The organism is Fredinandcohnia onubensis, from assembly GCF_002734285.1.
Taxonomy (GTDB): Bacteria; Bacillota; Bacilli; order Bacillales; family Bacillaceae_L; genus Ferdinandcohnia; species Ferdinandcohnia onubensis_A.
The window spans coordinates 115,343-173,013 of the sequence record NZ_NSEA01000005.1; the positions used below are offsets into that span (position 1 = coordinate 115,343).

General features: G+C 37.1%; 56 protein-coding genes (1 of these 56 cut by a window edge). 46 read left to right on the forward strand and 10 right to left on the reverse strand.

Annotated features, from left to right (window positions below; translation table 11 throughout):
* Both CKJ95_RS06405 and CKJ95_RS06410 read left to right on the forward strand, forming a co-directional pair.
* Nucleotides 1-1,040, forward strand: the 3' portion of a protein-coding gene (locus tag CKJ95_RS06405; RefSeq protein ID WP_099352569.1) for a LutB/LldF family L-lactate oxidation iron-sulfur protein. It extends 388 nt beyond the left edge of the window; only the last 1,040 of its 1,428 coding nucleotides appear in the window; its start codon lies off the left edge, out of view; the stop codon is at nucleotides 1,038-1,040.
* Complete coding sequence (locus CKJ95_RS06410) at nucleotides 1,040-1,756, forward strand: LutC/YkgG family protein (RefSeq protein ID WP_099352570.1); 717 nt, start codon at nucleotides 1,040-1,042, stop codon at nucleotides 1,754-1,756. Before CKJ95_RS06405 ends, CKJ95_RS06410 begins: the two co-directional genes overlap by 1 nt.
* A gap of 151 nt (nucleotides 1,757-1,907) precedes the next feature.
* On the opposite strand, the gene CKJ95_RS06415 is transcribed toward CKJ95_RS06410, so the two are convergent.
* Nucleotides 1,908-2,921 carry a LacI family DNA-binding transcriptional regulator gene (locus CKJ95_RS06415; protein ID WP_099352571.1) on the reverse strand — a complete coding sequence of 338 codons (1,014 nt, stop codon included), beginning with the start codon at nucleotides 2,919-2,921 and terminating at the stop codon, nucleotides 1,908-1,910.
* Nucleotides 2,922-3,078: 157 nt separating this feature from the next.
* Between CKJ95_RS06415 and CKJ95_RS06420 the strand changes: the two genes are divergently transcribed.
* The 26 genes from CKJ95_RS06420 (at nucleotide 3,079) to CKJ95_RS06540 (ending at nucleotide 30,315) form a co-directional block, all read left to right on the forward strand.
* Entirely contained in the window at nucleotides 3,079-4,401 is a 1,323-nt protein-coding gene (locus CKJ95_RS06420; RefSeq protein ID WP_099352572.1) for an ABC transporter substrate-binding protein, read from the forward strand.
* 97 nt (nucleotides 4,402-4,498) lie between these two features.
* Nucleotides 4,499-5,437 (forward strand): carbohydrate ABC transporter permease, encoded by a 939-nt coding sequence (locus tag CKJ95_RS06425; protein ID WP_257215721.1) that lies wholly within the window; start codon nucleotides 4,499-4,501, stop codon nucleotides 5,435-5,437.
* Entirely contained in the window at nucleotides 5,438-6,271 is an 834-nt protein-coding gene (locus CKJ95_RS06430) for a carbohydrate ABC transporter permease (RefSeq protein WP_099352574.1), read from the forward strand.
* A gap of 36 nt (nucleotides 6,272-6,307) precedes the next feature.
* A complete protein-coding gene (locus tag CKJ95_RS06435; RefSeq protein WP_099352575.1) occupies nucleotides 6,308-7,675 on the forward strand; it encodes an alpha-L-fucosidase in 1,368 nt (455 codons plus the stop codon).
* A 175-nt stretch (nucleotides 7,676-7,850) separates the two neighbouring features.
* A complete protein-coding gene (locus CKJ95_RS06440) occupies nucleotides 7,851-8,723 on the forward strand; it encodes an amidohydrolase family protein (RefSeq protein WP_099352576.1) in 873 nt (290 codons plus the stop codon).
* Nucleotides 8,710-9,039 (forward strand): UxaA family hydrolase, encoded by a 330-nt coding sequence (locus CKJ95_RS06445; protein WP_257215729.1) that lies wholly within the window; start codon nucleotides 8,710-8,712, stop codon nucleotides 9,037-9,039. Before CKJ95_RS06440 ends, CKJ95_RS06445 begins: the two co-directional genes overlap by 14 nt.
* Nucleotides 9,036-10,202, forward strand: a complete 1,167-nt coding sequence (locus CKJ95_RS06450) for a UxaA family hydrolase (protein ID WP_099352577.1) — start codon at nucleotides 9,036-9,038, stop codon at nucleotides 10,200-10,202. The genes CKJ95_RS06445 and CKJ95_RS06450 overlap by 4 nt, the downstream gene beginning before the upstream one ends.
* A gap of 20 nt (nucleotides 10,203-10,222) precedes the next feature.
* Nucleotides 10,223-11,041, forward strand: a complete 819-nt coding sequence (locus tag CKJ95_RS06455) for an SDR family NAD(P)-dependent oxidoreductase (RefSeq protein ID WP_099352578.1) — start codon at nucleotides 10,223-10,225, stop codon at nucleotides 11,039-11,041.
* Nucleotides 11,038-11,811, forward strand: coding sequence for an SDR family NAD(P)-dependent oxidoreductase (locus CKJ95_RS06460; protein WP_099352579.1), 774 nt, complete (start codon nucleotides 11,038-11,040; stop codon nucleotides 11,809-11,811). The genes CKJ95_RS06455 and CKJ95_RS06460 overlap by 4 nt, the downstream gene beginning before the upstream one ends.
* Before the next feature lie 14 nt (nucleotides 11,812-11,825).
* Nucleotides 11,826-12,713, forward strand: coding sequence for a fumarylacetoacetate hydrolase family protein (locus CKJ95_RS06465; RefSeq protein ID WP_099352580.1), 888 nt, complete (start codon nucleotides 11,826-11,828; stop codon nucleotides 12,711-12,713).
* On the forward strand, nucleotides 12,706-13,128 hold the full coding sequence (locus tag CKJ95_RS06470) for an RbsD/FucU family protein (RefSeq protein ID WP_099352581.1): 423 nt from the start codon (nucleotides 12,706-12,708) through the stop codon (nucleotides 13,126-13,128). Before CKJ95_RS06465 ends, CKJ95_RS06470 begins: the two co-directional genes overlap by 8 nt.
* 415 nt (nucleotides 13,129-13,543) lie before the next feature.
* Nucleotides 13,544-14,848 carry an ABC transporter substrate-binding protein gene (locus CKJ95_RS06475; RefSeq protein WP_099352582.1) on the forward strand — a complete coding sequence of 435 codons (1,305 nt, stop codon included), beginning with the start codon at nucleotides 13,544-13,546 and terminating at the stop codon, nucleotides 14,846-14,848.
* 100 nt (nucleotides 14,849-14,948) lie between these two features.
* Complete coding sequence (locus CKJ95_RS06480; RefSeq protein WP_099352583.1) at nucleotides 14,949-15,833, forward strand: carbohydrate ABC transporter permease; 885 nt, start codon at nucleotides 14,949-14,951, stop codon at nucleotides 15,831-15,833.
* The gene (locus CKJ95_RS06485; protein ID WP_099352584.1) at nucleotides 15,833-16,648 is read left to right on the forward strand and encodes a carbohydrate ABC transporter permease; all 816 of its coding nucleotides are present in this window, start codon (nucleotides 15,833-15,835) and stop codon (nucleotides 16,646-16,648) included. The genes CKJ95_RS06480 and CKJ95_RS06485 overlap by 1 nt, the downstream gene beginning before the upstream one ends.
* Nucleotides 16,649-16,752: 104 nt before the next feature.
* The gene (locus CKJ95_RS06490) at nucleotides 16,753-18,744 is read left to right on the forward strand and encodes a beta-galactosidase trimerization domain-containing protein (RefSeq protein WP_099352585.1); all 1,992 of its coding nucleotides are present in this window, start codon (nucleotides 16,753-16,755) and stop codon (nucleotides 18,742-18,744) included.
* Between the two features lie 68 nt (nucleotides 18,745-18,812).
* Complete coding sequence (locus CKJ95_RS06495; protein ID WP_099352702.1) at nucleotides 18,813-19,685, forward strand: sugar phosphate isomerase/epimerase family protein; 873 nt, start codon at nucleotides 18,813-18,815, stop codon at nucleotides 19,683-19,685.
* Nucleotides 19,686-19,715: 30 nt separating this feature from the next.
* Nucleotides 19,716-20,777, forward strand: a complete 1,062-nt coding sequence (locus CKJ95_RS06500; protein ID WP_099352586.1) for a Gfo/Idh/MocA family protein — start codon at nucleotides 19,716-19,718, stop codon at nucleotides 20,775-20,777.
* Nucleotides 20,778-21,665, forward strand: a complete 888-nt coding sequence (locus tag CKJ95_RS06505) for a sugar phosphate isomerase/epimerase family protein (RefSeq protein ID WP_099352587.1) — start codon at nucleotides 20,778-20,780, stop codon at nucleotides 21,663-21,665.
* Between the two features lie 153 nt (nucleotides 21,666-21,818).
* Nucleotides 21,819-22,973 (forward strand): ROK family transcriptional regulator, encoded by a 1,155-nt coding sequence (locus CKJ95_RS06510; protein ID WP_099352588.1) that lies wholly within the window; start codon nucleotides 21,819-21,821, stop codon nucleotides 22,971-22,973.
* A gap of 39 nt (nucleotides 22,974-23,012) precedes the next feature.
* Nucleotides 23,013-24,029 (forward strand): asparaginase, encoded by a 1,017-nt coding sequence (locus CKJ95_RS06515; RefSeq protein ID WP_099352589.1) that lies wholly within the window; start codon nucleotides 23,013-23,015, stop codon nucleotides 24,027-24,029.
* A gap of 235 nt (nucleotides 24,030-24,264) precedes the next feature.
* Nucleotides 24,265-26,001 (forward strand): sensor histidine kinase, encoded by a 1,737-nt coding sequence (locus CKJ95_RS06520; protein WP_099352590.1) that lies wholly within the window; start codon nucleotides 24,265-24,267, stop codon nucleotides 25,999-26,001.
* A gap of 1 nt (nucleotide 26,002) precedes the next feature.
* Nucleotides 26,003-26,734 carry a LytR/AlgR family response regulator transcription factor gene (locus tag CKJ95_RS06525; RefSeq protein WP_099352591.1) on the forward strand — a complete coding sequence of 244 codons (732 nt, stop codon included), beginning with the start codon at nucleotides 26,003-26,005 and terminating at the stop codon, nucleotides 26,732-26,734.
* Nucleotides 26,735-26,891: 157 nt separating this feature from the next.
* Complete coding sequence (locus CKJ95_RS06530) at nucleotides 26,892-28,343, forward strand: carbon starvation CstA family protein (RefSeq protein WP_099352592.1); 1,452 nt, start codon at nucleotides 26,892-26,894, stop codon at nucleotides 28,341-28,343.
* Complete coding sequence (locus CKJ95_RS23295) at nucleotides 28,344-28,493, forward strand: hypothetical protein (RefSeq protein ID WP_180271427.1); 150 nt, start codon at nucleotides 28,344-28,346, stop codon at nucleotides 28,491-28,493.
* A gap of 171 nt (nucleotides 28,494-28,664) precedes the next feature.
* On the forward strand, nucleotides 28,665-28,961 hold the full coding sequence (locus CKJ95_RS06535; protein WP_099352593.1) for a HesB/YadR/YfhF family protein: 297 nt from the start codon (nucleotides 28,665-28,667) through the stop codon (nucleotides 28,959-28,961).
* A gap of 130 nt (nucleotides 28,962-29,091) precedes the next feature.
* Nucleotides 29,092-30,315, forward strand: a complete 1,224-nt coding sequence (locus CKJ95_RS06540) for a DUF438 domain-containing protein (RefSeq protein WP_099352594.1) — start codon at nucleotides 29,092-29,094, stop codon at nucleotides 30,313-30,315.
* 38 nt (nucleotides 30,316-30,353) lie between these two features.
* Here CKJ95_RS06540 and CKJ95_RS06545 read toward each other — a convergent pair whose 3' ends face one another.
* From CKJ95_RS06545 to CKJ95_RS06555, 3 genes are all read right to left on the reverse strand, one after another.
* Nucleotides 30,354-30,803, reverse strand: a complete 450-nt coding sequence (locus CKJ95_RS06545; protein WP_099352595.1) for a hypothetical protein — start codon at nucleotides 30,801-30,803, stop codon at nucleotides 30,354-30,356.
* A 14-nt stretch (nucleotides 30,804-30,817) separates the two neighbouring features.
* Nucleotides 30,818-31,285 carry a DUF2243 domain-containing protein gene (locus tag CKJ95_RS06550; RefSeq protein WP_099352596.1) on the reverse strand — a complete coding sequence of 156 codons (468 nt, stop codon included), beginning with the start codon at nucleotides 31,283-31,285 and terminating at the stop codon, nucleotides 30,818-30,820.
* Nucleotides 31,286-31,508: 223 nt separating this feature from the next.
* Complete coding sequence (locus CKJ95_RS06555; protein ID WP_099352597.1) at nucleotides 31,509-31,718, reverse strand: hypothetical protein; 210 nt, start codon at nucleotides 31,716-31,718, stop codon at nucleotides 31,509-31,511.
* A gap of 574 nt (nucleotides 31,719-32,292) precedes the next feature.
* Between CKJ95_RS06555 and CKJ95_RS06560 the strand changes: the two genes are divergently transcribed.
* The 5 genes from CKJ95_RS06560 (at nucleotide 32,293) to CKJ95_RS06580 (ending at nucleotide 36,413) form a co-directional block, all read left to right on the forward strand.
* Entirely contained in the window at nucleotides 32,293-32,850 is a 558-nt protein-coding gene (locus tag CKJ95_RS06560) for a TVP38/TMEM64 family protein (RefSeq protein WP_099352598.1), read from the forward strand.
* 33 nt (nucleotides 32,851-32,883) lie between these two features.
* Entirely contained in the window at nucleotides 32,884-33,588 is a 705-nt protein-coding gene (locus CKJ95_RS06565) for a response regulator transcription factor (RefSeq protein WP_099352599.1), read from the forward strand.
* Entirely contained in the window at nucleotides 33,585-34,943 is a 1,359-nt protein-coding gene (locus CKJ95_RS06570; protein WP_099352600.1) for a sensor histidine kinase, read from the forward strand. The genes CKJ95_RS06565 and CKJ95_RS06570 overlap by 4 nt, the downstream gene beginning before the upstream one ends.
* 57 nt (nucleotides 34,944-35,000) lie before the next feature.
* Entirely contained in the window at nucleotides 35,001-35,750 is a 750-nt protein-coding gene (locus CKJ95_RS06575; protein ID WP_099352601.1) for a PepSY domain-containing protein, read from the forward strand.
* Between the two features lie 108 nt (nucleotides 35,751-35,858).
* Complete coding sequence (locus tag CKJ95_RS06580) at nucleotides 35,859-36,413, forward strand: PepSY domain-containing protein (protein WP_180271428.1); 555 nt, start codon at nucleotides 35,859-35,861, stop codon at nucleotides 36,411-36,413.
* Nucleotides 36,414-36,459: 46 nt separating this feature from the next.
* Here CKJ95_RS06580 and CKJ95_RS06585 read toward each other — a convergent pair whose 3' ends face one another.
* Entirely contained in the window at nucleotides 36,460-37,485 is a 1,026-nt protein-coding gene (locus CKJ95_RS06585) for a serine hydrolase domain-containing protein (RefSeq protein ID WP_099352603.1), read from the reverse strand.
* Between the two features lie 204 nt (nucleotides 37,486-37,689).
* Here CKJ95_RS06585 and CKJ95_RS06590 point away from each other — a divergent pair, with 204 nt between their 5' ends.
* Both CKJ95_RS06590 and CKJ95_RS06595 read left to right on the forward strand, forming a co-directional pair.
* Nucleotides 37,690-38,637: a calcium/sodium antiporter gene (locus tag CKJ95_RS06590; RefSeq protein WP_099352604.1), complete on the forward strand. Its 948-nt coding sequence runs from the start codon at nucleotides 37,690-37,692 to the stop codon at nucleotides 38,635-38,637.
* Between the two features lie 130 nt (nucleotides 38,638-38,767).
* The gene (locus CKJ95_RS06595; protein WP_099352605.1) at nucleotides 38,768-39,184 is read left to right on the forward strand and encodes a DUF1284 domain-containing protein; all 417 of its coding nucleotides are present in this window, start codon (nucleotides 38,768-38,770) and stop codon (nucleotides 39,182-39,184) included.
* A gap of 31 nt (nucleotides 39,185-39,215) precedes the next feature.
* On the opposite strand, the gene CKJ95_RS06600 is transcribed toward CKJ95_RS06595, so the two are convergent.
* Nucleotides 39,216-40,232: a DUF1646 family protein gene (locus CKJ95_RS06600; RefSeq protein WP_099352606.1), complete on the reverse strand. Its 1,017-nt coding sequence runs from the start codon at nucleotides 40,230-40,232 to the stop codon at nucleotides 39,216-39,218.
* Nucleotides 40,233-40,509: 277 nt separating this feature from the next.
* Between CKJ95_RS06600 and CKJ95_RS06605 the strand changes: the two genes are divergently transcribed.
* From CKJ95_RS06605 to CKJ95_RS23760, 3 genes are all read left to right on the forward strand, one after another.
* A complete protein-coding gene (locus CKJ95_RS06605; protein WP_099352607.1) occupies nucleotides 40,510-40,971 on the forward strand; it encodes a MarR family winged helix-turn-helix transcriptional regulator in 462 nt (153 codons plus the stop codon).
* Nucleotides 40,972-40,973: 2 nt separating this feature from the next.
* Nucleotides 40,974-44,111, forward strand: coding sequence for an MMPL family transporter (locus CKJ95_RS06610; protein ID WP_099352608.1), 3,138 nt, complete (start codon nucleotides 40,974-40,976; stop codon nucleotides 44,109-44,111).
* Between the two features lie 123 nt (nucleotides 44,112-44,234).
* Entirely contained in the window at nucleotides 44,235-45,293 is a 1,059-nt protein-coding gene (locus CKJ95_RS23760; protein WP_257215722.1) for a peroxiredoxin family protein, read from the forward strand.
* An 18-nt stretch (nucleotides 45,294-45,311) separates the two neighbouring features.
* Here CKJ95_RS23760 and CKJ95_RS06620 read toward each other — a convergent pair whose 3' ends face one another.
* Nucleotides 45,312-45,872 carry a DUF1836 domain-containing protein gene (locus CKJ95_RS06620; RefSeq protein ID WP_099352609.1) on the reverse strand — a complete coding sequence of 187 codons (561 nt, stop codon included), beginning with the start codon at nucleotides 45,870-45,872 and terminating at the stop codon, nucleotides 45,312-45,314.
* Nucleotides 45,873-46,044: 172 nt separating this feature from the next.
* On the opposite strand from CKJ95_RS06620, the gene CKJ95_RS06625 reads away from it, so the two are divergent.
* From CKJ95_RS06625 to CKJ95_RS06635, 3 genes are all read left to right on the forward strand, one after another.
* The gene (locus tag CKJ95_RS06625; RefSeq protein WP_099352610.1) at nucleotides 46,045-46,716 is read left to right on the forward strand and encodes an SGNH/GDSL hydrolase family protein; all 672 of its coding nucleotides are present in this window, start codon (nucleotides 46,045-46,047) and stop codon (nucleotides 46,714-46,716) included.
* A gap of 150 nt (nucleotides 46,717-46,866) precedes the next feature.
* On the forward strand, nucleotides 46,867-47,448 hold the full coding sequence (def, locus tag CKJ95_RS06630) for a peptide deformylase (RefSeq protein ID WP_099352611.1): 582 nt from the start codon (nucleotides 46,867-46,869) through the stop codon (nucleotides 47,446-47,448).
* A gap of 38 nt (nucleotides 47,449-47,486) precedes the next feature.
* Nucleotides 47,487-48,659, forward strand: coding sequence for a MalY/PatB family protein (locus tag CKJ95_RS06635; protein WP_099352612.1), 1,173 nt, complete (start codon nucleotides 47,487-47,489; stop codon nucleotides 48,657-48,659).
* A 45-nt stretch (nucleotides 48,660-48,704) separates the two neighbouring features.
* On the opposite strand, the gene CKJ95_RS06640 is transcribed toward CKJ95_RS06635, so the two are convergent.
* Complete coding sequence (locus tag CKJ95_RS06640) at nucleotides 48,705-49,133, reverse strand: DUF4064 domain-containing protein (RefSeq protein WP_099352613.1); 429 nt, start codon at nucleotides 49,131-49,133, stop codon at nucleotides 48,705-48,707.
* A gap of 373 nt (nucleotides 49,134-49,506) precedes the next feature.
* Here CKJ95_RS06640 and CKJ95_RS06645 point away from each other — a divergent pair, with 373 nt between their 5' ends.
* The 4 genes from CKJ95_RS06645 to CKJ95_RS06660 all read left to right on the forward strand — a co-directional run bounded on the left by CKJ95_RS06645 (nucleotide 49,507) and on the right by CKJ95_RS06660 (nucleotide 55,048).
* Complete coding sequence (locus CKJ95_RS06645) at nucleotides 49,507-50,514, forward strand: TAXI family TRAP transporter solute-binding subunit (RefSeq protein WP_099352614.1); 1,008 nt, start codon at nucleotides 49,507-49,509, stop codon at nucleotides 50,512-50,514.
* A 116-nt stretch (nucleotides 50,515-50,630) separates the two neighbouring features.
* Entirely contained in the window at nucleotides 50,631-52,637 is a 2,007-nt protein-coding gene (locus CKJ95_RS06650) for a TRAP transporter permease (RefSeq protein WP_099352615.1), read from the forward strand.
* A gap of 172 nt (nucleotides 52,638-52,809) precedes the next feature.
* Complete coding sequence (locus tag CKJ95_RS06655; RefSeq protein WP_257215723.1) at nucleotides 52,810-54,198, forward strand: aspartate aminotransferase family protein; 1,389 nt, start codon at nucleotides 52,810-52,812, stop codon at nucleotides 54,196-54,198.
* Nucleotide 54,199: 1 nt separating this feature from the next.
* Nucleotides 54,200-55,048, forward strand: a complete 849-nt coding sequence (locus CKJ95_RS06660) for a MurR/RpiR family transcriptional regulator (protein WP_099352616.1) — start codon at nucleotides 54,200-54,202, stop codon at nucleotides 55,046-55,048.
* A gap of 29 nt (nucleotides 55,049-55,077) precedes the next feature.
* On the opposite strand, the gene CKJ95_RS06665 is transcribed toward CKJ95_RS06660, so the two are convergent.
* Together CKJ95_RS06665 and CKJ95_RS06670 are read right to left on the reverse strand one after the other, a co-directional pair.
* Nucleotides 55,078-56,085: a DUF3231 family protein gene (locus tag CKJ95_RS06665; protein ID WP_099352617.1), complete on the reverse strand. Its 1,008-nt coding sequence runs from the start codon at nucleotides 56,083-56,085 to the stop codon at nucleotides 55,078-55,080.
* 69 nt (nucleotides 56,086-56,154) lie between these two features.
* Nucleotides 56,155-56,643, reverse strand: coding sequence for a hypothetical protein (locus CKJ95_RS06670; protein WP_099352618.1), 489 nt, complete (start codon nucleotides 56,641-56,643; stop codon nucleotides 56,155-56,157).
* Nucleotides 56,644-56,811: 168 nt separating this feature from the next.
* Between CKJ95_RS06670 and CKJ95_RS06675 the strand changes: the two genes are divergently transcribed.
* Nucleotides 56,812-57,417, forward strand: a complete 606-nt coding sequence (locus CKJ95_RS06675) for an alpha/beta hydrolase (RefSeq protein WP_099352619.1) — start codon at nucleotides 56,812-56,814, stop codon at nucleotides 57,415-57,417.
* Nucleotides 57,418-57,671: the final 254 nt, after the last annotated feature.

The window sequence follows — 57,671 nt, forward strand, 5'->3', positions numbered from 1 at the left end:
GTTGCCGAGTCATTGAAACGGACCTTGGCGAATATATCCTGCAAATGGATGACCATGATCCACCATCTCATATTGTTGTTCCAGCTTTGCATAAAAATAAAGAACAAATTCGTGATGTATTTGCAAATAAAATGGACTATAAGAATTCGGAAAAGCCTGAGGAACTTGCATTATTTGCTAGAGAATCATTACGCCAAGAGTTTTTACAAGCAGATATGGGGATTACAGGATGTAACTTTGCGGTTGCAGAGACAGGCTCTATTACTCTCGTTACAAATGAAGGAAATGCCGACCTTGTAGCTGCACTTCCAAAAACACAGGTTGTAGTAATGGGAATGGAGCGTCTAGTTCCAACATTCGAAGAAATGGAAGTACTAGTTGGAATGCTAACAAGAAGTGCGGTAGGTCAAAAATTAACCAGCTATATTACGACATTAACAGGTCCACGTGAAGAAGGAGATGTCGATGGTCCAGAAGACTTCCATCTCGTTATTGTGGATAACGGTCGTTCCAATATCCTTGGTACTGAATTCCAATCTGTTTTACAATGCATTCGCTGTGCTGCTTGTATCAATGTTTGTCCGGTTTATCGCCATGTAGGCGGTCATTCCTACGGTTCAATTTATCCTGGTCCAATTGGAGTTGTGTTAACACCATTGCTCGGAGGTTATGATGAACACAAGGAGCTGCCTTACGCATCAACTCTTTGTGGCGCATGTACAGACGCATGTCCAGTAAAAATACCACTTCATCAGTTGATTCATAAGCATCGTGAGGTTATCGTGGAGCGGGAAGGTCGCGCACCTATTTCTGAAAAACTATTAATGAAGGCATTTGGTTTCGGAGCGTCATCACCATCCCTTTATCAAATGGGTTCAAAACTTGCGCCAACCTTAACAAAACCAATGACTCAAGGTGACAAAATTACAAAGGGAGTGGGCATGTTAAAGGAATGGACGGATGTACGTGATTTTCCTGCGCCAAACAAAGAGAGATTTAGAGATTGGTTTAAAAATCGTGAAAAAGGAGGCGTTGAGTAATGAAAGGAACGATTCAAAATCGAGACGCCTTCCTCGACCAAATTGCAAAACAACTTGGTAGGGAACGAAAAAGAACGTTAACAGCACCTGTGTGGAAACATAACCCACAGGAAGAAGTGTTAAAGGATGCAACAGAGGATGAGCTCGTAGAAGTTTTGAAGCTTCAATGTACAAAAATCCACACTGAACTCATCGTGTCGTCAAAGGCCACACTATCGGAAGACTTGGAGAAGAAAATTGAAGACGTTGGAAGTGGTCCAATCGTTACATGGAAAGACGAACGCTTTGAAAAATTTGGCCTACAGCCACTAATAAAAGAAAAACTCCCTTCAAAACAGGCAGATGTGTTCGAGTGGAATCCTGACTTAGGAAAAGAAAATATCTCAAAAGCTGAACAAGCAAACATTGGAATTACCATAAGTGAAATTACATTAGCCGAATCCGGTACAGTCGTGCTATATAGTGGACCAAATCGTGGAAGAACAATCAGCTTCTTGCCTACACACTCCATCGTAATCGTCCCAAAAAGTACGATTGTCCCACGGATGACCCAGGCTGCCAAGCTCATCCGCGAAAAAGTCAAAAACCGTGAGCAGGTTCCTTCTGCGATCAACTTTATCACTGGACCAAGCAACTCAGCGGACATTGAGATGAATCTTGTTGTTGGTGTGCATGGGCCAGTTAAGGTTACATATATATTGGTGGAGGATATGTGAGTAATAGTTTATTTATAATTTGTAACCTGTAAGTTTTTAGTAACAAAGATTATGTTTCTAAGCTTACAGGTTTATTTCTCTTTGATTTGTTATAAATTGTATTCCTGCACCCACACATTTATTAATTAAGATAGTGAGATAATGATGATGTTTATCGAAGGCTTTTGGTTGACTTCCGGATTAAAGTTTCGGAAGGAAGCACAATTCTCCTTGAATCTGCAGGCCCTTTTTTTTCAATTCTTTCAATTAGTAATTGTATACCTAAATAGCCGAACTCGTAGGCAGGTTGTGAAGCTAAGGTTAAGAATGGCTTATAATCAGGAACAGGGTCCGGATCATCAAAGCAGACTATCGAAAGATCTTCTGGAATTCGTAAATTTTTCTCATATAATATTTTCATGATATCAATTGCTATGAAGTTGTTTCCTGCAAAAATCGCGGTCGGCCGTTCAGCGTCCGGAAGTACCAATAACTTCTCGATTACGTCCCGAGCATCATTTTGTTTAAATGAGAGGTTGAATAATAACTTTTCATTTATAGGAATCTCATATATTTTTAACGTATCTTTAAAAGATTGTTCTCTTAGTTGGGAAGTTGAAATATTTTTAGGGCCATTTATTAATGCAATTTTTGTGTGGCCATGATCAATTAAGTGAGTCATTAGCCTGCGGGTACCCTCGTAATTATCCCCAAGTACAATATCACACTCAATGTCTTTTACTTGTCTATCAATTAAAACAAAAGGGATTTTGTGCTTTATCAGAGTTTTTAAGTTCTTATTTGAATCATCTCCAGTTGGAGCAATTAAGACTCCATCAACGCCAGATGACAATAGCATATCAATATACTCGGATTCCTTGACCAAGTTTTCATCACTATTGCTTAAAAGTAAACGGTATCCCATTTGTTTCGCCTTGTCTTCTGCGCCTCTAGCAACTTTTGTGAAAAAGGGATTTGTAATATCTGTAATAAGTAATGACAGAATCTTTGAGTGTTTTAAGGTGAGACTACGTGCAGCATTGTTAGGGATATAGTTTAACTCTTTAATCACTTTCTCAACCTTTTCTTTTGTCTTTTCACTGATGTTGCCGGCATTGTTAATTACGCGGGATACAGTCATTGGAGATACATTTGCTTTTTTCGCTATATCATATATGGTCGTCATTATATTAATCCCTTTCTTTTTTTGTATGTATTTTTACTATATTTGATAAACGTATTGACTTCAAGATAGATAAATGATATTTTTTTGTTATCGGTAACAATTTTCTAAATCTTTACTTTATTTTAATTATTTTTCTATAATAAAAGGGGGAAAAGTCTTGAAGAAAAGTTCTATTTTAGTAATTTCTTTTATCTTGGTGTTATCTTTATTTTTAGCTGCTTGTGGGGGAGGAGATTCTGTAACTTCTTCAAGTGACAAAGAAAGTGAATCAGGAAAGACAACATTAACAATGATTGAGAGTTTAACAAGTCCTGAACGTTCAAAATTATTGCGCGGAATGTTAGATGAGTTTGAAAAGCTAAATCCTGAAATTAAGGTAAACTTAATTTCACCTCCGCTACAGAATTCTGACCAGAAGATAACACAGATGATGATGGCGAAAGAAAAACTTGATGTAGTTGAGGTAAGAGATTACACGGTAAAACAATTTTCAGTTAACGGCTTTATAGAGGATCTGACTCCATACATAGAAAAATGGAGTGAGTGGGAAAATCTAACAGAGAATGCGAGATATGGTGCTAAGTTTGTCGACGATACACCTTATTATTTACCTTATGGATTTTATCAAAAGTCTCTATATTACAGAGTTGACCGATTCGAAGAGCTTGGTCTTGAAGTTCCAAAAACATGGGAAGAATTGCTCGAAGTTGGTAAAGCGCTTACGGATGCAAGTGAAAACAAATACGGTTACAGCTTTAGAGGTGGCGCTGGTTCATCTGATTACTTTGAATTTTTCATTTGGTCCTTCTTAGGGGACAAGCTTGAACAGAAGGATAGTTACTTTGCAAAGAATGGAAATTCGATTTTTGGAACAGCAGAAGCAAAAGAAGCACTGCAACTCTTTATTGATATTTATAAGAAAGCATCCCCAGCAGATGCAGTAAGTTGGAGTTACCCAGAGATGGTTCAAGGATTTACATCAGGTGTTACAGGAATGCTAATTCAGGACCCAGAGGTCATTTTAACTGCAGATGAGAATCTACCTGAGGGTACTTGGAACACAGCACCAATTCCTGTTGGTCCATCAGGTGAAGCACCTCAGGCAGTTGGGGCTGCAGCAGGATGGGGAATGACTTCTTATTCTGAGAATAAGGAAGAAGCTTGGAAATTAATCGAATTCCTGTCTAGTCCAGAACAAAACTTGTATTTTACAAAAAATAATTCTTTGATTCCAATCTTTACATCTGCTAGCGAAGACCCATTCTTTAACGAAGGGTATTACAAAGCATATTTAACAATGAATGAGCAACCTGAAATTTACACTGTTGTTGATAAGCCAGTTGCATATGAAGGTTATGGTCAGTTCAGAATCGATGCTGAGAAAGACATCCAAAAGCTTCTCTTAGATCAAGCTAAAGTAGAAGAAGTACTAGAAAAGTGGGATAGTTTCTGGAAGTCAGAAAAAGAAAAAATGAAATAACAATAAGTTAAGTTCAATTAGTATCGATACGAAAGATTCAACTTTTGATACTAATTGGACTTTCAGCTATTAAACCTAAAGAAAAGGGGTGGGATTATTGGCTAAGTCTCAAGCAGAGTTATCACAACAGCTACCCGTGAAAAATACTTTTAAATTTTCGAAGCATGGGCTATTTATTCTAGGTTGTTTATCACCTGCGATTATTTTAGTATCGATTTTTGTGTATTTTCCTTTATTTCAAGGAATTGTAATGGCGTTTCAAAATTATACGTTATTCGATATTACGAATCGCCCATTTGTAGGTCTTCAGAATTTTAAAAACGTTATTTTTACTTCAGAATTTTACTTGATCCTAAAAAATAGTTTTATTTGGGTATTTGTATCCCTCTTTTTCCAGCTAATTATTGGGTTCACAATTGCCATTTATCTCCGAAGACATTTTAAGGGGAGAGGAATCTATCAAGCTCTAATTTTTTTTCCATGGGCAATGTCAGGATTCCTGATTGGTATCATTTGGAGATGGATGTTCAATGGCCAAAATGGTGTCATAAACGATTTATTAATACGACTTGGAATCATTGATCAGATGATCCCCTTTCTTTCGTCACCTCAGTGGGCGATGGTATCTGTTCTTATTGCAAATATTTGGTATGGGGTTGCTTTTTTCACAATCATGCTTCTTGCTGCTTTGCAATCAGTTCCAAATGAGCTATATGAAGCAGCAGATATGGACGGAGCGAATGGTTTTCATAAATTATTCAAGGTAACCATTCCATATATCATGCCAACGATCATCACTACAGTTTTATTACGTTTTATATGGATTTTAAACTTCCCAGACATTATTTACGGTATGACTAATGGGGGACCAGCGGGATCGACTCATATTTTACCTACTTATATGTTAGAGAAAATTATCTTTAGTCAGAACTACGGGGAAGCATCTGCAATTGGAGTCATTATGATTTTCATTCTAACTACTTTTGCGATTTTCTACCTAATGGCAACTCGCTTTGATAAGGCTGGTGACTTTTAAATGAGTATAAGAAGTTCTTTATTTTTATCAACAAAAATTATATTCTTGGCCATCGTATTTATACTGACAGCGTTCCCATTATATTGGATGGTGGTTACATCTTTAAAACCATCAAAGGATATTTTCACGGTTCCATTATCCTATTGGCCAGAGACTATCTCCTTTGAAAACTACATAAATATATTTGGTATCTCGAACTTTCAAGTATATATTACAAACAGCTTAATCGTTTCCCTGGTTTCAGCACTTTTTACGATGCTTATTGCCCTACTTGGAGGATATGTATTAGCAAGATTCGATTTTAAAGGAAAAAAACAAATCTTTTTGGCATTTTTAGTGACGCAAATGATTCCTATTTTTATATCATTGGCACCACTCTATCTATTAATGTCAAATTTAGAGCTGTTAAATCGATTACCATCTATTATGATAATGTACACGGTCATGACGATTCCCTTCTGTACCATCATGATGCGAAGCTTCTTCCAACGTATTCCTGTAAGCATAGAAGAGACAGCGATGATTGATGGGTGTTCGAGACTAGGAGCATTATTTAGAATCGTTGTACCTGTCATGCTTCCTGGAATACTATCTACTTTTATATTTGCATTCGTTCAAGCATGGAATGAGCTGTTTCTTGCAGTTATGTTCATTGACCAAGAACAAATGAAAACTATTCCTGTAGCGATGAACTCATTTATTACAAAATATGATATTGATTGGGGCGCAATGTCTGCTGCAACAGTCATTTCTGTTATACCTACTTTGATTCTCTTTGCTGTAGCGCAAAAGTACATCGTAGAAGGCATGACGGACGGAGCGGTAAAAGGATAAGAATTTGCAAGACTATTATGGTCGGAGGTTGTGTACATGACAAAAACTACTATTCAATATAAACCGACTTGGGATTCTCTTGATTCAAGGAAGATTCCAAGTTGGTTTCAAAATGCGAAGTTTGGCATTTTTATTCATTGGGGTGTTTACTCAGTCCCTTCATGGAGAAAATTGAGTGACGAGAGATTTGGTTCGTATGCAGAGTGGTATTATGCATCAGTGTATAGTGATTATAAAAACAATGGAGATGACTTCCACGAGCGGATTTACGGGAAGAATTTTAAATATAGAGATTTCGCAAGCAAATTTACAGCTGAATTGTTTGATCCAAGCTTGTGGGCAAAAATATTTAAAAATGCAGGAGCAAAGTATGTCGTTTTAACAACGAAACATCACGATGGATACTGCCTATGGCCAACTGAAAATAAACACAAAAAAAACTGGCGTGTAACCGATGTCGGTCCAAAGGTTGATGTCCTTGGTGAGCTGGCAAATGAGGTTCGTAACCAAGGGATGAAAATGGGTATCTATTATTCCATTATCGATTGGGAAACAAACTGGAGCCACCGACCGGAATCAGGATATTTCATTCCCAAAGAAGATCGCCAAAAGTATGGAATCAATGAAGAAAATTACACCGACGAAATTCTTATCCCACAATTAAAAGAGCTTGTTGAAACATATAAACCTTCCCTAATCTTCTCGGATGGCGGGGAATGGGATTTAGATGAAAATTTAGCACAAACAAAGGAATTTTTAGCATGGTTGTACAACGAAGCATCTAACAAAGAGGAAGTCGTCGTAAATGATCGCTTCTGTGTAGGGATGCCAGGAAAGCATGGTGACTATTTCTCAAGCGAGTACCATGATGTCGATCACTTAGTACAAGACCAAATTTGGGAGGAAAGTAGAGGCATCGGAGGATCCTATGGATTTAACCGTGCGGAAAATCTAGAAAACTACTTAACTTCTGAGCAACTTGTCCATGAGCTAACAAGTATTGTAGCACGTGGCGGGAATTTGTTGCTGAACGTTGGCCCAACATGGGATGGACGAATTCCAATTATTCAACAGCAAAGGTTAAAAGATATTGGTGATTGGCTACAGGTTAACGGTGAGGCTATTTACGAGACAAGACCGTTTGTGGGAATGAGTGGGTCAACGTTAAAGTTTACGTCAAATAGTAATCATATTTACTGTATCATGGATAATTGGCCGAACGAAGAGGAAAAATTCGAGTTAAAAAAGGATTTATCGATTGAATCGATTCAAATTTTAGGATTAGATACAGATTTGGACTATCAAGTAGAGGGTCAAAAGCTTACAATTAAAACGCCTTTACTGCACCCTGCAAAATTACCTTGCCATCATTCATATGTTTTCAAGATTAAGTTGAAGGGATAATCGTTTAGAGAGAATTTGAGATTGGATGGGCTGCAAATTTAATAGGCAGCCCGAGTTACTCTAGGACTGCCCTTGACCAAACGTTAACAGCAGACCATAACAAAAATGGTTAAATCCAATTTTTTTATAGTGGCGTACTGCAAGTTGTGTTATCGGTAACATTAAAGTAACATGAATGGGGGAGAATTTCATTAAAATTATTGATTCACATCAGCACTTTTGGAAATTAGACCGAGGAGACTATGGGTGGTTGACGGAGGATCAAGGTATCCTTTATCAAGATTATTTACCAAAAGACCTAGAGCCATTTATGAAAAAACATTCAGTTTCTGGTACGATCCTTGTCCAAGCAGCGCCGACGGTTGAAGAGACTCTTTATCTACTATCCTTATATGGTCAATATGATTGGGTTTATGGTGTTGTAGGTTGGCTAGACTTCGCCTCTACCAATTTTAAAACTCAGTTACAATCATTATTAAACCGACCGGGGCTTGTTGGGTTACGACCGATGCTACAGGATATTGATGCGAGTGACTGGATTTTACAAAATCAAGTTATAGAAAACTTGAAAGTACTAGATGAGGAACAAGTTCCACTAGACCTTTTAATTACGGAACGCCATATTCCATATGTGATTTCAGTTTTGGAAAAAATTCCAAATCTAACAGCTGTCGTTGATCATCTTGCAAAACCGAAAATTGCTAATGGCGAGACTGAGCTTTGGAAGAAGGATATGAAGCATTTAGCCTCATTTTCAAATGTATGGTGCAAGGTTTCGGGATTAATGACAGAAGCGGAACCTCATTCTTGGAAGGTAAATGATTTTCAACCATATATTCACCAAGTCATAAATTCATTTGGCCCGTCACGTATCCTTTTTGGAACGGATTGGCCGGTTTGTTTAGCAGCTGGAAACTACGAAGATGTATTTAAAATTGTTAATAAATGCTTGCCAGAAAGCTTAAGTACTTCAGAAAAACAACAAATCTTTTATTCAAATGCAATAAAATTTTATAAATTAAGAGAAAGGAGTGATAAGTGTGAGTAATAAAGAAAAAGAAATTAATAGTATTGTAATGTCAGAAATTGATAATGTAGCCACCCTTTTACAAGAAGCTAAGTTGGGTGACACGGTTCAATTTGTTTTAAATGGAAAAAAAGAAGTAGTAATTTTAAAACAAGCCATTCCATTTGGCCATAAGATTGCGATTAAACCAATTATAAAAGGAGAAAACATTGTGAAATATGGACAGGTTATTGGTGCAGCAAGCGCTGATATAACACCAGGTGAACATGTTCATGTTCATAATATTGAAGGAATCCGAGGCAGAGGGGATAAAGCGAAAGGGGGAGGAAGAGAATGAGTACACTCATTAAGGGGTATCGTCGAAAAAACGGGAGGATTGGAATCCGCAATCATTTACTCATTATCCCGACAGTTGTTTGTGCAAATCATGTATCAAATCGAATTCAACAATCCGTACCAGAATCAGTAGCTATTCCACATCAGCACGGATGTAGTCAAATAGGTGAAGACAAGGAACGTACACACAAGATTCTAGCTGGTATGGGTAAAAACCCAAATGTCGGTGCTGTTCTATTAGTAAGCTTAGGCTGTGAAGTAATCGATGCAAGTGAACTACAAAAAGAAATCATACAAGAAACAGGTAAGCCGGTTGAATGGATTGATATTCAGGATGCAGGCGGATCGATTAAAGCCATTCAAATAGGCTCCGAAATACTAAGGAGATTACATAAAGAAATTGAAAGTATACCGAATGAAGAAGTACCTCTATCGGAATTAATCGTCGGTGTAAAATGTGGTGGCTCAGATTCAACTTCAGGATTATGTAGTAACCCAGCTTTAGGAAAAGCATCTGATTTACTAACAGCACAAGGCGGCACAATTGTCATGGGTGAAACAACAGAAATCATCGGGGCTGAACACATAGTTGCTGAAACGGCAATAAATGAAGAAGTTGCAAAGAAAGTCTATAGGGCTGTTGAAAAATTTGAAAAAGAAGTAGAGCGTATCGGCGCGGATATGAGGGGCGGTAATCCTAGCCCTGGTAACATCGATGGCGGCTTATCAACAATTGAAGAAAAATCACTTGGCTGTATCAGCAAGGCAGGAACAAGTCCACTGAAGGATGTTATCCCATTTGCTGATCCAATTCCGGGTAAGGGTTATTATTTCATGGATTCTCCCGGTAACGATATTGAGTGCGTGTCAGGGATGGCAGCAGCAGGTGCGCATATGGTTTGTTTTACAACTGGCAGAGGAACACCGACTGGAAACCCAATTATCCCGGTCATAAAAATTACAGGGAATGAAATAACAGCCAAAAGGATGGAAGACAATATCGATGTTGACACAAGTCCCGTCATGAAAGGAAACGAAACACTAGAAGAAGCAGGAAGACGTATTCTGGAGTCAATCGTGAATGTAGCTAATGGTGAACTGACAAAGGCGGAGATTTTAGGCCATCAGGAGTTCAGTATTAGTAGAATTAGCATCAGTTTGTAAGTGGAGGGGGATTAGCGATAATGGGGAAATTGAACAATCGAGTTGCCCTAGTTACCGGTGGCAGCCAAGGAATCGGAGCAGCTATTGTGAGGAAGTTAGCAGAAGAAGGGGCGAATGTAGCTATTAACTACTATCCTTCTCCAGATTCCTATCAGGATGCAACAGTAATTAAAGCAGATATCGAAAAACAGTTTGGTATTCGAGCAGTGACCGTTCAGGCCGATGTAGGTAAAAAAGATGAGGTTGATAATATGATAGATGAAGTGGAAAAAGAACTTGGCATCATCGATATTCTTGTCAACAACGCAGGGATTGCTCCTTTTGAAACATTTATGAATCTATCTGAAGAAACATGGGATCGAACGTACCAAACAAATGTAAAAGGGATCTTTTTAACATCCCAACGAGCAGCAAAGAATATGATCAAAAAAAAATTTGGGAAGATCATCAACATCAGCTCAACAGCCAGTGTTGTTGTAACAAGTCCAGTGATTCCACATTATATTTCATCAAAAGCGGCAGCGGCTCATTTAACAAAAGCTTTAGCCATCGAACTCGGCCAATACAATATTAATGTGAACGCGGTTGGTCCTAGTACCATCGATACCGAGTTTTGTAAAGGGTATTTAGATGACCCAGAAATTCGTGCTAAGGAAATCGCTGCTAACCCAATGAAACGGCTCGGAACTGAAAAGCAAATTGCGGATGCAGTAGCATTTCTAGCTTCAGAGGAAGCGATGCAAATCAATGGACATTTGTTGATGGTTGATGGTGGACTTACTGCTAAAGCAGCGCAACCGGAAGATAATCTAAACCATGAAATGGGGGCCACATTATGAGATTACAAGAAAAGGTAGTAATTATTACTGGCGCTGGGAGTGGAATTGGGAAAGAAACAGCACTTTTATTTGGAAAAGAAGGCGCTGTGGTGAACGTACTTGATGTAAATAGTGAAAATGGTCAACAAACTGTTAATGATATTGAAAATAATGGTGGGAAGGCAGCGTTTTCTCAGGTAGATGTAACGAACCCAACAGAGGTAGAGACTGTCATTTCAAAGATTGTTGAAAAAAATGGAAGAATTGATGTGTTATTTAATAACGCAGGAATTAGCAACGTTGGAAGATTGGACGAAGTCGAGCCTGATGCATGGAATCGCATTATGCAAGTAAATGTTAACGGCGTCTACCTTGTATCTAAATATACTGTTCCTTTTATGATGAAACAACAAAGTGGTTCAATAATTAATATGTCATCAGGCGTTGCAGAAATGGGGTTAGCGAAACGTGCTGCTTATGCAGCAACGAAGGGAGCTGTGCTTGCTATGTCAAAATCAATGCAAGTTGATTATGCTCCTTACAATATTCGTGTTAACGCACTTCTACCAGGAACAATCATGACACCATTTGTAGAGGGCTATTTACGAACAAGCTATGATAACCCAGAGGAAGCTATCGGAAACATCAAGAAAAGACAATTAAGCGGAGACTTAGGAAGACCAATTGATGTGGCTAAAGCCGCGTTATTTCTTGCTTCAGATGAATCTTCATTCGTCATGGGATCGCCATTCTATGTAGATGGCGGAGTTGTTTTTGGGAAAAATGCTTAAAGGAGGAATAAATCATGAAATTCGCAACTATTAATGAAAAACTTGCGGTACAACTTCAAGGGAAATTAATTGATATTGAAGCAACAGCAATCCAAAATAACTGGGACAGAGTTCCATCGGATATAATGGAAGTCATCAATTTAAAAGAAGCAGAAAGGGCCCGTTTTGAAGAAAAACTAAAGAATGCATTTAGTGTTGTAGAATACGATGAAAATGAAGTAACATGGGGACCTGCTGTTACAAAACCACATAAAATTATTTGTGTTGGTTTGAATTATAGAAAACATGCGGACGAAACTAATGCCTCATATCCTGAATACCCAATTTTATTCAATAAATTTGATAACACATTAACAGGTCACAACTGTGAAATTGTGGTACCAAATGTGACAAAAGAACTTGATTATGAGGTGGAGCTAGGTATTGTAATTGGGAAGAAAACTAAAGACGTATCAAAAGAAGATGCACTTTCTCAGGTTTTTGGCTACTGCACAGTAAATGATCTTTCCGCACGTGATCTGCAATTTAGAACACAACAATGGTTATTAGGAAAAACATCTGACGGTTTCAGTCCAATTGGTCCATATCTTGTAACTTCTGATGAAGTTGGTGATCCGAATAATCTCGCGTTGAAAACTTATGTAAATGGAGAGTTACGCCAGGATTCGAACACATCGGACATGATTTTCAATTGTGCAGAAATTGTAAGCTATATCTCTAAATATATGACATTAGAGCCTGGAGATTTAATTCTAACTGGTACTCCTGAGGGTGTTGTACTTGGATTGCCTATTGAAGAGCGTGTATACATTCAACCAGGTGATGAAGTAACGGTTGAAGTTGAAAAATTAGGCCGTTTAACAAATGCATTTGTCAAAGAGGGAGCTTTAGTAAATGCTTAAGGGAATTCCGCCCATTCTTTCACCAGACTTAATCAAAGCGTTGATGGAAATGGGGCATGGAGATGAAATTGTTCTTGCAGATGGAAACTTTCCAGCTGCAAGCCATGCTAATCAATTAATTCCTGCGCACGGACATGGGACAGAGGAATTACTTAAGGCCATTTTAGAGTTATTTCCACTCGATACGTATGTAGTTTCTCCTGTTATGTTAATGGGAACAGTTGATGGTGACCCTTGTCCAGATATTTGGAATAGATATGAAGAGATTATAAAGGAAACCAGTGATTCGCAATTCCAAATCGAAAAAATTGATAGATTTGATTTCTATACACGTAGTCGTAAGGCATATGTTATCGTGGCAACTAGTGAGCGCTCTCCTTATGCAAATATAATTTTAAAAAAGGGAGTACTGTAATATTGAATTATGAAACTTAGCAATGAAAGGGAAGCTAAGCTTTCCTTTCTATTTGCTAAAAAATATTATGTCTTTTTCGTAAAATATAAAAACTAAATATATGTGAGGGGAAATTTGGTTTTTGCAAAAAATTATCATTTTTCATAAAACTTTGCATTGAAACAAACTGTACTTGAAGTTATACTTGCAAATAGATAGTTATATTTAATTAATTTCACCAGTGGAGAAATTAATGATAAATATATATAAAATTTGGTTTTAATTAATTAAAATAATCATATTTATTAACATGGAGAAAAATATTGTTTCTGTAATCAAACGAGATAGTAATACTAAAACTCGATCGGGGGGTGATTAACAAAAAAATGTAAGCGTTTGAGAGTTGAAAATTAATTAAAAATAGGGGGATAAAACGATGAAAAAAACAGTGATAATTGCATTTATGGTTTTATTGAGTACAATCCTAGTTGCATGTAGTGGTTCAGGGGATCAGGCTAATAGTGAAGAGGATAAGATAAAGATTCGATTATTAACTCGAATGGCAGGTACTACCACACAAGTTGGAATCTATAAAGATATCATTAAAGAATTTGAAGAAAAGCATCCTGATGTAGAAGTGATTGATGAATCTCAAGGAGATGAGTCTGCTTTTAATAATAAATTGAAAACAGACCTTGCATCAGGAACTCTACCAAATATTTTTAGAGTTCAAGGTGTTGCTAACTTAAGTGAATATATTGAGGGTGGCCTATTAATGGATATGAATCCTGTTTTAGCGGAAGACACTGAGTGGGGTTCTGGCTTTACTGAAGGTGCATTAAAATATTACCAAGTTCCAGGTCATGAAGGAACATATGGAATCCCAATGGAATCAGGATTAATAGGGGTATATTATAATGAAGAATTACTTCAAAAAGCTGGTATTAGTCAATTTCCAGAAACTTGGGATGACTTACTTACAGCTATCAAGAAGTTAAAAGAAATAAATGTAACACCAATAGCACTTGGTGCTAAAGCAACCTATATGGCAGGTCATTTGCATAATCAGATTTTTTACAAATGGATGGGAACCGATGCTGCCAAAAAGCTTGGTACAAGAGAGCTAAAATGGACTGATCCTGACGTAGTTCAAACTCTTGAATACGTTAAGGAATTGAATGACATGGGAGCTTTTGGTAAGGATTCTGCAGGTATTAGTGATGATATTGTATTAACAGATTTCCTACAAGGGAAGGCCGCGATGATTATAACTGGTCCTTGGAATATTGGCAAGTTTATTAGTTCAGAGGACACAGAGTATACGGACTCTATTAAACTAGCTAAGTTCCCTTATTTTAAAGAAAAACCAGAGTTTAAAAATGAAGATATGCAAGTTTTAAGTCCTTATATGGTTAATGGACAACTTGAAGGTAAGGAAAAAGAATATACTATTGAATTGCTTAAAATGCTTACCTCTGCAGAGGCAGCTAAAAGATATGCTGAGGAAGCACAATTCTTAGTTCCTAGGTCAGATATTGACATTGATGAATCAAAAGTCTCCGAATTATTTTTAAAGAATATCGAATTAGGTTCTACTTCCAGTGGAATAGCAGTAGATGTATTTGACTTTGATCCATTAACGTCTATGCAGGATAGAACCAGAAATTCCATTGTAAGTATGTTCATTGGTTCTAGCGCTGAAGAAGCAGCAAAAGAAATTCAGAATGAAATAGGAAAATAAAGGCACTCAAAAACGTAAGGATATCCCCTATCTTTCTAAGAATCCATGTTAGATAGGGGGACACTTCTAAAGCAATAGTCTAAAAAAAGGGGGGAAATAGATGAACGTAAGGAGTAAAAAAGAAAAGTCAAAAATCCTTCTATTTACTTTGCCAGCTTTACTTATATACATAGTTTTTCTAATTATTCCAATGATTGGAGCAGTCTATTTTTCCGTCGTGAATTGGAATGGTATAAAAGGTTCACCTTTAGAATTCGTTGGACTTGATAATTACCTTTATGTTTTTCAAGATAAGGGCTTCCTTATTTCATTGAAGAATATGTTTTATATGGTCGTCTTTAGCGTAATATTTCACACACCAATCGCTTTATTGTTAGCAGTTGCAATTAACAGTAAATTTAAGGGCTATAGGTTCTTTAAGGTTGTTTATTTTGTGCCAACCATTTTTCCATTAACTGCTATTGGTTTACTTTGGTATTTTATTTTCATGCCTAATGGTTCTTTAAATAGTTTTCTAGATTTAATTGGACTAGCGGAAATTACTAAAGGGTGGTTAATAGATCCTAGTACTGCAATGGGAACTATTATATTTGTAAATATTTGGGCGGGTATTGGTTATTATATGGTAATTCTTTTAGCCGGTTTAACAACAATACCGAATGAGATTTATGAAGCTGCTGAAATAGATGGAGCATCACCATCAAAAAAGTTTTTTCACATAACAGTTCCTATGCTTAAACCAATTATTACATTATGTATATTAATGGATATTATCGGAACTGTAAAAGTATTTGATCTGATTTTTGTAATGACAGAAGGTGGCCCAAACGGATTAACAAATCTTCCAACAACTTTAATGTATTATGAAGCATTTAGATATGGTAATTATGGAGTGGGAAGTGCTATCGGGATTATCATCTTAATCATTGCTCTTATATTAACTATAGGTAGTGAAGCTATCATGAATAGAAAGGAGAAGAATTAATGAGAAGTAAATTAGTATTATATACTTTTATTATCATTATGGCTTTTGTATTTGTTGGTCCTATGCTATTTACATTACTTTCTTCTCTAAAAGGAAATAATGAGATTTTTAGTGCACCGTTTAGTTTACCTGAAGTTTTTAAGTTTGAAAATTATTTAATTGCATGGAATGAAGCGAATATGAGTAGATACTTCTTTAACAGTATCCTTATATCTGTGGGAACTGTGGTTATTCTCGCTATCGTTGCATCAATGGCCTCCTATGCTCTTGCTAGGTTTAACTTTAGAATAAATAAATTTCTTATGCTGTTTTTTCTACTGGGAATGATGATTCCTATGCATACAGTTCTCGTACCGGTAGCGTACATGATTGGTTTACTGGGATTAAAGAATAACCTGGTAGCATTAATCCTACTTTTCGTTGCCTTTTCTTTATCTTTCAGTATATTAGTCCTTCAACGTTTTATGCAGGGGATAAGTCAATCGCTTGAAGAAGCTGCGATTATCGATGGTGCAAGTTATATGCAAATTTATTTAAAGGTAATTCTACCGATGTCTGTTCCGGCTATATCAACAGTTTCAATTTTCAACTTTTTAGGTGCGTGGAATAACATTCTTTTCCCACTTCTCTTTATAAACGATGATAAATTAAAACCGATTGCATTAGGTCTACTAAACTTTAGTGGGGAACGTGGTTCTGAATATGGCCCCTTAATGGCAGCAATTGTAATAACTATTTTAGTCCCACTATTTGTTTATTTATTATTCCAAGAAAAAGTAGAAAGTGGACTCGCAGCAGGAGCTGTGAAAGAGTAAAAATCCCTTCAAAAAAAGAAAAATTAGAATCTATATAAAAATGCAAATATCATATTCTTCTTTTGTATAACAAATCTATGTTAAATGTAATGGAGGTTGCGCAATTGAGTGAACTAAGAAACAGGCAGGTACATTTAGACTTTCATACTAGTGAATATATTCCTAATGTTGCAAGTGAGTTTGTTGCTGAAGAATTTGTAGAGACTCTAAAAAAGGCGAACGTAAATTCGATTACTTGTTTTGCGAGATGCCATCACGGATGGTTATACTATCCATCAAAAAAACATCCAGAATTAATGCACCCTAATCTAGAAAATAAAAATCTATTATTAAAACAAATAGAGATTTGTCATAAAAATGATATTAAGGTTCCAATATATACAACGGTTCAGTGGGATGGTTATGTAATGAAGCATCATCCTGAATGGCTCTGTGTGGACGAGAATGGAGAGTTTATTAATAGCCAGAATGTTCCTAGTCCTCATTTTTATTATACTATTTGTTTAAATAGTGAGTACCGACAATTTTTCAAGGAGCACTTACAAGATATTATTGAAGTAGTGAGACCTGAAAATATAGATGGCTTCTTTTTAGATATTCTTTTTAAGGTGGATTGTCATTGTAGTAACTGTTTTAAACAAATGAAACGTAAGGGTCTAAATACAGAGATTAAAAGAGATAGAATTTCTTATTCATTGATTATGTTAGATGAATTTAGAGAAGAAATAAGTGCTTTAATTAAAGAAAAAGTTCCACAAGCAACTATATTCTATAATAGTTCCCATATAGGACCAACACAAAAAAAGAGTTTGGCAAGCTTTACACATTTAGAACTAGAATCTTTACCAAGTGGAGGTTGGGGTTACGACCACTTCCCTGCGACGATGAGATATTCTAGAGGGTTAGGTAAGAATGTTGTCGGTATGACAGGAAAGTTCCACACGTATTGGGGAGACTTTCATTCTCTAAAAAATAAGGCAGCATTAGAATTTGAATGTTTTAACATGCTAGCACTTGGAGCTTCTTGTTCAATTGGAGACCAGCTTCATCCAAGTGGCAAGCTGTCAGAAGCTGCTTATGATTTGATTGGTCATGTTTATAGTAAAGTTGCAAAAGTTGAAGAATACGTTAAAGACAGTAAACCTGTATCAGAAATTGGTGTATTTACACCAGAAGAATATTACGTACCGGGCGATCACAATCTTGGGATTCATCCATCATTAATTGGTACTGTTAGAATGCTTCAGGAATTGTCATACCAGTTCGATATAATCGATAGCAAAATGGACTTTGAAAAATATAAATTGTTAATTTTACCTGATGTAATTGACTTTACCCCTGAATTGAAATACAAGCTAAAAGATTATACGCAAAATGGTGGCAAAGTAATTGGAACCTACGAGTCCCTTATAGATAAAGAAAATAAAGGTAGCAATTTTTACGGTAATCAATTTCTTGGAAATTCAGAGTACGATCGAGATTTCGTGTTACCAAATGCTACTATTGGAAAAAATTTCTACCAAGAAGAATATGTGATGTATGGAAAAGCTGCAAAAATAGAATCAGTAGAGTCAGAAGTATTAATGGATACAATTAAACCGTACTTTAACAGAGAAGGCGAGACTTTTTGCTCTCATCAACATGCACCTTCTTCAAGAAATCTTGGTTATCCTGCGGTTACAAGAAAACAAAATGTAATATATTTTGCACATCCTATTTTTAAGCTGTATCGAAAAAATAGCCCATATTGGTGTAAAGAGATGGTTAAAGATGCAATAGAACTGCTGTTAGATCATAAGTTGGTTACTCACGATGGACCTTCTACCCTTTTAACAGCTTTGAACGAAAAGGAAAATGAGTATAAACTGTTGCATTTCCTTCATTATATTACAGAAAAAAGATCTGAAGATATATATACTATCGAGGATGTTATTCCTCTTTATAACATCGAAGTTAAGTTGCTTATTGGAGACAGAAAAGTGAAGACTGTAAAAAATATACAAAAACAAGAAGAAATCCAATATGAAGTAGAGAATGAATATATTAAATTTAAAATTGATAAAATTGAAGGGCATCTTATGGTATTAATTGACTAGATTTGAATTTGGAAGATTATTAGGAATTTTTATAGAACAATAAATAGAAGAATTGGAGAGTGAGTTTGGTGAAAGTTGGTTTAAGTACTTATAGTCTAGTAAGAGAATTAAGAGAAGAATCAATGAACGTGTTAGATGTTATACAATGGGTTGCTGATAATGGTGGTGAACATGTAGAGTTAGTTCCCTACGGCTATTCAGTTGTCGATAACATTGAATTAGCTGATCAAATCAAAGAAAAAGCAGCTGAAGTAGGCATTGAATTGTCAGCTTATTCTTTACCAGCCAATTTTGTTCAGGCAGAGGAGGCTTTCAATGAAGAAGTTGAACGACTAAAAAAGCATGTAGATATTGTCAATCGATTAGGAATTAAAATTATGCGACATGACGTAACTGCATTCACCCTGCCACCAGAACATATGACTATACATTATTTTGATGAACATTTAGAAAAACTAGTATTAGGAAGTCAATTAATAGCTGATTATGCTTCACAATATGGAATTACTACAACTATAGAAAATCACGGTTTTAATGTTCAGTCAAGTGACCGTGTTCAAAGACTTCTTCGTGAAGTAAACCGAGATAATTTCAAGACAACACTTGATGTTGGTAATTTCCTTTGTATTGATGAAGACCCACTCGTAGGTGTTAAGAAAAATATTAAATATGCCTCAACTGTTCATTTTAAAGATTTCTATATCCGTCCATATTATGAAAATCCAGGAGATGGAGTTTGGTTCAGAACAGTAAATGAAAATTATCTAAGAGGTGCAATAGTTGGCCATGGTGATCTAAATATAAGAGAGATTATTAGAATTGTTAAGAACTCTGGTTATGATGGGTATTTAACAGTTGAATTTGAGGGAATGGAAGACTGTAAGGTTGGTTCGAAAATTGGTATGGATAACGTAAGAAGACTATGGCATGAAATAAAATAAAAAAAATCCTAGGGGAAGGATGGGGTAAATGTGGAGAAATTAAAAGTATGTGTGATAGGTACAGGCTCAATTTCTGACATGCATTTACAGTCTTATGCGAATAATTCTGACGCAATTTTATACGGAGTTTATGATTATTCGACAGAGAGAGCGGAAAAAAAAGCAAAGCAATACGGAATAGAGCGTGTATATTGCAGCTTAGAAGATGTCTTCCAGGATCCAGAGGTAGATGCTGTAAGTATTTGTACGTGGAATAATACTCATGCTGACATTTCAATTGGTGCCCTTAAAGGTGGAAAACACGTATTAGTTGAAAAACCTTTGTCAATGAATGTTGAGGAAGCAATAAAAGTAGAGGAAGCCGTACGCGAAACGAACAAAATATTGCAAGTGGGCTTCGTACGGAGATTTGCAACAAATACAAAGGTACTAAAGTCCTTCATTGACAACGGTAAATTAGGAGAAATTTATTATGCCAAAGCATCATGTTTACGCCGTTTAGGGAATCCCGGTGGATGGTTTGCAGATATAGAACGTTCTGGTGGAGGTCCTTTGATTGATTTAGGTGTACATATTATTGATATTTGTTGGTACTTAATGGGCCGTCCAAAGGTAAAGTCAATTACAGGTCACACCTATCATCAACTTGGGAATCGCGGAAATGTTGAAAACCTTAGTTTTTATAAGGCTGCTGATTATGATAAAGAAAAGAATACTGTTGAGGATATGGCAAATGCTCTTATTACATTTGAAAATGGTGCTTCATTAATCGTTGATGTTGCGTTTACACTCCATGCCAAAAAAGATGAGATTCAAGTGAAGTTATTTGGTACAAATGGTGGAGCGGAATTAGAGCCTGAATTAATGTTGATAAGTGAAGAAAATAATACAATTATTAATATTGACCCACAGGTTGATCATAAAACCTTTGATTTTAACAATGCATTTCAAAGTGAAATTGATGCTTTTGTCACTAGTTGTTTGACTGGAGAAAAGCCTGTTGCTCCTGTTGAGGATGGGGTTGAAATTATGAAAATTCTCCATGGAATTTATGAAGCTTCTGCTAATAAAAGTGTGGTGACATTTTCATAAATGGAACAAGTAAAAGTCTTAAATAAAATAGGTATTATTGTAGATGGCTTAGGCTTACCCCTTCAAGAAGGACTTAAAGTTGCGAAGAATATTGGAGCAGACGGTGTACAAATCTACGCGGTCGAAGGAGAAATGGCGCCGGAAAACCTCAGCACAACTGCACGGAAGGAACTTAGAACTTACATTCAATCATTAGGGTTGGAGATATCTGCTCTCTGCGGTGATCTAGGTGGTCACGGATTTCAAGATAGTGCACAAAATAAAGTTAAAATTGAAAAATCAAAAAGAATTTTAGACCTCGCAGTTGAATTGGGTACAAATATTGTTACAACACATATTGGTATAGTTCCCGAGGAAAAAAATAGTTTTATATATGAAAATATGCAGAGGGCATGTGATGAACTAGGTATTTATGCTAAAAGTTTGAATGCTTATTTCGCAATTGAAACAGGACCCGAAACATCTATGACATTGAAGTCATTTTTAGATAGCTTGAGTACCAATGGGGTCTCTGTTAATTTTGACCCTGCAAATATGGTTATGGTAACTGGAGATGATCCGGTTGAAGGTGTAAGGATTTTAAAAGATTATATTGTTCACACTCACGTAAAAGATGGGATACAACTTAAGCCCGTTGATCCACGAGATGTTTACGGTTCAATTGGATATGGGAAAGGTTTAGAACATGAAAAAATTTCCCAAATGGTTGCGTCTGGAAAGTTCTTCAGGGAAGTACCTCTTGGCGGAGGTTCTGTTGACTTTGACAAGTATTTTGAAGTCTTAAATGAGGTTCAATATAATGGATATCTAACGATTGAACGAGAAGTAAAATCTAACCCAATAAAGGATATATCAGAAGCTGTACAGTTTATTAAAGGATATAGATAAACGCAAATATCAATTATCTGTACACAATAATTATTACACAAAGGCATCCTAAAGGGGTAATAATCGCTTTAGGATGCCGTTTTAACAACTTTATTAAATTAATTGATTGATTATTGAACAGTATAGATAATAATTTGTGAAGAAGGTTATGAAATGGAGAAACAAGACCAATTATTAATGAAAAAACAGAATAAAAAGTTAGTATTAGAGATTATAAAGCATCAGTCACCTATTTCTAGAATGGAAATTGCAAAAGTAACTGGAATGAGTCCAACGACAATTACCAGAATTGTAAACGAATTGCACGAACAAGGATTTGTAAAAGAAACTGAATTAGTCACCTCGGGTGTAGGGAGAAGAGCAACATTACTCGATGTCTCTGGTGAAGTGCTTTACACTATTGGAATTGAACTTGATAAGCTGATAATCAAAGTAGGCATTGTGAACTATATTGGCGAAATTGTTGCATGGAGAAGTGAGTTAAGGGAACAGTCAGAAAAATACGATATAACGATCGAAAAGGTTTTAAAAATTATTAATGAATTAATTAAAGTAAACAAAATACCAAGAGAAAAAATAATTGGTGTTGCTGTTGGTCTACCTGGTTTAATTGATTACAAAAATGGGATTGTTAATGTTTCTGACCAGTTAAAATGGAAAAATGTAAACTTAGCATCTGATTTAAGAGGACGATTAGGTTTTAATGTAATTATTGATAATGAATTAAAAATGAAAATAGTAGCTGAGAATTATACTGGTAGAGCAAAAGATTCTCGGAATGCAGTACTAGTGGGGATTGGTTCAGGGATTGGTTCTGCGATTATTTTAAATGGTGAAATATATAGAGGAGAGTCAAATAACGCTGGTGAGATCGGGCATACAGTAATAGACCCGACTGGAAACGTGTGTAACTGTGGAAAGATTGGTTGTCTAGCAACTTATATATCCGAGGGAGCAATCTTGTCTGACGCAAGGAAAGTAAAAGATGTTGATTGTATTGAAGATGTTTTTGATTCATATCGAAACCAAGAATCTTGGGCAGTCAATATTCTAGATAGAGCTTCTACCTATATTGCTCTTGCGATAAGCAATATCTTATGCGTATATGACCCAGAAGTAATAATTCTGAGTGGGAATACCATTCAAAAGTTTCCGGAAATAAAAGAGGCAATAGAAAGGAAATTAGATTTATTTGTTTGGGAGCCTATTAAAGAAAAAGTAAAAATGGTGTATTCTGAGTTGCGGGATCGTGGTGTAGTTCTTGGTTCAGCAATCCAGGCACAAAATATGCTTCTAGATCTTGAATAAACTTGGTGTATTGATTAAACATCGAAGGGCAGGAATATCATGAAATTTGAACTACTAATTGAAGAAACAAGAGCTGGTTTACTTGAAAATGTTCATATTGGGATGATTTGTGGGGTTAATAAACTTTTCGAAACAAAATATGAGGTCGGTGACACAGAACATTATACTTATTTCCGTTCAGCCGCCAAACCAATTCAAGCATTACCAGTATTTCTATCAAATATTATATCGAAATATAATCTAACAAGTGAAGAGGCTACACTGTTTACTGCTTCTCATCGGGGTGAAACATATCATATTGAGGCTCTTGAATCATTGCTAAAGAAGCTCCCGATTAAAGAGGAGGATTTGTTCTGCCCACCTTCTTACCCTTTAAATGTATTTCCAAGAGAGGAGATGCTAAGGAAGGGAATAAAAAAGAGAAGACTTTACCACAACTGCTCTGGTAAACATATGGGATTTTTAGCTATTTGTCGTGAAATGGGCTATCCAGTTAAGGGATATTGGGAAGTCGATCATCCCCTCCAGCAACACATATTAAGTGTTCTTTCTACTCTCTCGGAGGTACCAATCTCTGATATAAAGATTGGGACTGACGGATGTGGAGTACCTGTATTTGCTATTCCGTTGAAAAACATGGCTATCACGTATCTAAAGCTAGCATGCCCCGATTTGATTGTTTCTCCTAATTTAAAAGAAGCAGTAAAACAAATGACAAGTATAATGAATGAGCATCCAAGGATGGTTGCCTCCAATCAGTTTATCTGTACGACTTTATTAGAAGACACAAACATTGTAGCAAAGGGTGGTGCTCAGGGTGTTTACTGCTTTGGATTAAAAAAAGAAAAAATTGGATTTGCTTTAAAAGTAGCGAATGGATCTGAGGATGTTTGGCCAAACATAGTTGCCGCCATCTTGGAACAAATCAATTACTCTAACAAAGAAACAATTAATAGATTGAAAGCATTAAAACCTTCACTCATAAAAAATGACTCAGGGGTTGAAGTTGGGAGTATTAGGGAAGCATTTACACTAAAGGCCTTTTCTTACAGGTAAAAGAACGCACAGCCTAACCTTTAATTGAGGTTGACTGTGTTTTTTTATGAAAAATATCCTATAAATAATATAAGGTATTTGAAGCATAGTAGAGTTGATTCCTCCCCTCAAAAAACTATCCACAACCCCGAAAATCTTGATACAATAGGGACAGAGGGAAAGGTCCCATGTCCCAAAAATATTACCTGAAGTGGGACATGGAACCTTTCCCCGCGACCCAAAAAGGAGCATGTTTATGTTCGTATTGTTGATTACGTTGTTGGAGCGGTTAGGGATTATTGTTGCAATCGCTTTTATTTTAACTAGATTGAAGTTTTTTAGAGGGATGATGTATCAGGAGGAGCTGAACCGCTGGCAGAAGCTTGTGGCGATTGTCTTCTTTGGTTTTTTTGGAATTATCGGTACGTATACTGGCTTAAGCCTGAACACGGAAAGTTTGCAGCTTGACCGGTGGGCATCTGCTTTAACCACTGATGAGGCCTTAGCGAACTCACGGGTAATTGGCGTTGTGCTTGCGGGTCTTCTTGGTGGCTACAAGGTCGGTTTAGGTGCGGGCCTAATTGCAGGAATTCATCGCTTTACCCTGGGAGGGTTTACTGCGTTTTCCTGTGGCTTTGCATCGATTATTGCTGGTTTTATCTCCGGATACTTTTATAAGAAAAATAAACATGTGAAGCTGAGCACAGCATTTATTATTGCAGCCTCTGCGGAAGCTCTTCAAATGCTGGTTATTTTGCTCTTCTCACGCCCGTTTGAAAAGGCGTGGGCTTTAGTTGAGATCATAGGAATTCCGATGATTATAGCAAATGGTCTAGGCTGTGCACTTTTCCTTATGATTATTAAGAGTGTAATTAATGAGGGAGAACGGGTGGGGGCTGTTCAAGCTCAAAAAACACTGCGGATTGCTGACAAGACGCTCGCTTATTTACGGAACGGTTTGAATCGTGAGACAGCCCAGGCTGTTTGCAATATTATTCAGGATGAAATTCAAGCTACGGCTGTTTCGATGACAAACACGAACGAAATCCTAGCGCATGTGGGTCTTGGTCATAACCACCACCGTTCACAAATGCCTATTCAAACACAAATTACACAGGAAGTTATTCATAACGGTAAAATTGTAATCGCAAACAAAAAAATGATTCAATGTCGAGATGAGGATTGTCCACTTGGTGCGGCTGTAATTGCTCCCTTAAAACGTAGAGAAGAAACGATTGGGACGTTAAAATTCTATTTTCGTTCTGAAAAGGAAATTACACCAGTTGTCACAGAACTCATCTCTGGTTTAAGTTCCCTTTTAAGTAATCAGCTTGAAATTGCGGAGGCGGACAAGGCGTTTCAGCTCGCAAAAGAAGCAGAAATCAAAGTGCTTCAAGCCCAAATCAGTCCGCATTTTCTGTTTAATACATTAAATACGATCCTCTCATTAGTAAGGAGAGACCCAACAAAAGCTAGAAAACTACTCGTTTCTTTATCACATTTCTTACGTCAGAACCTATCTGTAACGACACAAAATGTAACAACTTTAGAGCAGGAATTACGGCAGGTTCGAGCTTATTTAGAAATTGAGGAAACAAGGTTTGTAGACAAATTGAAGGTATCATATAAGGTAGAGGAAGCGGCTTTGTATCAGCATATTCCACCACTTACTCTACAGCCGATTGTAGAAAATGCCATCAAGCATGGCATGAAGAACCGTGATGGAGACTTTCAGGTCAGTATTTCCATTCAAAAAGGGAATGACTGTGTTTATGTAAAGGTTGAGGATAATGGAATGGGGATGAGTAAAGAACGAGCTAGGGAAATTTGCGTTACCCCAATCAAGTCAGAAAAAGGTAGTGGTGTCGCTTTATATAACGTTAATAGAAGGCTCACGATGCATTTTGGTGAAAAGTCCGCATTAGCAATTAAAAGCGAAGTAAATAAGGGAACGGAAATCGCGTTTTCAATCCCACTTACGGAGGCTATATAGAATGGAAACAAAAATTAGAACACTCATTGTCGATGATGAATTATATAGTCGTGACGAACTGTCACATCTTTTAGAGGCGCATCCTTCCATTCAAATAGTCGGGGAAGCAGATTCAGGGGAGGCAGCGATTTTAAAAGCGATCCAACTTCAACCAGATGTTATCTTTTTGGATGTAGAAATGCCAAAGGTTAACGGGATGGATGCAGCAAAAGCCTTATTGGAATTAAAAAAGTCGCCACTGATTGTGTTTGCAACCGCCTACCCGGAATTTGCTGTGGAAGCATTCCGTTTTAATGCAATTGACTACTTATTAAAGCCATTTGATGAGGTACAACTAGAGGAAACAGTAAAACGGATCGAAAAACAATTCCAGACGACTGAGGAAAAGGAAAAAGGAAAGCAAACTGGGAAATTGGCGATTGATTCAAGCGGTGAGATTATCTATCTTGAGCCAAAGGATATTTTATACATTGTAAGAGATGAAAAAGTAACCAAGCTGATAACTAAGATGGGAGAATATGAGACAAAAATACAGCTGAAAGATTTGGAAAGCAGACTTGAATCATTCGGGTTTTTCCGCATTCATAAAAGCTTCCTTGTCAATTTAAAATATGTCACTCGCCTCACACCATGGTTTAATGGTGCGTATCAATTAGAAATTGAAGGTAGAAGTGAACAGCTATCAGTTAGTCGAAATTATGTAAAGGCATTAAGAGCTAGCTTAGAAATTTAAATAAAAAGGTAGAAATTTGCGTTTTACTTCACAATTTGGACACGTTATTGTCGAATTTCTACCTTTTAATCTAAAACCCTCCTAAAACTCAATTAAACTATTATAATTATTGTAAACGCATTCATAAATTATAATAAAGGGAATAGGGGGAAATAGAATGATTACCTTTTTAGCTAGTATAGCTTTGTTAATTGTAGGATACTTTACGTATGGTAAATATGTTGAAAAAGTATTCGGAGTGAAGGAAGAACGTACTACACCAGCATATGTAAATGCTGACGGCGTAGACTATATTCCAATGAGCACAAAGAAAAACTCGTTGATTCAGTTACTTAATATTGCAGGTACCGGACCAGTATTCGGACCTATAATGGGAGCGCTTTACGGACCAGTTGCATTCATTTGGATCGTGGTTGGCTGTATCTTTGCAGGTGCGGTTCATGATTATTTAACTGGTATGATTTCTATTCGTAACAAAGGGGCTCACTTACCAGAGCTTGCGACTAAGTTTTTAGGAAAAGCAATGAAACACGTTGTAAATGCATTTGCTGTTTTACTTTTACTATTAGTTGGTACCGTTTTCGTATCAACTCCAGCAAGTTTATTAAATCTATTATTAGATGGAAAAGTTGCTTTAGGAATTCTGATTGCTGCGATTTTCATCTATTATATTTTAGCAACTTTATTGCCAGTAGATAAAATTATCGGTCGTCTTTATCCATGGTTTGGAGCGATCCTTTTAATCAGTGCTGTAGGTATTGGTATTGGTTTAGTAGTTAAGGGAGCACCAATTCCAGAACTTTCATTATCAAATTTCCATCCTGATAATGCACCAATTTTCCCATTACTATTCTTTACAATCACTTGTGGTGCTTTATCTGGATTCCATGCGACACAAACACCAATTATTTCACGTACGACACAAAAGGAAAGCCAAGGTCGTAAAATTTTCTACGGTATGATGATTGCTGAAGGGATTATCGCCATGATCTGGGCAGCAGCAGCAATGAGCTTATTCGATGGTTATGGTGGTTTACAAGAACTTCTTGCAGCTGGTGGACCAGGAGCAATTGTAAGTGAAGTTTCAACATTAATGCTTGGTGCTGTTGGTGGAACTCTTGCAGTTCTAGGTGTAATCGTATTACCAATCACTTCTGGTGATACTGCATTCCGTAGTGCTCGTATGATTATCGCTGAATATATAAATATGGCACAAAAGAAAATGTCTAGCCGTCTATGGATTGCTGTTCCGTTATTTGCAATCTCAGTTGTACTAACTCAAATTGACTTCAATATCCTTTGGAGATACTTTAGCTGGGCGAACCAAGCTACAGCAGTAATTGCCTTATTCGTAGGTGCAATGTACCTATACATTGCGAAAAAGAACTACTGGATCTCACTAATTCCAGGAACATTCATGCTTATCATGGTAATCACGTATATTCTAAATGCACAAATCGGTTTCCGATTACCAATGAACATTGCTTGGTACGGTGGTTTTGCAGGAACTGCAATACTACTTGTATTATTCTTCCGTCAAGCTAAGAAGTTAAGAGCAGCAAATCTTCCGCTTGAAGTAGATATCTCAGACTATAACCGGGTGGCTTAAATGGGTTGCTGTAGTCCTGAATATCGGAAGGTAGTCGAGGCTCAAGAGCAAAAGGTCAATCAGCAAACGAATGACAAAGTTCCTGTTTGGGGAAAGATTGTGAGCATCTCTATTATTATTGGAGCCATAATCACCTTTGTACTCTTATAAATGAATCAAAAGTGCATGCATTCTTTCATGAATGTATGCACTTTTTAATGTTTGAGAAACATTTCACAAACTTGTTGATTTCCTATATATGAAATCTTTAGTACTATAAAAGTAATAAAGGATATCTTTCTGCACAAAATATCAGAAGGACACCTAGGGAGGTTCATACAGATGGAAATGACAATCAGTGAAGCAACTGTAAAATGGTTCAAAGAGGATATAAGTGTAAAAGAAGGCGATAGCGTTCGATTTTATCCAATGTTTTACGGAACGAGCCCTGTACAAGAAAAGTACTCATTAGCCTTTTCAACGCATGATGAACCCATCCAAATTCATACAAGTCAAAAGATTGATGACATTGAATTTTATGTAGAAGAGGATGACATTTGGTTCTTTAACGGCCATAATCTTATTGTCGACTATAATCCAGATAAAGATGAATTGGAATATCAATACCCAAAACCATAGGCTCACGATGAGTGAGCCTTTAATTATTTTTAAGATGTGATTCGAATCACGAACCAATTCTTAAAACTATGCTATTTTCAAACATAACAGGTATTTTTCAATAGTGCATAGTTTGAAAGGAGAAATTCGTGTGAGTGAACTTATTAATAACCGTGAACAAAATAAAATCAGTGACCAAGAGCGTGAGGCTCTTATAAAACAAAGCTTTAAAGATTTACATAATGGTAAATCTGTTGAAGAGATTAAATCTCAATTAAAGGATAAAGTGGGCTATATTACGATTGGGGAAGTGTCAAGGCTCCAACATGTGTTAATGGAAGAAGAAAATATCCAAGCACATGAGGCTACAGAAATTTGTTCAAAGCACCGGGAGATTTTCAAGGGTTTTATAGAAGATACGCTCAATCGTCACCCAGAAGAACAACCTGGACATCCTGTGTATACGTTTAATCTTGAAAATAGAGAACTTGAAAAGCTAGTAACTATAATCAAGGAGAATTTGCAAGCATTTGAAGCAGATGATCATAATGAAAATAGATTGAAGTTACTCGGTGATTGTAATCTTTTATTGGATATCAGAAAGCATTATGAACGAAAAGAACAGCTTCTCTTCCCATATTTAGAAAAATACGGCATATATGGCCCAACAAATATGATGTGGAAGATTGATGATTTTATTGTAGATGCAATAAAAGATGCTAAAAGAATGCTTACAGAATATGATGGGGATAAACAGTCAGTTGTGGAGGTTATAAACTTTTTTGCCGATCAAATAGACGAAATGATTTATCGCGAAGAAAATATTCTCTTTCCAATGTCGTTAAATAATTTAACAGAGGACGAATGGTTAAAAATTGCTCATGAAAGCGATGAAATCGGTTTTTGTTTAATTTCTCCGGAAGATTGGAAGCCTGAGCGAAGTGTGATAGATGACGAGCAAGTGACGTCAAAAGGATTTATTAAAATGGAAACGGGTATCCTGTCCCTTAAACAACTTGAATTACTTTTAAACCATTTACCGGTAGATATTACGTTTATTGATAAAGATGATGTCGTTCGCTACTTCTCAAAAGGAAAAGAGCGTATCTTTGCTAGGACGAAGGCTGTGATTGGCAGAACTGTTCAAAACTGCCATCCGCCTAGAAGTGTTCATGTCGTCGAAGATCTGCTAGATGACTTTAAAGCAGGAAGAAAAGATGTTGAAGATTTCTGGATCAAAGCAAAAGGCAAATATGTGTATATCCGATATTTTGCGGTCCGTGATGAGGATGGAGAATATATCGGAACGATGGAATTCTCTCAAAATATTGCTCCAATCCAGGAAATTGAAGGGGAAAAACGGATTTTATCATAGGAAAGTCAAAAATGCTGACAGCTCAATGTCAGCATTTTTTATGGTACTTTGACAATCTCTGTAAATGCAACTTCTTCTCCGTTGGCAATAAGAACGCCATGATTGTTTCCATTCAGTGTAACTTTTATTTCGTTCGTACCAGACGGTAAAATGTCCAGATGATAGTATTGCCCATATAAACGATTTACTTTCTTACCGTTCAAATAAATATGAGCATGCCCTTCATTGTAGGTGGGTTCCTCAGTACCAGCCTTCTTCGGTTTAAATGTAAAATTTTCAGTATGTATTTCTAATAACCATGTTCCGGAAGGGTCTTTTATAACTGAACCAGAAATGGTAGGAGCAAGATGTGAAGGAGGAATAATGATTTGGTTTTCTTGATGCATCATTTCATGGTTTCCAGCACTAAAGTGGCTGCTTTGATTATGAAAATATATCATCATTGATACAGTCCCAAAAATAACAAAAAAACTTATGAATCTATACATAGCCCCCTCCTCACTCAAGAACTAATAGGTGAATTTTGTTTATCTTTTCTTTGTTTAATTAGATAGCCAATTATGAACAACAATAATCCGGATGCAAGGAATGCTAAGTCGTAAGCTAAAGCGTTAGGGTCCCCAGGCTTGACACGATGAATTTGTAGGAGATGATGATTGATAATCCCCTCAACCAAATTGAACACGCCACCCCCGATTAAAAACCAACCAATGAGCAAACGAACTCCCTTTGATAGATTGCTTGGATTTCCTGCCAACCATAACAGTACACCACCAATGATAAGGGTGATTGTAACAGCAAAATGGAATAATCCATCGCTCATGATTTGTCCAGGCCGATCTGTTGCCATGTATACACTATGCCACTGTAATAACTGATGAAAAATAATCCCATCAAGAGCACCTAAAAATCCAAAACCAAAAATAAAACTTCCTGTATTAATCAGTTTTCTTCTAGTATTTGTAGTCACGATATGTCTCCTCTCTATCTTATTTAAACATTAATCCATTTTGTCCCTTTTGATAGATTTATAAACAGTAACCTAGTAGGAAACTACTATTTTGTTTTAAGAGAGAAGAAATCGTGCCCGATTGTCGGAGAGAGAGCAGTAAAGTGGAACGCAAGCGTCGGAATCGTACCCAATTGGCAGGTTCATTTCAAAAAAAGGTAACGTAAACAAAAAGCCCCTCAGCTCACACTCCAAAGCAAACAAAAAAAGAACCATCATTTCCATCTCTGAATGATTGGTTCTTATGTTTATTGCGGTATAAGTGATCTTTTTTCGTTTTTGTCAATCTTGTTTGCATGTCGATTCCTACAAATGGGCTTCTTCCGTTTTCAGGATTTCGTTTTCCCTCGCGTACAAGCTTCTCGCGCATTTTCTTAGCTTTTGATTTCGCCATCCTCTATCACCTCTCTGTATCAAATACGCCTTGGCGTGTTTGCGCCCGATTTTTTTAGGCCCACACGATGTGGGTCACAAAGACGTTGCCACAGGACGTGGCGTTCTTAGTCTTTGATCCTATGCTCGAAAAATTTCCTTTGAAAAATCGTGGCATCCGCCGTAGGCTTTAACTTTATTCAGTCGTTAGCTGAATAAAGTTAATTATTTACATCTCCAGTATACATGTTTTCTCACATTGCTTCCATTAGAAATTTTCAACTAAAATAGGCATACTCCCATACAGATGCAAATGCCCTGAATAGGATATAAACGACAACGAATTTGGGGAGGTGTCGGTATTGGCTGATGAGAAAGAAAAAGAAACCCGTGAGGAGCAGGAGTTCCAACGTACGGATGCTTGGGAATTCTTTTGGGGAAGAAGACCAAGGTCCGAAGAGGAAGAGATTGAAGAAGAGTAAAAAATTCCTGGTGCAACTTATAAAATAGGTCGCATGGATTGTTTTCATTCATGCGGTCTTTTTTTAATCTAAAAGTATGGCATAATAAGAGCAAGTATAATTCGGAGGATGTCCATGCAGGAACAAATAGTAGATCTTTTACTAAATTATGAGGCATATGCAGTAATCATAAGCTTCTTTCTAAATATAGTGATTAGCATATTTGGAGTTCTTCCAAGTGTATTTATTACTGCTGCTAATCTTCTTGTTTTTGGTGTTTGGAAAGGGACCCTTATTTCTTTTATCGGAGAGGCAATGGGTGCGATTGTGGCATTTTGGTTATACCGTAAAGGGTTTAAAAGGTTTATTGATAAGAAGAAACACAAACATTCGCTTATCGATAAACTGCTTTCCGCCAAAGGCAAAGATGCATTCGTGATGATTCTACTATTACGTTTGTTCCCTTTCATTCCTTCGGGGGTAGTTACCTTTACAGCAGCAATTGGTGAAGTGAGTTTTATCGTCTTTCTTTTCGCAAGCTCGCTAGGAAAGATTCCTTCCTTATTAATCGAAGCTTACTCTGTGCACAATGTCACTGCTGGAACAATGGAAGGGAAAATCATATTAACAGTCGTTTCAGTTGTTGGTATCTTGTATATTTGGGCTAAACTAGTAAGAAAGAAAAATACATAGAAATAGTTACATAGAAATGGGGTTGGACAGTAGATGCAAAAACAACGTATTTTAATTGTGGAAGATGAAGAGAAAATTGCAAGGGTATTGGAGCTGGAATTGACATATGAAGGCTATGAAACTGGAAAAGCCTTCGATGGTAGTACGGGGTTACAACTGTTTCTAGAAGAACAATGGGATTTGGTTCTACTAGATATCATGCTACCGGGCATTAGCGGAATCGAGGTGCTTAGACGCATTCGTGCTGCAAACTCAGGTACACCGGTAATTCTTTTAACTGCAAAAGACTCCGTAGAAGACAAGGTGTCTGGGCTTGATTTGGGAGCGAATGATTATGTAACAAAGCCTTTTCAAATAGAAGAACTGCTTGCGCGTATTCGAGTAGCACTGCGAAGTAATCCTAGTCATTCAACTTCCGGACAAGAACAAACGGATGACTGGTTAAGTGTGGGGGACCTAAAGCTTAATGAAGGAACTCATGAAGTCATTCGTAAAGACGATACAATTGAACTAACACCAAGAGAATTTGATTTGCTCGCTTATTTAATGAAACACCCAAAACAGGTGTTAAATCGAGAGCAACTTTTAAATGCGGTATGGGGCTATGACTATTACGGGGATACAAATATAGTCGATGTGTATATCCGTTATTTACGAAATAAAATGGATAAGCCATATGACGAGCCTTTAATTCACACTGTACGTGGCGTCGGCTATGTGATGAAGGAATCGAAATGAAACTAAGGACAAAGATCAATTTATTCACGGCTGTTTTGTTTATCATTTTGTTAATCTTAATTAATGTTGCCTCTTTTTTTACGTTTAGGCATATGATGTTCCAAAATGAATTAGAGCGAACACATGCCCAAACGGTACGAGCATTAAACGGGATATCCGAATCGGTTAATACAATCCCTGTACAGACCTTGCTTACTACATATATGCCGATTAATGGAATGCTTCGAGTATTGCATTCGGATGGCAAGGTCGGCCCAAGAGCATATGTGCCAGAGCAGAAAGTGTTAAAGGATTTTCCAACTTCCCATCCAAAGTCAGAGCGTAAACAAGTTGTTGATTATGATGGAAGACCATACGCATTTACTTCATTGCCAATCATTTGGCAAAATGGTGAAGTAGCAGAGCTTCAGATGGTGGAAGATTTATCACAGACAGCCGCCAACTTGAAAACATTAAGTCTTGTATTACTTGCAGTAACTCTGATTGCAACCATTCCCGTTATCGTTTCAACTAGGGTATTGAGTAATGTAATTACAAAGCCAATTACCGCGATGATTCAAACGATGCGAGAAATTCGAAAAAGTGGTCAATATAAAAGGATTGAATTAACAAACGAATCAAACGATGAATTGCATGAAATGGGTCAAACCTTTAATGAAATGATGGATTTATTAGAAGTAAACTATGAAAAACAGGAGATTTTTGTCTCAAATGCGTCTCATGAGTTGAAAACACCATTAACCGTTATTGACTCATACTCAAGCCTTTTAAAGCGAAGGGGACAGACAGACCCAAAGCTTTTTCAAGAAGCAGTGGATGCGATACAATCCGAAGCCATTCATATGAGGGAATTAACTCAGCAGCTGCTATTAATGGCAAAACATGATGAGCAATGGAAACTTCAGATGGAAAGCATTCCTCTACTGCAGCTAGTTGACGAATCGGTTACTTCTTTCCGAGAGGGCTACAAACGCGATATTTCAATCTTTGTGGAAGAAGAATCTATTGTGAAAACAGATAAGCAAAAACTAAAACAAGTTTTTTATATTTTAATGGAGAATGCTCTAAAATACAGCGAAAAACCTGTGATTGTAGTGATTGGTAAGGAACGGAATCAATCAAGCATTAAAATTATAGACCAAGGGATTGGGATTCCGTCACAGGATGTTGGAAAAGTGTTTGATCGTTTTTACCGTGTTGATAAAGCTAGAGCGAGAAAAACAGGGGGCTATGGTCTAGGACTTTCACTAGCAAAGGAATTGGCAGATGCAATCGGGGCAAAACTCGTTCTCGAAAGTGTTGAAGGGGAAGGCACAACAGCCAATATTCTGCTATCCAATGAGGATTCTCATTAATTTCTCATAAAATGCGGGTATTATAGTAGATAAAACGAAATCAATGGAGTGATTGCAATGAAAAAAGGAACACTTCCTAAAAGTCTACTGGCTGTAGCAGGTATTTTAATTGCAACTTTTGTGATCTGGCAGCTAACAAAGACCTTTACATCTGCAGAACCTTTAACTGAAAAGGATGCCACCCGCCTTGTGGAAAAGATGTATAGCGGTGAAAACACAGAAGTGAGCCGAGAAGGTGACGTTTATAAAATTAAATTTGAAATAGAATCTGGTATTTATGAAATAGACGTTAATCGGAAATCGGGTGACGTTACTAACCTCACTCAAATTTCACATGAACCTCGGGAAAAAACAGAGACTGAGATTCGAGAGATATTAGCCAAAGAGAAGGCCGGAGAAATTAAAACGATTGAAAAGAAGAATGAACAAGATAAGGCCTATTATTATGCAACTGTCACAAAAGGCGAAACAGAAGCAACTTATAAATTAGAAACAAAAACAGGTAAGATCGTGGATGTTGTAGAAAATAAGCAGCAACCGCAGAATCCACCAGAAACTACGCCAAATACACCAGATAAACCAAATACACAAGAGCCACCAATAAAGACAGCACAACGTATTACTGAGCAACAGGCAATTGAGCTTGCTCTTAAAGTTGTAAATGGTGCTGTGGATGATGTTGAACTAGAAGAAGAAGCGGGCCAGCTCCACTACTTTATTGAAATCGAAGATGCCCAAGAAGAAGAATTCACCGTACAGGTTCATGCAATCTCCGGTGAAGTCAAAGCGATTGTGTCAGAGGATTAATTCTTAGAAACTCTCACATATTTCTCATCAATTTCTCATTTTATTATCTGAGTTTCCTCATTTTCATTGTCTATGATGAAGATAGTTCAAATAAAGGAGGAAACAAAAATGAAGAAAAAACTTGTGGTATTAGGAATTATTGGTGCAGTTGTATTAGGAGGAGCAGTTGGAGTCGGTGCATTTGCAAAGGAAGCTGAGGTTCCATCTAAACAAGCTGAAGAAATTGCGTTGCAAGAAGTAAAAGGAGCACATGTTGAGAAAGTTGAGCTAGAGCGCGAGAATGGAGAGCTTGTTTATGAAGTTGAGCTTGAGGGCACATATGATGACGATGTAGAGGTAGTAGTCAATGCAACCACTGGTAAAGTAGTGAGAGTAGATGATGATCGCGATGATGACGATGACGATCGAGTTACTTCTCAACAATCCGTTTCATCAGTAAAGATTTCTAAAGAACAAGCGATTTCGATTGCAACAAAAGATACACCAGGTAAAATTGTAGAAATCGAGTTAGATGATGATAACCATTATGAAATTGAAATGATATATGAAGGAAAAGAAGTCGAAATGGAAATTTCTGCAGTAGACGGAACGATTTTAAAAAAGGAAATAGATGACCTTGACGACAATGACCACGACAACGATGATGACGATGACAAAAACTAATATTAAAAACAAATGAGGCCAGGACGATCCTGACCTCTTTTTTTCATTACACATTTTCCTCAAAAACATCCGTTACATCATGTGGACCGTACGATTGATTTGATGGGATGACTAACGTGATGCCTGCAGCAGGGTAATAAGAAGAAGCGAAGCTCACTCCAGGATCATACCCCATCACATGATATTTATAAATCTCAGAATCTCTTTTAGAAATCCATACTCCATAGCCATAAAACTCGTCGTCCTCAGCATGTACGTGAGGTTTTAAAAGCAGGTTAGTTGTTTCCTTGCTTACCAATTTATAGCCCAAGAGAGCATCCCATAATTTTATCATGTCAGGTGCAGTGACAAATGCTCCACCATCTGATCCGCCCTTAATCGGAATGGAGTACATATTTGTTCGCCATGTTCCATCTTCTTCGTTATCGATATACCCAATTGCCGTATTATTTGGAAGATTATCGAGAGGAAAATATCCTGAGTCTACCATTCCAGATGGTTTAAAAATATTTTCAATCACATAATCTGTAAATGATTTACCCGTTTTTTGCTCAATGATTAACCCTAATAAAATATAGCCGGCGTTGTTATAGTGAAATCTTTCACCAGGTTCAAACATCATACTGCTATTCTGGAACAAAGGAAGAAAATCCTTCAGTCCGCGGATTAAGTACATCGGATTTTCCTTCCAAAGTTCCTCAAAATCATCCATAACGGCTTCATCAAAATAATCAGGGACACCGGAAGTATGAGTTAACAAATGGTCTACGTTTATATTCTCAGCAAAGTAAGGAAATTCAATGTTCAAGCAATCTTTTAATCTTGTATCAAATGTTACTAAACCTTTTTCAACAAGTTGACATACCGCAATGGCGGTAAAAAGCTTGCAACCAGAGGCGATTCCAAACCTTGTATTGATTTTGTTTTCAAGTTCTTCAGCTCTATTTGAATAACCGTACGCTGATTGAATCGTTACTTCATCGTGTTGTTTTGCAAGAACAACTCCTGAAAACTTACTTTGGTTACAAGAGTCATTTATTTTACTGTTTAAAGTTGAATTTAATGTATGCATTCATTAACTCCTTATTCGTATTCCAATTGGCTCTTGTGACAAACAACAATTATATTCAGGGACTCTATTAAATACTACCATAAATTTCTAGTTATTTGTCGGAAGAATATACAAAAAGACAGCGTCATTTTTTAAAAAGATGAGTAATATTTATACCTCGAAGTAAAATATAGTAAGTGGGGATGAGTATAAGGAGGAGAATACATGACCTATCTATTGCTATTAGTTGGATTTGCATTATTAATAAAAGGTGCGGACTATTTTGTTGAAGGTTCCTCTAAAATTGCTGGACTTCTTAACGTTCCTCCGATCCTCGTCGGGCTTACCATTGTTGCGTTCGGAACGAGTTCACCAGAAGCAACGGTAAGTATTATTGCGGCTATCGAAGGCAATGCCGATGTGGCAGTTGGAAATGTAGTCGGAAGTAATATCTTTAATATCACATTCGTCGTTGGGATAACTGCCATGATTAACCCGCTGAAAGTAGAGAATGCTACGATTCGAAAAGAAATTCCATTTACATTTTTGGCTAGTATTGCCCTATTTGTAATGATGGGTGACCTGGCTTTACAAAATGCAACTGTTAATACCATTTCTCGGACTGAAGGAATCCTCCTCCTCCTCTTTTTTAGTGTATTTTTGTATTATATTATTGAGGTGGCAAGAAATAATCGTAATTCTGTAGTGGCTGAAACGACAGATAAAAAATGGGGCAAAAATAGTGCTTTCACACTCGGTGGCTTAGCAGCAATCATTTTTGGTGGAGATTTGGTGGTAGATAACAGCATTAAAATCGCCTACTCCTTTGGAATGAGTGAAACATTAGTGGGCTTAACCATTGTAGCGGTTGGAACTTCCTTGCCAGAACTTGTGACATCTGTTACCGCAGCCATTAAGAAACAAAGTGAAATAGCGTTAGGAAACATCGTTGGAAGCAATATCTTTAACATTTTCTTTGTACTCGGTGCTTCTTCAGTTATTTCACCATTACCGGTCGATGGAAAAATTCTTGTCGATGTCATATTAATGCTTATTTTAACAATCGTCCTATTTGTATTCTCTCGAACAGAATTCAAAATTGCTAAATCTGAAGGAATTGTCCTTGCCGTTGCATACATCGCCTATATGGTATTTATCATTTTAAGAGGTTAAAAATAATTCACCGCGCAATGCGGTGTTTTTTTTATTAAAATGTATAGATTATTAGAAGGGAAATATGTAAACTAAAATAATAAAGTAGTTAACAATCTGAACTCATTATTTCCAAACAGGGGGGATGCTGATGTACAAGCTGAGGGGCCACTATCTTTTTTGCCTATTAGGTTATAGGGGAATGGGTTATTCCAGGGAGTACGTGGAAAATATGACGATTGTTCACCAGACTCTTAGAAACAACCCAAGGACACTTATTCAAATTGTAAAAGGTCCAGATCATCTATGTGAAAAATACCCGAACACTGGTGAATACCACTGCCAAAATGCGTCCATCTTCGAAAGGGATGCTATGATTCTAGAAAAAATGAGACTTCGAGTCGGACAAATTTTAAGATGGGAAGACATTGAAACTAGAATCCAAAAGCATGTCATTCCTTCAGACATTCAAACAGTGTGTGAATCTTGCTCATGGCGCTACTATGGCGTTTGTGAAGAAGGGATAAAAGGAATGATTGAAGGTAAAGGTCTACGAGAGGTCAAATAAAGCAACAAAAAAATGCCTAATAAGGCATTTTTTAGATTAAGTAAATAATTAAGAAATATCCCATCATAATGCAAAGCCCCATTGGCACTCCGAACTTTGCCCACTCCTTACTTGTAATTTCTAATTTCCCTGCTGCGATAATATTAGGGATATTCCCAGGAATAAGCATTCCACCACTTATCAATAATCCTAGAAGTATCGATTGAATCGTAAAATGGTCCATCGCTGGACTGATTTCGGCGGCTGCTAGAGTAGCATTATCAAGAATGGCGGAAATCATATTTAGCCAGTAAAGAAGTAGCGGGTCAAGCCCGATGAAATAACGATTGATCATTGGTTCAAAACCTGCACCTAATAAGGTTAGCCCCATGACGAAAAAATAGATCTTTAACGCTCGTACAAGAATTTCCTCGTATGTTTCAAGATTTGATTCCTTTCCAATCGTTGCTTTTTTTCGATTTGGCGGCTCGACAACAAGGGTGGCCAATATACCGAAAAGGAGGAGAGCTGCAAATATCTGAGGGCCGATTAGGCTTATTAAAAAGAAAAACTCTTCATTAAGCTTACTAATCGCAATCGTTGATAAAGGTTCCCCAATGGGTGTTAGCGCCGCGCCCATTCCAATTGAAAAACAGGCAATTATCACGAATCGAATCATAGATGCACGTTCGAGTTTAAGTGAAGAGGCAACCAAAACAAGTACAAGTGCTGCGATGATGGCCGTTATGATACTTGAAATGAGCCCTAGGATAATGACAACTAATCCAATAAATAAGCGGAATGGGATTCTTCGGCTCAGTCCAACGATGGATCTTTGTAATGGTGTATGAAACCATTTGAATAGCAAACCAGCTATAAAAACAGCTAAAGTGATCTTGATGGGATCAACTGCTGCCCGTATAAAAAGCTGACTGTTAAAAACACCACCGACAACCGCAGCAAGCAGCCCCATTGCAAAAAGAAATAACTCTAGGTTTTTCTCAACAATCCTGACCGAGAATGGCAAAAATAGAACGAAGATAAGAATTACTAACAGTCCGATAATCATTCACATTACCTCAACTTTTCATATTTTAGTACGCCTAGGAGCAAGTATTATATTCATATGCAAAAATCGGACAAACTTGCTAATCAATTTGTTACTTATTTAATAGTGTTATTTTTGATTTCGAGAATAGTGGAAAGAATAATGGACATCTCTCTAGGTTAGAGGGCTGTTTTTTTATTGACTTTTTGGATAGTCGGAATTATAGTTAATCATGTTAATAGTTAAAGTGTTTAACTATTAAATGATTGAATCTTATTTTGTGAGGTGACAGTGAAATATGGCTAAAACAAATATTAAGGAATTGGTTGATTTATATGTTGATGTTTCGTTTTCAGTGAATACCATTGCGGATTCGCTTGTGAAGGAACAGCTCGGAACCGAACTTACCAATGAACAGCATTATACACTTCGCTACATAAATAAAGTAGGTTCGTGTACATCAACCGAACTTGCAGAGGTTTTTGAAGTGAAAAAAAGTGCAATTACTGCCATCATAAATCGCCTTTTTGAGAAAGGGTTAATTGATAGAACACGCGACGAGAATGATCGACGACTTGTCTATCTAACTTTGTCAGACAGAGGGGAGAAACTGTTTTTAAAGACAGAGGAGCGAGTTAATAACCTTGTCGAGTCTATTATTGGTGAATTTTCTGAAGAAGAAATCGTTCAATTCTTAAAAACGTATGAAAAGCTTAATGGAATCCTTCAAAAGATAAAACAGAACAAGGTGGTGGAATAAGTATGAATTTTATTATAAAACGGAAATGGTTTGTCCTTATCGCATGGGTAGTTGTTGTAGCAGGATTATTCCTGGCAGCTCCGAATATGGGAGACCTTGTGCGTGAAAAAGGCCAGATAACTGTACCCGATGAATATTCATCCTCCATTGCAGGTCAAATTTTAAATGATGCACAGGCCCAAGAGGGTGGAGGAGATGAAACACAGGTGGCCCTTGTGTTTCATGATAAAAAGAAGTTAACAGATGACGAAATCAAAGAAGCTGAAAAAGCAATCCAACTTCTTGAAGAGAAGAAAGAGGAAATCGGAATTACTGAAATTCTTACTCATTTTAATGAGGAAACACTAAAGGAACAGCTTGTTTCAGAGGACGGAAAAGCAATCCTTGCCTCTGTAACAGTTAGCTGGAATGACCGGGAGCCAAAAGAGGTCAGCGATGCTTTATATCAAGCCATTGAAGATGTAAAGGTTGACCATTATTATACGAGTGAATGGCTCATTAGTGAAGATCTCGTGACTAGTTCACAAGAAGGTTTGAAAAAGACTGAAGGTATTACGGTTGTTTTTATTCTTGTCGTTCTTTTACTTGTGTTTAGATCTCTCGTAGCACCGATTATTCCACTTGTGACAGTTGGGTTTACTTATCTTGCGTCACAATCGATTGTTGCGATGTTAGTTGATAAATTTGATTTTCCAATTTCAACTTATACACAGATATTCCTAGTCGCTATCTTATTTGGAATTGGAACAGACTATTGTATTTTGCTTTTAAGTCGATTTAAAGAAGAACTATCACAACGAGAAAGCTTAACAGAAGCAATTGTTGAAACGTATAAAAATGCTGGTCGTACAGTATTTTTCAGTGGAGTTGCCGTCATGATTGGCTTTGCTGCAATCGGGTTTTCTCAGTTCATCTTATACCAATCAGCTGTGGCTGTAGCGGTAGGTGTTGCAATTTTACTAGTTGCATTATTCACGGTCGTCCCATTCTTTATGGCCGTTTTAGGTAAAAGATTATTCTGGCCATCTAAGCAGAATTTAGAATATGGAGATAGTAAAATCTGGGCAGTTGCTGGAAGATTTTCATTAAGTCGCCCACTCTTATCTCTATTAATTGTTGCTGCAATCATTGCTCCATTCTTATTTGTGTATGATGGAGAGCTATCTTATAACTCATTAGAAGAATTAAGTGGAGATGTAAACTCGATTAAAGCATTCAATGCGATTTCGGATAGCTTCAGACCTGGTGAATCCATGCCAACTCAAATCGTCTTGAGAAATGACGAGGCAATGGACTCCACAGAGTATATCGAATTAGCCGAAAAAATCAGCCGTGAAGTGGAAAAAGTGGACCTGGTTGACTCTGTTCGCTCTGTCACAAGACCAACTGGTGAACCAATTGAAGATTTATTCGTTGCAAATCAAGCTAAAACTCTTGAGGAAGGTCTTGGTGAAGGAAAAGACGGACTAACTCAAATCAAAGACGGGCTTGAAGAGGCTGGTAGTGAACTTGCAAAATCAGAGCCAGAGCTTAAAAACGCCACTGATGGAATCGGTGAATTAATTACTGGAACCAATCAAGTAAAATCTGGATTAACAGAGATCCAAACAAACCTTTCAAAAATCGAGTCAGGTATCCGTAGCGGAACAGCTGGAATCGATACGATGATTGCTGAAGTTGACAAAGCAAAGGCTGGATCAGAAGAATTATTAAACTATTATAATACGAAACTATTAGTAGGTTATAAAGAGGCGCAAAGTGGAATTGCCGGTTTGCAAACGGGCTACACTGAAATAGCAAATGCCCTCCAACAATTAACCACTGGTGTGAACCAGCTAAATAAAGGTGGATTTGCTTATCTAGAAGGCTACTATATTCATGCAGAGAGTGGCCAAAGTATTGCTGGTGATGATGTATATAAAGGAATGAAGCAATCCTTGCAAGGGATCCCACAATTATCAACGGGGATTCAAGAACTAAATGGTCATCTTTCGGAAGTAAATACCGGAATGACGCAAGCTAATGCAGGATTTGAACAATTGCTCAAAGAACAAGCAGCGCTTCCAGCTGGTCTTGAACAGTTAATTGCTGGTTTGGAAGAACTAAAAGGTGGACTTGTCCAAGCGGCAAATGGCCAAGGTCAAATCGTTCAAGGAATGCCACAAATTACAAATGGCCTAACAGGAATTAATGATGGCCAACAGCAGCTCCTTGATGGATTCGGAAGTCTAGGTGGTCAATTAACACAATTAACGGATGGACTGACTCAAAGTGCTGATGGTCTAGAACAGGTTTCGGATGGATTAGGATCAGCTCAAGTATATTTATCAAATCTCTCAAACTCTGAAGAATTAAATGCTTTTTATATGCCAGAAGAAGTCCTTGAGAGTGAAGATTTCGCACAAGTCCTTGACGTATACATGTCAAAAGATCGTAAAGTCATGACATTAGATGTCATCTTTGAATCGAACCCATATTCCAACGAAGCAATGGCACAAATCGAGGAAATCGAAGCAGCTGTTACAAGAGCAACAAAAGATACCAAGCTTGAAAATGCAGATGTCGCCCTTGGTGGTATTACAAGTACCAATACCGATTTAAGTAAAATGTCTGAACAAGATTATTCACGTACAATCGTGCTAATGTTTATTGGTATTGCGCTTATCTTAATTTTCTTGTTCCGTTCGTTAATCATGCCACTTTATCTAATAGGTTCATTAATTTTGACTTATTACACATCAATGGCCATTAATGAAGTTATTTTCGTCAATATTCTCGGATATTCCGGAATCAGCTGGGCGGTACCATTCTTTGGATTTGTCATCTTAGTTGCACTTGGTGTCGACTATAGTATTTTCCTAATGGATCGCTTCAACGAATACCGTGATATTCCAGTAGCAGAAGCAATGCTTCTTTCCATGAAGAAAATGGGTACTGTTATTATCTCAGCAGCTATCATTCTTGGAGGCACATTTGCAGCCATGATGCCATCTGGAATGCTCTCCTTGCTCCAGATTGCATCGATTACACTCGTCGGTCTGATGTTATACGCATTTGTGATTCTGCCATTATTTATCCCAGTTATGGTCAAAAACTTTGGCATCGCCAACTGGTGGCCATTCAAACGACCAACCAATTAATCAAAAAACGAGGCTCCCTGTTTTAGGGGCCTCGTTTTTTTGAATGCAATTTACTGTCACTAACTAAAACTACATTTCTCCTGCATGGTACAATGATTGTACTAGACACAGTGGAGGTACAAGATGCATTTCATACAAATGGGCTCTCTAGCCATCATGACAAAATGGGTCATCCTTGGAGTTGGCATCATCGCAGGCCTTATCATAGCACGGGTTTGGTTAGCAAAAACAACAACATCTGATAATACCAAAAGCATTATCAATCTACTCACTAATGGCATTTTCATTGGCTTTTTAGCGTGGAAGGGAAGTTTATTCCTTTTAGAGCCAGCACTCGTCATAAAAAGTCCGATGTCTTTACTCTATTTTACCGGAGGAACAAAAGGATTAGCGATTGCAGTTGTTATAATAGTACTCTATTTTCTATATCACATAAAAAAGAGGACTGTAACGACATCGCATCTCATTCGATCAGTGCTTATTGTGAGCTTCACAACCGCTATGCTCTATGATTTTCTAGCGCTATTTTTCCTTCACGATGACAGTGTTTTTCATTTTATAAAATCAATGTGTGCATTCTTTCTTTTATTGTTGACACTCTATAATAAAGGACAACAAAAAAAGGAAGTGCTTCATGAGATGAAAAAAGCAGCGTTAATCGTTGGTTTAACAGGACTTATTGTGTGGACGGTCAATAGCAATATGTCTTTCGCTACCCCGAAAGAAGATGTAAAAGCAACTGAGGTTGAAGTTGGAATTTCTGAAGGACAATTGGCACCTGATTTTACCTTAAAAACAACAAGTGGAGAAGAAATGAAGCTATCAGAGTTTAGAGGGAAGAAAGTTATTTTAAACTTTTGGGCAAGCTGGTGCCCACCATGTAAAGCGGAAATGCCACATATGGAAGAATTTTATGTAGAAAATAAAGAATCCAATGCTGCGCTGTTATCGGTAAATCTAACAACTGCAGAGAAAAAGAGCTCGGACGTTGCGAAATTTGTGGATGAATATGGGCTAACCTTTCCAGTCCTACTTGATGAGGAAGGAAATATTGGACAAATCTATCAAGCTTACGCGATTCCGACAAGTTATTTAATTGATTCCAAGGGCATCGTCCGGAAAAAAATTGTCGGGCCGATGGATAAGGAAATGATGACATCTTTAATTAATAGTGTGAATTAAAAAAGAAAAGTGATCTGATCACTTTTCTTTTTTTTCGCCCTGATTTTGAATGAGTTCGTCCACTAAGTTTTCAGCAGCACGTCGATAAAATTGGCTAGCTGTAATAAAGGATAGAATCAAAAGCACCTTTTTCAGATGTTCATCCTCGGAAGCGCCAATTTCTTCTGACACATCCTTCATCTTTGTATCGACATCTTCTTTGAATTCAGTTGCATTTTTTTTATAGAGAGCAAGATAGCTCTTATAAAATTCTTCGAGCTCGAACGCTTCATCATTCATGATTCTTTGATTTACACCATCAAGTGTTGCCTTGATATCATTGATGGATAGCCCACCTTTTAGTTGGTAAATCAAACTTAATAAAAGTAAATGTTCTCTCGAATACTTTTTGTTTTTAATCGGAATCAGCAATTTACCTTTTGCGTAATTGTTGATCATGGTTTTCGTAAGGACCTTTTCATCCTCATTTCTTTTTGTGGGGCTAAACGTATTTTCAAAGAGTTGGATGACCTGGTCCATGTATAGATCAATTTGTGGAATGTCCTCTAAAAAAATATTTTTATCAACATCTATATTCATGGTTATGACCTCATTTATAACGATTTTATTTGTTACCTAGTTTACTCTATAACTATCAGAAAGTAAATGTTGACTACATGGTGAAATGTGTATATGATTATAAGTAGTATTAAGAACTACATATAATAGTATCCTTAATGAATTCAATTAAAATAGATGAGCGGTGATAAATATGAAAATTGTATGTTTTGGTGATAGTTTAACTAGAGGTGTTTCTTTTGTAAAAGGTCGCATGCGAATCTTGAAAGAAAATTATCCTGCATTTTTACAGCAATTTGCTTCTGATCACATCACTGTTATAAATAAAGGTGTCTTTAATGATAATTCCGATTTATTGTTATCCCGAGTTGAAAAAGATGTGGTTGCCGAACACCCTGATTACGTAATCATAAATATTGGTGGCAATGACTGCAATTTTAAATGGGATGAAGTGGCTAAGAATCCTGAAGATGAGCATCAGCCAATTGTGCCAATTGAACGATATATGGAAAACCTAAAAAAATTAATTCAACGAATCCAAGAAACGAATAGTATTCCTATTTTGATGACCTTACCACCACTTGACCCTGTTAGGTATTACAAGCTGCTTGCTCAAACGTATGGAAGCTCAATTAGTCATTGGATTAGTCTTCAAGGAGGCATCGAACACTGGCACGGTCTCTATAATCGCAGCTTGAATAGCTTAGCTGAGCAATTAAATGTCTTAAAAATTGATGTGCGTACAGCCATGAAACATGCTGGGAATTTGAATGATTTTATTAGTGATGATGGGATTCATTTGACAGGTGAAGGCTACAAAACAATGAGTAGTGCCATTTTCTCTTCTTTAGTGAAAACAAAATAAAAGGACTATGCCACTTGTATAATAGGTGGCATTTTTCTATTCAAAATGGAATACAACAAGAGTAATGTGAAAAACTGTATATCAATGGACATAAGCAAATAGGAAAGCTAAGATAAAAACATGAGAATGAGTAAAGGTAGATGAAAACAAATGAACTATTATAAATCTGATTACATACTTACGATGAAGGATATTGTTCGTGAGGGACATCCCATTTTAGCTGAGAAAACAAAAGAGGTTCCTGTACCGCTTGCAGAAGAGGACAAGGAATCCCTGATTAGCATGATGAATTATATAAAAAACAGCCAGGACCCAGCGCTTGCGAAAAAGTACGGGTTACGACCTGGGGTTGGTTTATCTGCAAACCAAGTTGGTCTCAATAAGCGTATGTTTGTCGCCTATTTTACAGACTTTGATGACAAATTGCATGAATACCACGTAGTGAACCCGAAAATTGTGAGTCATTCGGTATCCATGACTTATTTGCCCGAAGGAGAAGGATGTCTATCGGTCGATCGCCCGGTAGAAGGCTATGTTCCTAGGTATGAAAAAATTAAAGTGAAAGCATATGATATCAATGGTCAGGAATTTACTCTTCGTTTAAAAGGCTATGCCTCTATCGTCTTTCAACATGAAATCGACCATCTAAATGGAATCATGTTTTACGATCATATCAACAAAGAAAATCCATTTAAGCTTCCAGAAAACGTAGAAATCAAGAGCCTCTATTAATACAATTAGTAATTCCAAAGAATTTTGGAGGGATAGGCGTGAAATATAATTTTGATGAATCAATCAATCGATTGCAAACGAATTCGGTAAAGTGGGATGAGGTAGAGAACCTTTTTGGGGATAAAGAGATGCTTCCGATGTGGGTAGCAGATATGGATTTTAAATCGCCACAGCCGGTCATCGATGCCTTAATAAAACGAGCTGAGCATGGAATTTATGGCTATACTACAAGACCTGACGCCTATTATGATGCAACAGTAGGCTGGATGAAACGACGTCATAATTGGACGATTGAAAAGGATTGGATTACTTTTTGTCCTGGTGTAGTCCCAGCTCTACATATTATTGTTCAAAACTTTACTAGCCCTGGCGATAAAATCTTAATACAGCCACCTGTTTACTATCCGTTCATGAGCGTAATCGAAAAGAATGGACGGGAAATCGTCAATAATCCGCTACAATTTGAAAATGGTCGTTATACCATGGATTTTGATGACCTTGAGAAAAAAATTGATTCAAATGTAAAAATGATTATTCTTTCAAATCCACATAATCCGGTCGGACGTGTGTGGACAAAGGATGAATTGACAAAGTTAGGTGAAATTTGTTTGAAGCACAATATCCTTGTTGTTTCGGATGAAATTCATTTTGACCTCGTTTATAAAGGGAATGTGCATACACCATTTGCTGCGATCTCTGCTGAATTTGCTGAGCATTCTATTACATGTACGGCACCTAGTAAGACTTTTAATCTTGCGGGGTTAAAAACATCAAATATCATCATTCCGAACAAAGAGTACCGCGAGAAATTTACGAAAGCCGTCGAGGACGCCTTCATTAGTATGACCAATACATTTGGAGTAACCGCCCTTATTGCTGCCTATGAAGAAGGGGACGAATGGCTTGATCAACTCATGGAATACTTACAAGGAAACCTAGATTTCCTTAAAGAATATATTCATACCCATATTCCAGAGGTAAAAGTAATTGAACCTGAAGCAACTTATCTCGTGTGGCTGGATTGTCGACAGCTTGGCCTAGAAGCCAAAGAACTAGAGCATGTCATTCAAAAACAAGGTAAAGTCGCATTTGACGAAGGCTATATTTTTGGAAAAGAAGGAGAAGGCTTCACCAGAATCAACATAGCCTGCCCAAGAGCTTTATTAGAAGAAGGTTTGAAACGATTTAGCCGAGCAGTTAAGTATAGGTAAAGAAAAAAGCTTGAAGGTCATTAAAAACCTTCAAGCTTTTCTTGTTTAGTATTCAGGATTAAATGTTTCCTTTTCCTTACGTACTAAGCAAAGAATTCCTGCAATGAGGTATAGAATACTTGCAATAATGGAGATTAGGAATGTTGCAAGTGTGGTAAGTACAGCTACCACAATTAATAGAATTCCTGCTGCTTTTGGGTGCTTATTCCCTTTAAGAAGAAATAATGATACAACTCCGAGTATGATGGCTAAAATACTTACAATAATGAAATACCAACCACCGGATGTTACCATATCTGTAATGATTCCCATATCGACTCCTTCAAGAGTTGGATCTTCAGCAGCGATGCTCTCCATTTCTTGTGTGAACTCATTATTGTCACCAAGACCTACAAACATAAATCCAAATAAAGTTAAAAATACAAAGAAACAAGCTCCAATAATCGTTAAAACAAATTCACCAGTACGTTTCATTCATAGTTCCCCCTTAAAAAATGTTTCATTTTGATTGTACTATACAGTGTATAGTATGCAATCCGATTTTCTTCCTAATCCTCTCCAAAATTGGAATTAGTTTATTTACGAAAAAAGAGAAAAAAGGTTTCAAAATGGTGTAATTAATTTTTCAGGCGATATACGCATATAAAAATAATAATTTAATACTTATTATTACAATCGTATTAAAGGAATATTAAAAAAATTTTGCAAACAGTAGACAATTTATGTTAACCTAGAATTATAGGTGTTTAAATGGTAAATATACCAAATTAATCCAAAGTAGTAGTTTGGTAGTAAACCTCGTTCTAAGAGGGTCTACATAAAAAATAAATATTTAGGGGGAATGCAAATGCTGAAGAAGTACTCATTTCTAACTTTGCTGCTAGCATTGGTTTTACTCATTGCTGCATGTAGCAGTGATAACACGAATGGTGACGACAAGGATGAAGGAGGCGATAGCAGCGCTGAATCTGGGACAATCGATCTTCTCATGGGTACAGGTAGCCAAGGAGGGACCTATTTTCCACTTGGTGCCGAAATGGCGAATGTTTGGAACAAGAATATTGACAACGTGAACGTAACATCAACTGAATCAGGTGCTTCTGTTGAGAACCTTGCAAAAATTTCAAATGGTGAATTTGACCTTGGAATGACAGTTAATTTACCTGCTTATAATGCGCTTAATGGAACTGGTGATTTTGAAGGTAAGAAAGTTGAAAACTTCGCATTTATTGGACATATTTATCCAGAAGTTCTTCAAATCATTACACGTGAAAGCACTGGTGTTGAGACAATTGCAGATTTGAAAGGAAAGAGAATTGCGATTGGACCTCCAGGAAGTGGAACGCAAACTGCAACAAAAGCGGTCTTAGCAGCTTATGGGATCAACGATGGCGATTATGAGGCATACCAAGAAGGATTCGGTGATGCAAAATCGAAACTACAAGACGGTACGATTGATGCTTCATTCGGACTACTTGGCCTGCCAGATGCAGGTATTGACGAGCTTCAAGCCTCAGTTGGCGATGTGAAGTTCTTAGAGGTAACAGGTGATGAATTAACAACGGTAGAAGAAACAAGTGGATACACTGGCTATAAAATTAAAGCAGGTTCTTACGAATGGTTAAAAGAGGATGCGAATGTTGTATCCGCATACGCTGTTCTTGTTGCAAATACAGACACAGTGGATGATGAATTAGCTTACCAACTTGCAAAAGTCATGCTTGAAAAGGCAAGTGAAAATACACATGCTCAAGCAGCCCACATGACAAAAGAAAACGCACTTAGTGGATTAGGAGATTTACCAATTCATCCTGGTGCAGAAAAGTACTATAAAGAAGTTGGAATACTAGATTAATATCTTAAAAGAAGAAGGGCTTAACACTATGTGTTCTAGCCCTTTTTTTCACAAGGATTACTTTTATTAATTCAATTAATCATCAAATAAAATAGATTTCACAGGTGGTGGTAAGAATGAAATGGTGGAAGAAAAAGGAGATGAGGGATTCGAACGAACCTACTCAAAATAAAGAAAGTGTATCGGCAGAAGAGATTCTAGAAAAATACGACCGGGAAAGTACCTATCGAAGGAATCTTGGGAAATGGAAATGGATTGTTCTCATCTTGGCTGTTGGCCTGACGGTATTTCATCTTTATACAGGGTATCGCGGTGCCTTTGAAGCTCGAATACAGGGTCCAATACATTTAGGGACAGCATTGGGATTAATCTTTCTGCTATATCCAATTAAAAAGGGACTTCATCGTAAGCAAAAAGGAATTCCTTGGTACGATGTGATTCTAGCCATTATTTCACTAGGTGTTGGCTATTATAATGTTATTTTCTATGAGGAATTGGTGTCAGAACGGATTGTATTCGGATATACAACTCCAGATTTTATTGTTGGAACACTAGGAGTATTACTAGTTCTTGAAGCGGCGAGAAGATGTGTTGGCCTTCCGATTGTCATCGTATCGAGTGTGGCCATTCTTTATGCATTGTATGGAAACTTGATTCCTACGAAACTATTTGCTCACCGAGGTTTCTCTTGGAATACATTAGTTACTGATTTGTATTTAACGACAAAAGGTATCTATAGTACACCAATCCAAGTTTCCTCGACATTTATTTTTCTATTTTTATTATTTGGTGTCATGTTAATTCGAACTGGTGTCGGACAATTCTTTAATGATATTGCGTTTGCGATCACTGGTCGTTTTACGGGTGGTCAAGCAAAAGCAGCAGTTGTAGCAAGTGCCATGCAGGGGATGGTTTCTGGTAGTTCTGTAGCCAATACAGTTGGTTCCGGTTCGTTTACGATTCCAATGATGAAGAAAGCAGGCTATAAACCAGAGTTCGCGGCAGCAGCTGAAGCCTCAGCATCAACGGGTGGTCAAATTATGCCTCCAATCATGGGAGCAGCCGCATTTATCATGGCTTCCTATACAAATATCCCATATAGCCAAATTATGTTGGTTGCAATTATCCCGGCTGCCCTTTATTTTCTAGGCGTATTCTTTGGTGTTCACTTCGAATCTAAAAAGATTGGAATTGTGGGGGTTCCCAAGGAGACTTTGCCTAAAGCAAAGAAGTTAATGCTTGAACGTGGCTACCTATTGCTGCCTCTTATCGTTATTTTTTACACATTACTGACAGGAAAGACGCCAATGCGTGCTGCATTGCTTGCGATTCTAGTCTCATTTTTAGTGAGTCTTGTTCGTAAAGATACAAGAATGTCGTTAAAAAGTGTTATTAAAACACTTGAGGAAGGTGCAAGAGTTGCTTTGCCGGTTATCGCAGCGTGTGCGTCTGCGGGGATTATTGTTGGAGTAGTTGTTCAAACAGGTCTTGGTGGACGTATTGCTGATGGTATTATTGCGTTGGGTGGAGGAAGCTTAATCCTTACTTTGTTCTTTACCATGATTGCTTGCTTAATCCTTGGAATGGGTTTGCCAACAACAGCAAACTATGTTGTTACAGCTACAATGGCTGCTCCCGCATTAATCCTTGGGTTAGATGTACCAGTACTCGCGGCTCATATGTTTGTCTTCTATTTTGGAATCGTAGCAGACATTACTCCTCCGGTTTGCTTAGCCGCCTATGCAGGGGCTGGCTTAGCAAGGGCAAATCCATTTACAACGGGAGTAACAGCAACAAAGCTTGCGACAGCCGCATATATTATTCCATTTATCTTTGTCATCAATCCGCAAATGCTTTTAATCGACTTCGAGGTTCCATTCTTGGTCATATCTGTCATAACGGCGATTATTGGTATGATTGGTATTAGTACAGCAATGATCGGATTCTTCATACGTAGGGCATTTGTATGGGAGCGAATCATTCTATTCGCCGCAGGCCTAAGCCTTGTGTCACCAAGTATTTATTTTGGAGCTGCAGGTGTGATTGGATTATTAGCTATTTTATTTATTCAATCTCGTCGTCCAAAAGAAAATATTCAAGCACCAACGATGTCATTCAATTAGTTTATTACCACCCTTTTTGAAAAGGGTGGTTTTTTAATGCTAAATGTTGAGGTGAAAATGAGTTCTCTCTAAGTAACCTATTTACTTCAGAGTTTGTCCTACATTATAATGAAATAAATATTTCCTTAATTTAGATTATGAAATATAAATTTCAAAAGAGGGGGCTTTTCGATTGACATTGTTTCAATCCAACCAAGGTCATATTTCTGAAAAAATGATGGGGTCTGAAAATTTATTTAAGTATGCAAAATCTGTAATTCCTGGAGGAGTTTCAGCAAACATAAAATATTTCGCACCACATCCCATTTTTATGGACAAAGGGAATGGGAGTCGATTAATTGATGTAGATGGGCATGAATATATTGATTATTTATTGTGCTATGGAGCCCTTCTACTTGGCCACGGTCACCCAGAGGTTACGGCTGCTGTATATAATCAATTGACCACAGCAGGAACAGCAGTTATTGGGGCTCCACATGTATTAGAAGTTGAAATGGCAAATAAATTAATTGAGCATTTTCCGGGTATTGAAATGGTTCGCTATACGAATTCTGGATTAGAGGCTACATTATTAGCGATTCGATTGGCACAAGCTTATACAGGAAAAACAACTATAGCAAAATTTGAAGGACATTATCATGGAGGCTATAATGAGGTTTTGGTAAGTGTGAATCCAACCATTGAAGAAGCGGGTAATGAGAAGAAGCCGAACTCTGTGCCAGAATCGAAAGGGATATCAACACATAACGTCGAAAATACAATTATTCTACCTTTTAACAACTTAAAAGCAACGGAGCAAATATTGCGACAATACAAGGATAAAATTGCAGCTGTTATTATTGAACCTGTTCAAGGTGGATTTATTCCAGCTGAAGAGGGTTTTATGATTGGACTTAGGAAGCTAACACAGAATCTTGGAATCATATTAATCTTTGATGAGGTTAAAACTGGTTTTCGCCTGACTCTTGGAGGAGCTCAATCTATTTATGGGATTAAGCCAGACCTTACAGCACTTGGAAAGGTATTGGGGGGTGGCTTTCCTGTTGGAGCAGTTGGTGGTCTCCAAGAGATTATGGAGTTAATGGACCCTTCTAATGGTGGAGATATATTATCTGCAGGTGGAAAGGCTATAAAGAAAGATCATGTGCTATTTCATAGTGGAACCTATAATGGTCATCCAATTGTATTGGCAGCTGGATTAGCGACGATTAAAGTTCTTGAGAAAGATAATGTGTACCCAGGATTAATTCAAAAAACGGAAAACCTTCGTTCAAGCCTCGAAAAACTTTATCAATCATATGGAATGGAAATGCAGACTGTTGGGATGGGAAGTATTTTTAATATTGTTCATACAAATCAATCAATAAAGAATTATCGAGACTTACTAAAAGCAGATATGAAACTTCGTGAAAACATAGATTATGAGCTTTTAAAATTGGGGATCTATACAAAGCCATTAAATCGTTATTCAATGTCTATTGTGCATACAGATGAAGACATTAAAGAAACTGTCAGAAAGCATGAAATGGCAATTAAGATTGTGAAAGGAATCGATTCATAAGATGCAAGAGGTGTACCAAAATATAACGAATAAATTACCTGAAATGAGTAAATCACAACGGAAAATTGCAAAGTACGTATTGGGAAACACGGAATCTGTACCATTTTTTACTGTAGGACAGCTAGCAAAAATGGCAGATGTTAGTGAGGCAACTGTTGTTCGTTTTTCCACGTTTCTTGGATATAGTGGGTATCCAGAATGGCAAAAAGACATGCAGGATTCTGTAAAAAGGCAGCTTACCACAGTAGAACGTCTAAAGATTACTGAGGATATTTATGATTCAGAGGACAAAGCCGTTTACGAAATGTTTCAGGAAGAAATAAACCGAATTCAAAAGATGGCAGACCAATTTGATATAACGGCATTCCATCAAGCAGTCGAGGCTATAATTAATGCAAAACGAATCTATATAGTCGCAAATCGAAGTGCAGTTTCTCTAGGCTCTTTTTTAGAATTTTACTTAGATTTATTATTCGAAAATACAGAGTTAATTAGGAACCCGAATGGTATTTCTGAAAAGTTATTCCGAATAACTGAAGAGGATATTGTAATCGGACTGAGTTTCGCTAGATATACAAAAAATACAATTGAGGCAGTCTCATTTGCCAAAGACCGCGGTGCAAATGTAATTGCTATCACAGATACGCGGCTTTCTCCCTTGATTCCTTATGCTAATATTGTTCTTTGCTCGCCAAGTGAGATGCCGTCATATATTGATTCATTTGTTGCTCCGTTAAGTTTACTAAATGCTTTATTAACAGCAGTTGGTCGAAAGAAGCGGAAAGAAATTGAAAGGCATCTTACCGATTTAGAGGAAGTGTGGGAGAGGTTTCAAATTTTTTATGGGTAAATCGAAACGACGTGCGAAGGGCACGTCGTTTACTTTGAATGTTTTTGTAGTTTAATCCGATCAACCGTACCTGGTGGCTCTTGAATCCACCTGCGGTTGACCATTATATCGAATCCTTTAGCAGCGTAAAGTAAAATCTCACCGATTGTTTTTGAGTAAAAAGCAACCAAATCTGCCCTCATAGATATTCCCTGTGCATGCCCAATTAAAGTAATGTCGATTCCGTTGAGAGCATGAAAAAGTGAAACAATGAGCTTATCTGAAAATGGAGATACCGTTGAACCTGTTACCTCCATTGGGATGGATGTTGTTCCCATAAGATTTTCCTGTTTCAGAATGTCATTAATGAAGGTAATTTGTTTTTCTGATATTTTTTTCCCTTCACTAATAAAGTCAAAGATTTCCTTGTCCTTTACTACCTGCAGGAACCCTATGCAAAGAACAATCGCAAAGTAATTTCTTTCGATATTAAAAAACATATCCGTGATTTCCAAAACATTTAATGGCCTCTTATCACCGATTAACTTTGTTAAGTAACTCTTCTTTTCAATATATTCGTTTTTAGTAGGATAGACAACCATAGGAGGTCGGTCATACATTCCTTTTTCAAGCATTAACTGGGTTGCCTCATTATATTGTGTTAAAGCATCTGATAAGCATTTAGAAAATAATGATCGAACATCCTCTCTAGCCACATTTGAAGCGATAAAGCTAAAATTGATCATATTCATTCGACTCATTGCATAAACAAAAGTTAAAGAAAATGGGTCATAAAACAGTGGTGGTGCCGATAGGTTTATATCCTCATCGGAAAACTCATCCGGTATTGCAATTTTCTCTTCGGAAAATATTCGCTTTATTTCTTTCATTTGCCCACTATATATTTGAAAAGATTCTTTTAAAAGTGGTTTAATTTCCTCATCTTTTAAGTGGTGAAGGAAATATTTAATCAAACAAATCGTCATACTAGCCTGTATAAACGTCGTCCATAATCCACTGATTTCAGCACTGGATAAACGAATATTATGTTTCTCCATGAGGCACCCTCCCCAATACTTCATATATGGGTAGTATTGGTTAAATGACAATTTCTATTCTTTAACAATTCAACCTCCCATGGTAGATAATAATTGATCAAACTCTTCGTTAATGGATTTAATCTGCTCGTAGCCCTCGTCCGTTTTATTTGTATCCCCATTCGTAATCCCCTGGAGCAGAGTATTCATGCCTTCCATATATCTTTCAATTGAAGCTTGAATGTGAATTCGTAACTCGTTCAAACTTTTATTACTCGATTTACCATCAAGTTCAATTAGATTAAATATGTACATCGCTTCCTCATTAGCGATTTGCATGGTTTCAATTGCTGCCTCTAATTCATCCTCTTTTTTCATTTCTTCCAAAAGCATATTTAGTTCCTTATTAAGTTGAATAAATTTTTGTACATGGCTTTGAAGGCTATCTAATATAACCTGATCCTTTTGTGAAAGATTCTGGTCAAGGGCACTGTATAGATCTGAAGCGGTCCTAGAAGGTGAGGAGCATCCTATTAATAACGCGATAAAGATGAATGGTAGAATAATTTTTCGACACATATTGACCCTCCATAGTAATGTATATAAAAAGATATGAGACTTGTCCTTGTTATATGCTTGGGGTTTGACAAATAGATTCTAGTATATTATCTTGAATTAAAGATATTTTTTGTTATTACGGTATCGATAGGAGATACTAGAAAAAGACTTTGTTTTGGAGGGAATACGATGAAGCATATTTTCCGTGAAGGTAAAGATAAAACAAAACCAACTCTTCTGTTATTACATGGTACAGGCGGAACGGAGTCAGATTTATTGCCATTAGCACCACATATTGATGAAGAAGCTTCTGTATTAAGTGTGCGTGGAAATGTATCTGAAAATGGCATGCCACGCTTTTTCCGTCGCTTAGCTGAAGGGGTTTTTGATATGGAAGACCTTATTTTCCGTACAAAAGAATTAAATGAGTTCCTCGACGAGGCAGCCACAACTTACTCATTCGATCGAAATAATATTGTTGCAATTGGGTACTCAAATGGAGCTAATATTGCTGGAAGCCTACTGTTCCATTACAAAGATGCCTTAAAAGGAGCCATTCTCCACCATCCAATGGTGCCAAGAAGAGGGATAGAGTTACCCGACCTTACCGGTACACCTGTCTTTATGGCAGCAGGCAAAAATGACCCAATTTGTCCAGCACAGGAAACCATTGACCTACAAGACCTATTAGAGAAAGCAAACGCAGATGTTGAGGTCCATTGGGAAAATAATGGGCATATGTTAACTGGCACAGAAGTTGCTGCAGCAGCGAAGTGGTATAAGAAACACTTTTAAAATCGGGTAGTTTCTGTCTCGTTGCCTGTTAAATCTAGTGGAATTGAGTTATAACAGTTTTATACATCAAAACAATAACCCAAGATTGTATTGTAAAAACACCAATCTTGGGTTAATTGCGTTTTAATCCAGATAACTCGCTCACCGCCCAAACCCCCAACTACCGTACCCCATACCAATTACCTCTAAAAGAATAAAATACCATTTTTGGAGGAATATATATAAAAATGTCTCTTTTAAGAAAGAGGTATCGA

What these genes read in the sequence shown, in the direction of transcription:
- CKJ95_RS06410 (WP_099352570.1), top strand. Translation starts at nt 1,040, where the DNA reads ATGAAAGGAACGATTCAAAATCGAGACGCCTTCCTCGACCAAATTGCA.
- CKJ95_RS06415 (WP_099352571.1), bottom strand. Translation starts at nt 2,921, where the DNA reads ATGACGACCATATATGATATAGCGAAAAAAGCAAATGTATCTCCAATG.
- CKJ95_RS06430 (WP_099352574.1), top strand. Translation starts at nt 5,438, where the DNA reads ATGAGTATAAGAAGTTCTTTATTTTTATCAACAAAAATTATATTCTTG.
- CKJ95_RS06435 (WP_099352575.1), top strand. Translation starts at nt 6,308, where the DNA reads ATGACAAAAACTACTATTCAATATAAACCGACTTGGGATTCTCTTGAT.
- CKJ95_RS06440 (WP_099352576.1), top strand. Translation starts at nt 7,851, where the DNA reads ATGGGGGAGAATTTCATTAAAATTATTGATTCACATCAGCACTTTTGG.
- CKJ95_RS06450 (WP_099352577.1), top strand. Translation starts at nt 9,036, where the DNA reads ATGAGTACACTCATTAAGGGGTATCGTCGAAAAAACGGGAGGATTGGA.
- CKJ95_RS06455 (WP_099352578.1), top strand. Translation starts at nt 10,223, where the DNA reads ATGGGGAAATTGAACAATCGAGTTGCCCTAGTTACCGGTGGCAGCCAA.
- CKJ95_RS06460 (WP_099352579.1), top strand. Translation starts at nt 11,038, where the DNA reads ATGAGATTACAAGAAAAGGTAGTAATTATTACTGGCGCTGGGAGTGGA.
- CKJ95_RS06465 (WP_099352580.1), top strand. Translation starts at nt 11,826, where the DNA reads ATGAAATTCGCAACTATTAATGAAAAACTTGCGGTACAACTTCAAGGG.
- CKJ95_RS06470 (WP_099352581.1), top strand. Translation starts at nt 12,706, where the DNA reads ATGCTTAAGGGAATTCCGCCCATTCTTTCACCAGACTTAATCAAAGCG.
- CKJ95_RS06475 (WP_099352582.1), top strand. Translation starts at nt 13,544, where the DNA reads ATGAAAAAAACAGTGATAATTGCATTTATGGTTTTATTGAGTACAATC.
- CKJ95_RS06480 (WP_099352583.1), top strand. Translation starts at nt 14,949, where the DNA reads ATGAACGTAAGGAGTAAAAAAGAAAAGTCAAAAATCCTTCTATTTACT.
- CKJ95_RS06485 (WP_099352584.1), top strand. Translation starts at nt 15,833, where the DNA reads ATGAGAAGTAAATTAGTATTATATACTTTTATTATCATTATGGCTTTT.
- CKJ95_RS06505 (WP_099352587.1), top strand. Translation starts at nt 20,778, where the DNA reads ATGGAACAAGTAAAAGTCTTAAATAAAATAGGTATTATTGTAGATGGC.
- CKJ95_RS06510 (WP_099352588.1), top strand. Translation starts at nt 21,819, where the DNA reads ATGGAGAAACAAGACCAATTATTAATGAAAAAACAGAATAAAAAGTTA.
- CKJ95_RS06515 (WP_099352589.1), top strand. Translation starts at nt 23,013, where the DNA reads ATGAAATTTGAACTACTAATTGAAGAAACAAGAGCTGGTTTACTTGAA.
- CKJ95_RS06520 (WP_099352590.1), top strand. Translation starts at nt 24,265, where the DNA reads ATGTTCGTATTGTTGATTACGTTGTTGGAGCGGTTAGGGATTATTGTT.
- CKJ95_RS06525 (WP_099352591.1), top strand. Translation starts at nt 26,003, where the DNA reads ATGGAAACAAAAATTAGAACACTCATTGTCGATGATGAATTATATAGT.
- CKJ95_RS06530 (WP_099352592.1), top strand. Translation starts at nt 26,892, where the DNA reads ATGATTACCTTTTTAGCTAGTATAGCTTTGTTAATTGTAGGATACTTT.
- CKJ95_RS23295 (WP_180271427.1), top strand. Translation starts at nt 28,344, where the DNA reads ATGGGTTGCTGTAGTCCTGAATATCGGAAGGTAGTCGAGGCTCAAGAG.
- CKJ95_RS06535 (WP_099352593.1), top strand. Translation starts at nt 28,665, where the DNA reads ATGGAAATGACAATCAGTGAAGCAACTGTAAAATGGTTCAAAGAGGAT.
- CKJ95_RS06545 (WP_099352595.1), bottom strand. Translation starts at nt 30,803, where the DNA reads ATGTATAGATTCATAAGTTTTTTTGTTATTTTTGGGACTGTATCAATG.
- CKJ95_RS06555 (WP_099352597.1), bottom strand. Translation starts at nt 31,718, where the DNA reads ATGGCGAAATCAAAAGCTAAGAAAATGCGCGAGAAGCTTGTACGCGAG.
- CKJ95_RS06560 (WP_099352598.1), top strand. Translation starts at nt 32,293, where the DNA reads ATGCAGGAACAAATAGTAGATCTTTTACTAAATTATGAGGCATATGCA.
- CKJ95_RS06565 (WP_099352599.1), top strand. Translation starts at nt 32,884, where the DNA reads ATGCAAAAACAACGTATTTTAATTGTGGAAGATGAAGAGAAAATTGCA.
- CKJ95_RS06570 (WP_099352600.1), top strand. Translation starts at nt 33,585, where the DNA reads ATGAAACTAAGGACAAAGATCAATTTATTCACGGCTGTTTTGTTTATC.
- CKJ95_RS06575 (WP_099352601.1), top strand. Translation starts at nt 35,001, where the DNA reads ATGAAAAAAGGAACACTTCCTAAAAGTCTACTGGCTGTAGCAGGTATT.
- CKJ95_RS06580 (WP_180271428.1), top strand. Translation starts at nt 35,859, where the DNA reads ATGAAGAAAAAACTTGTGGTATTAGGAATTATTGGTGCAGTTGTATTA.
- CKJ95_RS06585 (WP_099352603.1), bottom strand. Translation starts at nt 37,485, where the DNA reads ATGCATACATTAAATTCAACTTTAAACAGTAAAATAAATGACTCTTGT.
- CKJ95_RS06590 (WP_099352604.1), top strand. Translation starts at nt 37,690, where the DNA reads ATGACCTATCTATTGCTATTAGTTGGATTTGCATTATTAATAAAAGGT.
- CKJ95_RS06595 (WP_099352605.1), top strand. Translation starts at nt 38,768, where the DNA reads ATGTACAAGCTGAGGGGCCACTATCTTTTTTGCCTATTAGGTTATAGG.
- CKJ95_RS06600 (WP_099352606.1), bottom strand. Translation starts at nt 40,232, where the DNA reads ATGATTATCGGACTGTTAGTAATTCTTATCTTCGTTCTATTTTTGCCA.
- CKJ95_RS06605 (WP_099352607.1), top strand. Translation starts at nt 40,510, where the DNA reads ATGGCTAAAACAAATATTAAGGAATTGGTTGATTTATATGTTGATGTT.
- CKJ95_RS06610 (WP_099352608.1), top strand. Translation starts at nt 40,974, where the DNA reads ATGAATTTTATTATAAAACGGAAATGGTTTGTCCTTATCGCATGGGTA.
- CKJ95_RS23760 (WP_257215722.1), top strand. Translation starts at nt 44,235, where the DNA reads ATGCATTTCATACAAATGGGCTCTCTAGCCATCATGACAAAATGGGTC.
- CKJ95_RS06620 (WP_099352609.1), bottom strand. Translation starts at nt 45,872, where the DNA reads ATGAATATAGATGTTGATAAAAATATTTTTTTAGAGGACATTCCACAA.
- CKJ95_RS06625 (WP_099352610.1), top strand. Translation starts at nt 46,045, where the DNA reads ATGAAAATTGTATGTTTTGGTGATAGTTTAACTAGAGGTGTTTCTTTT.
- def (WP_099352611.1), top strand. Translation starts at nt 46,867, where the DNA reads ATGAACTATTATAAATCTGATTACATACTTACGATGAAGGATATTGTT.
- CKJ95_RS06640 (WP_099352613.1), bottom strand. Translation starts at nt 49,133, where the DNA reads ATGAAACGTACTGGTGAATTTGTTTTAACGATTATTGGAGCTTGTTTC.
- CKJ95_RS06645 (WP_099352614.1), top strand. Translation starts at nt 49,507, where the DNA reads ATGCTGAAGAAGTACTCATTTCTAACTTTGCTGCTAGCATTGGTTTTA.
- CKJ95_RS06650 (WP_099352615.1), top strand. Translation starts at nt 50,631, where the DNA reads ATGAAATGGTGGAAGAAAAAGGAGATGAGGGATTCGAACGAACCTACT.
- CKJ95_RS06660 (WP_099352616.1), top strand. Translation starts at nt 54,200, where the DNA reads ATGCAAGAGGTGTACCAAAATATAACGAATAAATTACCTGAAATGAGT.
- CKJ95_RS06665 (WP_099352617.1), bottom strand. Translation starts at nt 56,085, where the DNA reads ATGGAGAAACATAATATTCGTTTATCCAGTGCTGAAATCAGTGGATTA.
- CKJ95_RS06670 (WP_099352618.1), bottom strand. Translation starts at nt 56,643, where the DNA reads ATGTGTCGAAAAATTATTCTACCATTCATCTTTATCGCGTTATTAATA.
- CKJ95_RS06675 (WP_099352619.1), top strand. Translation starts at nt 56,812, where the DNA reads ATGAAGCATATTTTCCGTGAAGGTAAAGATAAAACAAAACCAACTCTT.